This window comes from Pseudomonas sp. PP3, assembly GCF_905336995.1.
In the GTDB taxonomy this organism is placed as follows: Bacteria; Pseudomonadota; Gammaproteobacteria; order Pseudomonadales; family Pseudomonadaceae; genus Aquipseudomonas; species Aquipseudomonas reinekei.
In genome coordinates this window covers 3324350-3382020 of record NZ_HG995459.1, presented here as the reverse complement: position 1 = coordinate 3382020, position 57671 = coordinate 3324350, and the positions used below count along the sequence as shown (strand labels likewise).

Here is a 57671-nt window from a genome sequence, read left to right as displayed (position 1 = left end):
GAGCACCATGCTGCCGGCCCAGAAACGCCCCTGACGGTCACAGCGACCATCGTTGAGGCGCATGTCCTGGCGGCTGTGTTCGACCTCGGCGAGCACTTCAACATCAAGGCTGCCGTCGTTGTGGGTATCTAAGTGGAAGAACCCGCTTTCCATGCCGGCAACCCAGCCACCCTGGCTGTGCCGGGCGATGCACGCGAGCATTTGCGGCGTCTTCCAGGCGTCGACATGCCCGGTGTTGGCGCTCCAGCGTTGCAGGCCCCCTGCAGGAATATCGACCCAGTACAGGGCATTTTCCTCGGGGACCCAAACCGGGCTTTCACCGACCGTGTTACGGGCATCGACAATCAATTCGGCTTGCATGGCAACTCATTCCCTTGGTTTTTGTTGTGGGATCAAGTGGTAAGCGTTCTGGCTTCAGTCACCGAACGGGCCGGCTGCGCAAAAAGCACCGCCCTGATACACCCGCGCCGGATCATCAGCGGCCGGCATCGGCTGGGCTTCGACTTTTTCGCGGAACACTTCTGAGGTGTCCTGCGGTACATAACCCAGGTTGGCGGCGTAACGGTTGTCCCACCAGATGTCCTTGTTGTCGGACATGCCGTAGACCACGGTGTGGCCGACATTCGGGGTGTACAGCGCGCGTTCGAGCAATTGGGTCAGGTCGCCGAAGCTCAACCAGGTGCTCATCATCCGGCGGTTTTGCGGCTCCGGGAACGACGAGCCGATGCGCACGCTGACGGTCTCGATGCCATAGCGATCGAAGTAGAACGTGGCCATGTCTTCGCCGTAGGACTTGGACAAGCCGTAGTAACTGTCGGGACGACGAGGGGAGTGGGCGTCGATGACTTCGTCTTGCTTGTAGAAGCCAATGACGTGGTTGGAGCTGGCGAAGATCACGCGCTTGACGCCATGCCGGCGTGCCGCTTCGTAGATGTGGAACACGCCGCAGATGTTGGCGCCGAGGATCTGTTCGAACGAGTGCTCGGTGGACACGCCGCCGAAGTGCAGGATGGCGTCCACGCCTTCGACCAGTTGATGCACGGCCTGCTTGTCGGCAAGATCACACAGTACGACTTCTTCACGGTCATCGATGGCCGGTGCGATGTCGGCGATGTCCGACAGGCGAATGACGTTGGCATACGGGCGCAGGCTTTCGCGCAAGACTTTGCCCAGGCCACCGGCGGCGCCGGTCAGCAGCAGGCGGTTGAAGGGCGTTTGGGCGGTTGCAGTGGTCGTCATGGGAATCCCTGGACAAGCGGTTGTTGTTATTGGTTCGTTGTAGGTTGTCGTACGACTATGTCGGAGTATCGTTAGGCTTTCCGTATCTTGTCAACGCGACTTTGGTGGAAGTTGACGGAGGGTCATCCGGCATCCATTGATCCTGTGGCGAGAGAGCTTGCTCCCGTTCGGCTGCAGAGCAGTGGTCAATGCAGACATATCGGTTTTTTGGACGTGTGCAGGGGGCCGCTACGCGACCCAGCGGGAGCAAGCTCTCTCGCCACAGTGTTTCTGTGCCTGCAACAAATCTTCCTTACAGCAACGAAATCGGATAGCTGATGAACAACCGGTTCTCGTCAAACTCGTTGGTGCTGAAGTTCTTGCGGATGCTCGCGTTGCGCCATTTGACGTTGAGGTTCTTCAGCGGCCCGCTCTGCACGGTGTAGGCCAGTTCCGATTCGCGGCCCCATTCCTTGCCGTCGGTGATGGTGCCGGTGTGCACGTTGTCACCGCTGATGTAGCGGTTCATCAGGGTCAGGCCCGGAACGCCCAGGGCGACGAAGTTGTAGTCGTGGCGCACCTGCCAGGATTTTTCCTTGGCGTTGTCGTAGCTCGAGTTGTAGCTGTCGTTGGCCAGGGTGCCGCCGCTGGTGCCGTTGACGCGCATCCAGACATCGTCGCCGCTGAGTTTCTGCAAGCCGACGTAGAACGTGTTGCCGCCGTATTTGGCCGAGAGCAGGGCGAACGCGGTTTTGTTGTCGAGATCGCCGGCCAGGGCGCTGCCGTCTTCCTTGCCGATGAAGTAGCCGAGGTTGGCGCCGAGGGTCCAGTCACCGATGGGCTGGCTGTGGCTCAGGTTGAAATACTGCTGTTGGTAGATGTCGCTGAGTTCGGCGTACCACACACCGACCTGGGTGCGCTTCTCGTTGAACGCATATTCACCGCCGCCGAAGTTGAAACGGTCAGAGCTGAAAGCTGCTGATTTACCGTTCATGAACATGTCTTCCATGCTCGCATCGTTGCGCGGACTGTTCTGGCGGAACTGGCCACCGTAAAGGGTCAGGCCGCTGATCTCGGTGGACGTCACCTGGCCGCCCTGGAAGGTTTGCGGCAGCGAGCGACCGTCGTCGGAGCGCAGGATCGGCAGCACCGGCATCCACTCGCCGACTTTCAATTCGGTTTTCGAAATCTTGCCTTTGAGCGCGACACCCAGGCGCCCGAAGTTGTCAGCAGGGCGGCCGTCACTGTGGACAGGAAGCAGTTGCGTACCAGCGGTGCCTTTACCGCCGTCGAGTTTTTGCGAATACAGGCCCAGCACGTCTATACCGAAACCGACCGGGCCTTGGGTGAAACCGGATTTCGCATCGAGGATGAAGCTCTGCGTCCACTCTTCAGCCTTGCCTTGGGGGTAGGCAGGGTTGGTGTAGTTGCGATTGAAGTAGGCGTTGCGCAGGTTCAGCGTGGCTTTGGCGTCATCGGTAAAGCCTTCGGCCTGGCTGGTCATGGGCAGGGCGAGGGCCAGGCCGCTGCAACCGATCAGGCTGAGGGCGTGGCGACGGGCGAAGGTTGGGCGTGAACTGCGGATGGACGAATTGCGGGCGTGTTTGCTCACTGTGACGCTCCCTGGCTTTTTGTTTTTATTGTTTGTCATACGTCGTCGTACAACATTGGCGGCGATTATTTACGGGTCGTTTCAGTGTTGTCAATCGGAAGTTATACGATGACTCGCGAAGGCGACGAGGGGTGTAAATGTTTGGTTTTCCCCTGTCGCCCCGAGCTAGAGCGGGTGCTAGTCTTGTTTAACGCTGTTGTCAGGGAGCCCTCATGGGCAATCACAAGATCGAGATTCGTCGCAGTAACGTCGAAAAAATCCTGCTGGGGGCCGAAAAGGTCTTCGCCGAAAAAGGTTTCGGCAGCACCGCCATGGCCGATATCGCCGCCGAAGTGCAACTGCCGCGCTCCAACCTGCATTACTACTTCAGCACCAAGACCGAGCTTTATAGCGCGGTGTTGTTCGACCTGCTGGAAGTCTGGAAGCAGGACGCGCTGTGCTTCGAGATGTTCGACGACCCCCGCGTGGTGCTCAGCAGTTACATCCGCGCGAAGATGAACCACTCTCGCAGCCGACCCTACGGTTCGAAAGTCTGGGCCAACGAAATCATCCACGGCGCGCCGACCTTGGGCGAAGCGCTGGACGTGAGCCTGTATGACTGGGCCAAGATGAAAGAAGCGAAAATCCGCCAGTGGGTGGACGATAAGCGCATCCTCCCGGTGGAGCCTTCAAGCCTGCTGTACATGATCTGGGCCTCGACCCAGCACTACGCCGACTTCGATCACCAGGTGAACATTCTCAATGATCATCAGGCGCTGTCGGACATGCAGTTCGAGCGGGCGATACAGACAGTGACCAGTGTGATTTTGCGGGGGATCGGGTTGGAACCATAAAATTTCTGGAGTGTGTTCGGCAGCCATCGCTGGCAAGCCAGCTCCCACAGGGGTTTCTGGTGTACACAACATTTGCGTACGACACATACCACTGTGGCAGCGGGCTTGCCCGCGAAGGCGTCGTCTCAGACGCTGAAAACCTCAAGGACTGACGTGGTACGGATTCCTCGGGTCATGGTTCCAGTCCAGGAACGGCTTGCCGCTGTCCACGGGCACCATCTCGATGCAATCCTGCACCGGGCAGGTGATCTGGCACAGATTGCAGCCCACACATTCCTCATCGATCACTTCATAGCGGTGGGTGCCATCGGCTTTTTTCAGGCTGGCCACGGCCTGGTGCGAAGTGTCTTCGCAGGCAATATGGCAACGACCGCAACCGATACAGGCCTCCTGGTCGATTTTGGCGATCACCTGATAGTTGATGTCCAGGTACTTCCAGTCAGTGGTATTGCCCACCGCACGCCCGGAAAATTCTGAAATGCGGCTGTAGCCCTGACTGTCCATCCAGCGCGACAGCCCGTCCTTCATCTCCTCGACAATCCGGAAACCGTGCAGCATCGCCGCCGTGCACACCTGCACCGAGCCGCACCCCAACGCCATGAACTCCGCCGCATCGCGCCAGTTGCCGATGCCGCCAATGCCACTGATTGGCAGGCCATGGGTCTGCGGGTCGCGGGCGATTTCGGCGACCATGTTCAAGGCAATCGGCTTGACCGCCGACCCGCAATAACCGCCGTGGGTGCTCTGGCTGCCGACCATGGGGTTGGCGACCATGCGCTCCAGATTGACGCTGGTGATCGAGTTGATGGTGTTGATCAACGACACCGCATCGGCGCCGCCACGGTGTGCCGCGCGGGCAGCGACGCGAATGTCGGTGATGTTCGGTGTGAGCTTGACGATCACCGGCAGCGAGCAATAGGTCTTGCACCAGCGGGTGACCTGTTCGACGTATTCCGGCACCTGGCCGACCGCCGCGCCCATGCCGCGTTCCGGCATGCCGTGGGGGCAACCGAAGTTCAGTTCGATACCGTCGGCGCCCGTGGCTTCCACCAACGGCAGGATGTGTTTCCACGATTCTTCGACGCAAGGCACCATCAACGACACGATCAGCGTGCGGTCCGGCCAGTCCTTTTTCACCTGGGTGATTTCCCGCAGGTTGATCTCCAACGAGCGGTCGGTGATCAGTTCGATGTTGTTGAATCCCAGGACCTCCCTGTTAGCCCCGAAGTGTGCCGAGTAACGCGACGAGACGTTCACCGCCGCCGGGTCTTCTCCCAGGGTTTTCCAGACCACGCCGCCCCAGCCCGCCTCGAAGGCGCGCACCACGTTGTACGCCTTGTCGGTCGGCGGCGCGGAGGCCAGCCAGAACGGATTGGGTGACTTGATGCCAGCGAAGACAATCGACAGATCGGCCATTTATGCAGCCTCCACGTTGAGCATCAGTTGAGCGTTGATCGCCTCGGCGGCGCGCTTGCCGTGTTGCACCGCTTGCACGGTCAGGTCTTGATCGAGGCTGGTGCAATCGCCACCGGCATACACACCCGCAATGCTGGTGCGCAGGTTTTCATCCACTTCAATGCGCTCGCCCTGACGCTTGAGTTCACGGGCCAGCGGGTCGGAGAGGGCATTGCTGTCGAAGGCCTGGCCGATGGCTTTGAAGATCGCGTCGGCGGCCAGTTCGAAGGTCTCGCCGGTGGTTTGCAGGCGACCTTCGACCAAATGGGTACGGGCGAACCGCATGCCGCGCACCCGGCCGTTGTCGTCCAGCAGCACGGTGTCCGGTTGCGCCCAGGTCAACAGACGCACCTGATTGGCTTTGGCGATGTCCTGTTCGTGGTGGGTGGCGCCCATGTCTTCGACGCCACGGCGGTACACGAGGTTGACATCGCGAGCGCCGAGGCGAGCCATTTGCACGGCCATGTCGATGGCGGTGTTGCCCGCGCCGAGGACGATGCAATGGTCGGCCAGCGGCAGTTGCGTCAAGTCATCGGCCTGGCGCAATTCGCGGATGTAATCGGTGGCGGCCAGAAGCCCCGGTGCGTCCTCGTGCGCTACCCCCAGTTGCTTGCTTGCCGCCAGACCGAGGCCGAGAAACACGGCGTCGAACTGTTGATGCAGCTCGCTCAGGCTCAGGTTCTCACCGAGTTTTTGTCCGTGACGGATCTCAATGCCGCCGATTTGCAGGAGAAAATCGAGTTCCCTTTGTGCGTAGTCATCCACCAGTTTGTACTTGGCGATCCCGTATTCGTTAAGTCCGCCAGCCTTTTCCCTGGCCTCGAAAATCACCACGTCATGTCCGTGCATGGCACTGCGGTGGGCGCAGGACAATCCGGCCGGACCGGCACCGACCACGGCAATACGCTTGCCGGTAGCGGCGGCGCGGGGGAACGGGTGCTGGCTGAAGTGTGCGTTGTCCACGGCATAGCGCTGCAGCAGGCCGATCAACACTGGCGCGCACTCTTGGGCGTTGTTGCGTACGCAGGCTTGCTGGCAGAGGATTTCCGTCGGGCAGACCCGCGCGCAGCTGCCGCCGAGGATGTTGGCCGACAGGATTTTTTGCGCTGCACCCTGCACGTTGTCCTGATGGATATTGCGGATGAACGAGGGAATATCGATCTCGCTCGGGCAGGCGTTCACGCACGGCGCGTCGTAGCAATACAGACAGCGCGAGGCTTCGAGGTGCGCCTGGCGATCATTGAGCGGCGGCGCCAGGTCGGTGAAATGACCGGCGAGGGCGGCCGCGTTCTCAGCGGGATGCGGGAGATGGTCCAGGGTCTTGATCACGGTTTTGGCCTCACGGTAATTGGAGGTGCTGCCTCTGTCGGGCATGTTTTTTTGTCGGCGGTGATGAAGCCATCGCTGGCAAGCCAGCTCCCACAGGTTTTGTAGATGCCTGAGGTCCCTGTAGGAGCTGGCTTGCCAGCGATAGGCCGAAGGCCGCTATCCGCGTTTCACAGCAATAGGCTGATTCAACTCCGCCCGCTTGCTCAGCAAATCAAACACCGCCGGATACGCCGGCCGTTCGATATAGCGCCCGGCACCCCGTTCGGCCCGCAGGTCGCCATCGGCCCAGACCACGCGTCCCTGGCTGATGGTGTGGCTCGGCACGCCGCGCACGGTCTTGCCTTCGAAGATGTTGAAGTCGACCTGCTGGTGATGGGTCTTGGCGGAAATGGTCCGGGTGCCTTGCGGGTCCCACAGCACCAGGTCGGCATCGGCGCCAACGCGGATCGCGCCTTTGCGCGGGTAGAGGTTGAAGATCTTCGCCGTGTTGGTGGAGGTGAGGGCGACGAATTGCTGCATCGAAAAACGCCCGGTGTTCACGCCTTCATCCCATAGCACCGCCATACGGTCTTCGATACCGGCCGTGCCGTTGGGGATTTTGCTGAAGTCATCCTTGCCGGCGGCTTTTTGCTCGGCGCAAAAGCAGCAGTGGTCGGTGGCGGTGGTGTGCAGGTTGCCTGATTGCAGGCCATGCCAAAGCGCCTCCTGATGACCGCGCGGGCGGAACGGCGGGCTCATTACGTAGCCGGCAGCGGTCTGCCAGTCCGGGTGCTGATAGACGCTGTCGTCCAGCAGCAAGTGCCCGGCCAGCACTTCACCGTAGACCGGCTGGCCCTTGGCCCGGGCATAGGTGATTTCGTCGAGCGCTTCCTGGGTTGACACGTGCACCAGATACAGCGGCGTGCCGAGTGTTTCGGCAATGCGGATCGCCCGGCTCGCGGCTTCACCTTCCACCTGGGAGGGGCGCGACAACGGATGTGCCTCCGGCCCGGTCATGCCCTGGGCCATCAGTTTGCGTTGCAGGTGATAGACCAACTCGCCGTTTTCGGCATGGACGGTGGGCACGGCACCCAATTCCAGGCAACGCTCGAAACTCGCCACCAGGGTGTCATCGGCGGCCATGATCGCGTTCTTGTACGCCATGAAATGCTTGAAGCTGTTGACACCATGGTGGGCCACCAGCTCGGCCATTTCTTCGCGGACCTGTTCGCTCCACCAGGTAATCGCCACATGGAATCCGTAGTCGGACGCCGACTTCTCGGCCCAGCCACGCCACTGATGGAACGCCTCCATCAAAGACTGCTGCGGGTTGGGAATCACAAAGTCGATGATCGAAGTGGTGCCGCCGGCCAGTCCTGCCGCCGTGCCGCTGAAGAAGTCTTCGCTGGCCACCGTGCCCATGAAGGGCAGCTGCATGTGCGTGTGCGGATCGATGCCGCCGGGCATCAAGTACTGGCCGCTGCCGTCGAGTACTTCAGCGCCGGCGGGAATATCCAGGTTATCGCCGATGGCCTTGATCACGCCGTCTGCGCAAAACACATCGGCGCGATAACTTTCATCATGGGTAATAACGGTAGCGCCACGGATCAACAGAGACATTCCGAGTTCCTCGCAGGCAATGACCGGCTGATACCGGTTCTAGGTGTTTTATATACAGCGAGTGCCCACAGGGATATTCCTGTCAGCACTGTCAGGATTAAACGCTAGCTGCTGTTGATGGAATCAGCAAGAATATTTTTTATAAGCTTATTGCTGTTTTAACTAATTGATAAATAACGGATTAAAACGTAAATCACCAAAATGGTGAGGCCTCTCACCATTTTGACGCACTTGACAGGATCCAAATATGGTCAAGATTTCTTATGTGAAATCAGCTGTTTGAGATGGGTCTATGGTTGATGCGCGACTTTGAAAAAAATATCCGCGCACCAGATTGAGTCCTGACTGTTTGGACAACTTGCCTGGCATTCGGCCTGAGTGGCACGGCAAACAGTCCAGTCAGTTAATAAAACTGATAAACATCAGTTAGTTGCAAAGTGTTATGGAACTGCCCGATGCGCAAGCGGGGCACTCGGCACGTTTATTGATTCCGCCAGTCCCTGATGAGCAACAATAATCAAAAGAACAGTGGAGCGGCCATGCAACAGATCAGATCGCAAGTGACCGAGCGCGACGGCTTGTTTGAGCTTGAAGCCGGCAGCGATGTCCTCGACAGTCCCCGTTACAACCACGACATCGCACCGACCAAGGTGCGCGAACGAACCTGGAACAAATGGCACATCACCGCGCTGTGGGTCGGCATGGCGATTTGCGTGCCGACCTACACCCTCGGCGGCGTATTGACCGCGTACTTCGGACTGAGCGTCGGCGAAGCGCTGCTGGCGATTCTGTTCGCCAACATCATTGTGCTGATTCCACTGACGTTGAATGCCTTTCCGGGCACCAAGTACGGCATCCCGTTTCCGGTGTTGCTGCGTTCGTCCTTCGGCATCCTCGGGTCCAACATCCCGTGCCTGATCCGTGCGCTGGTGGCGTGTGGCTGGTTCGGCATCCAGACGATGTTCGGTGGCCTGGCGATTCACCTGTTCCTCGGTTCGGTGTTTGAAGGCTGGAAATCCCTGGGTGGCACCGGTGAAGTGATTGGCTTCATGGTGTTCTGGGCGCTGAACCTGTGGGTGGTGATTCGCGGTGCCGAGTCGATCAAATGGCTGGAGACGCTTTCTGCCCCGTTGCTGGTCGCCGTGGGCGTGGGGCTGCTGGTGTGGGCGATGCCGAACGTGTCGATGAGCGAGTTGCTGGCCATCCCGGCCAAGCGTCCGGAAGGCGCCGGCGTGGCGAGTTACTTCGCCGCCGGGCTGACAGCGATGGTCGGCTTCTGGGCCACGCTGTCATTGAACATCCCGGACTTCAGCCGCTACGCAAAAAGCCAGAAGGACCAGATTGTCGGGCAGATCATCGGTCTGCCGCTGACCATGTTCCTGTTTGCCTCACTTGGCGTGGTGATGACGGCGGCGTCGGTGAAACTGGTGGGGGTGACGGTGTCCGATCCGGTGACCCTGATCGGCCACATCCAGAGCCCGATGTGGGTCGCGCTGGCAATGGCGTTGATCATCATCGCCACCCTGTCGACCAACACCGCGGCCAACATCGTCTCGCCGACCAACGATTTCCAGAACATCGCGCCCAAGGTGATCAACCGCACCAACGCCGTGCTGCTCACCGGGCTGGTCGGCTTGGCCTTGATGGCCCATGAACTGTTGAAAAAGCTTGGCCTGATTGTCTCGGAGGTCAGCCTCGAATCCGTTTACTCCAACTGGTTGCTCGGCTATTCCAGTCTGCTTGGGCCGATCGCCGGGATCATGGTCGTGGACTATTTCCTGATCAGGAAACAGCAACTGGACCTCGCCGGCCTGTATCGCGATGACGTGTATCCGGCGTGGAACTGGAGCGGTTTCATCGCGTTCGGTGTGCCGGTGGTGCTGACGTTGTTGTCGCTGGGCAGCGATGCGTTCAGCTGGTTCTACAGCTATGGCTGGTTTACCGGCTCGGCGCTGGGCGGGTTGATTTATTACGGGTTGAGTGTGATGCGGCCTAGCCCGTCTGTTGCGAAATCTGCGGTGTGAGGGCGGCCGTCATCGCTGGCAAGCCAGCTCCCACAGGTTTCTCAAACGTTCACAAATCCTGTGGGAGCAGGCTTGTCCGCGATGACGGCCTCAAAATCACCGATGAATTGCCTGAAGAAATCCATAAGAACAGCCTGAGGAGATCACCATGAACGCGGCCGTAGACGTTCTGCAATCCACCCGTCAGCACATCAATCGCGATCGTTTGTGGCAATCGCTCATGGAGCTGGCCAAGCTCGGTGCGACGGTCAAGGGCGGGGTCTGTCGCCTGGCCCTGACTGATCTCGACCGCCAGGCCCGGGACATTTTCGTCAACTGGTGTGAGGAGGCGGGCTGCACCGTCAGCGTCGACGCCGTCGGCAATATTTTCGCCCGCCGTCCTGGCCGCAATCCGAACCTGCCACCGGTGATGACCGGCAGCCACATCGACACCCAACCCACCGGCGGCAAGTTCGACGGTTGTTTCGGCGTACTGGCCGGCGTCGAAGTGCTGCGCACGCTGAACGACATGAAGATAGAAACCGAGGCGCCGCTGGAAGTGGTGGTCTGGACCAACGAAGAGGGCTCGCGTTTCGCTCCGTGCATGATGGGCTCTGGCGTGTTCGCGGAAAAATTCACGCTTGAAGAAACCCTGGCCAAGGTCGACGCCGAGGGCGTGACAGTGGGCGAGGCGCTCAACGCCATTGGCTATGCGGGCGAACGCAAGGTCAGCGGGCACAAGGTCGGTGCCTACTTTGAAGCCCACATCGAGCAAGGCCCGATCCTTGAAGACGAACGCAAAACCATAGGCGTGGTGATGGGCGCCCTCGGGCAAAAATGGTTCGACCTGAAACTGCGCGGCGTCGAAGCCCACGCCGGCCCGACCCCGATGCACCTGCGCAAGGACGCCCTGGTTGGCGCCGCGGTGATCGTTGGCGCGGTCAATCGCGCCGCTCTCGGCCATCAACCCCACGCCTGCGGCACCGTCGGTTGCCTGCAAGCCTATCCCGGCTCACGCAATGTCATCCCCGGTGAAGTGCGCATGACCCTGGACTTCCGCCATCTGGAGCCGGCACGGCTGGACTCGATGATCGCCGAAGTCCGTGAAGTCATCGAAACCACCTGCGAAGAGCACGGCCTGACCTTCGAGCTCACGCCAACGGCGGACTTCCCGCCGCTGTATTTCGACAAGGGTTGCGTTGAAGCCGTGCGCGGCGCCGCGCAGGGCCTGGGCCTGTCGCACATGGACATCGTCAGCGGTGCCGGGCATGACGCGATCTTCCTCGCCGAACTCGGCCCGGCCGGCATGATCTTCGTGCCGTGCGAAGGCGGCATCAGCCACAACGAAATCGAAAACGCCGCACCGGATGATCTGGCTGCCGGGTGCGCGGTACTGTTGCGGGCGATGCTGGCGGCGTCGGCGACATTGGCTGCCTGAAAAAAAAAGATCGCAGCTTGCGGCCTCTGCGTTGCCGAAGGCTGCGATCTTTTGATCCTCAACCCACCGCGACACTCTCAAGACTTTCACTCACCACCAGATCCGCCTGATGAATCGGCTTGACCCGATGCCTGAGCATTGCGCCCTGACGTCGGTTCAGCACCGCGGTCATCTCGGCAAGGATCGACAGCGCCACGCTTTCCGGCGCATCGCCACCCAGGTCCAGACCCATTGGGTAATGCAGTGCTGACGCGCTTCGACCGAGGTCCGTCAGCAAACGCTCGGTACGCTCCTTGGGACCGAGCTGACCGATATAGGCGGGCGCGGCTTGTTGCACCTGGCTGAGCCAATGGCGGTCCTGGCGATAGCTGTGGGTCATCACCGCCACGGCGGCGCCATCGATCAGCGGGCACAGGTCGAACGGTTTATCGAGGCTGGCGAAGATCACGGCATCGGCCTGGGGAAACCGCTCCGGTCGGGCAAAGTGACTGCGACTGTCGATGACGCTGACATGCCAGTTCAGTAACTTGGCCATGCGCACCAGCGGTTGTGCGTCGTGGCCGGCACCGAAGATCACCAGCCGTGGCGGTGGCGCGATGTATTCGAAGAACACTTCGATTTCCCCACGGCTGTCGGTGTAGAGACGGATCGAGGATTTTTTCTGTTGCAGGGTCTTGTGCAGGTCGTTGCGCATCGCCTGGTTCAGTTGCGGGTTGCGCAGGGCATGGTCGGTGTCTGACAACAATCGGTCACCGACCCGCACCGAGGCATTGCGCGAAGTGGCAATCACCGTGGCCATGGCGGCGGGCTGTTGGTGGTCGTGCACGCGTCGCAGCAGGTCGATGGCCGGCGACGGGGTCCTTGCGCGCAGGCGTTCGAGCAGGACGAACACCGTGCCGTTGCAGCCGAGGCCAAAGGTCAGGGCGCTTTGCTCGTCGTCTTCGTCCTCGGTGGCGCCGGTACTGTAGCGGCGCACCACCGGCTCGCCGGCATCGGTCAGCCACCAGGCTTTTTTCGCCAGGTCCTGTTCCAGACAGCCGCCGCTGACGGTGCCGACGGTGCGGCCATGCAGGGGAATCAGCATGCGCGCACCGGGGCGGCGATAGGCCGAGCCTTCAACCTTGACTACGGTGGCGAGGATGGTTTCTTCGCCATCGAGAGCGGCAGTGTCGATGGCTTGCAAGAGTTCGTTGAGGCCGGACATGGAATCTACTCTCAAAGTTGATGAAGGCCCCTGTGGGCGCAAGCAGGCTTGCTCCCACAGGGGGCGCTCTAGATCAATCGTCTACGCTCATCAACTGCCGCACCCCATCCCACGCCTCGGCGCGCATCTGCTGCACATCCAGCCCCGGAATCACGCCGTCATCGACCACCACGCGACCGCCCACCAGGCTGTAGCGCACCGCAATCGGTTCGCCCGCCACCACGGGTGCCACGGCGATGTCGTGGAAGCCGAAGAAACGCGGGTGATCCAGGCCATAAATCACCAGATCCGCCGCCTGACCGATTTCCAGCGTACCGACCGAACCCAGCCCCAGCACCTGCGCACCACCGGCCGTGCCCCAGTGAATGACATCCTCGGCGGTGGTCGCCGAAGCGCCTTGCTCCGCGCGATGGATCAGCCACGCGGTGTTGGCTTCACCAACCATGCTCCCGGACTCGTTGGAGGCCACGCCGTCGACGCCCAGGGAGATCGGCACACCCGCCTCGAACATCTGCGGGATCGGCGCGACACCGCTACCCAAGCGCGCATTGCTCACCGGGCAGTGGGACACGCCGGTGCCGGTTTGCGCGAGCATGCGGATTTCACCGGGTTGCATATGCACCGCGTGAGCGAACCAGACGTCCGGGCCGAGCCATTCGTGTTCGGCGACGAATTCCACTGGCAGGCAGTTGTACTTTTCGCGGCAGAAGTTCACGTAGTTCTGCGTCTCGGACAAATGCGTGTGCAGGCGCAAGCCGAGGCCTCGGGCGGTGTGCGCCAGTTCCCGCAGCAGCGTCGGCGGCAGCGAGAACGTCGGTGTGGTGGGCGCCACCACCACCCGGCGCATCGCATCCGGGGTGTCCTGGTGATACCGCGACTTCAGGCGTTCGATATCGCCGACCATCTGATCCAGGGTTTCCGGCTGCAGCGCGGTTTTCGAAAACCCGGGATGGGCGCTGGCGGACTCCAGCGCACCGCCACGGCACAGCACAAAACGCAGGCCGAACTCATCGGCCATGTCGAACAGCAGGTCGCCCGTCTCGGTGGTGCCGTTGGCGTGGTAGAGGTAATGGTGATCGGCGCAGGTCGTCACCCCCGACAGCAGCAACTCGGCCATGCCCAGCCGCGCGGCGATGCGCGCCAGTTGCGGCGTGAACCGGTTGAGGCGCGGGTAGGGCACGCTGGCCAGCCAGCCTTGCAGGTCCTGATTCAAGCCTTCAGGCACGGCTTTGAGCAGGTTCTGGAACAGGTGATGGTGAGTGTTGATCCAGCCCGGATACACCACCGAGTGACGCGCATCGATCACCCGTTCGCCGGGTTGCGCTTCAAGGTTGGCAGCCATTTCGGCAACGCGGCCGTTGACGATCCGAATGTCCACGGCACCGGCCCGGGCACGGGGGCCGCGCAGGCCGGTCATCACCGCCACGGGGTTTTTGATCAGGATGTTTTGAACGTGAGTCATGGGCGGCTCCAGTCAGAGGCTGTGGGAAGCGGATTTGCTGGCGGCGGCATCAGGCACGCTGACACCGTTGAGAGCGGCGTTGAGCAACACCGACACCAGGCAGGCGATCACCACGCTGCTGTGCAGGAACGGCTGCGACCACTCAGGTAATTGCTTGAACAAGGCCGGTGCCAGCACCGGCACCAGGGCGGCGGCGATGGTGAAACCGACGATCAGCACGTTGTAGCGATTGCGCTCGTAGTCGACCTTGGACAGGGTCTGGATCCCCGCCGCCGCGACCACGCCGAACATGGCAATCCCGGCACCGCCGAGGGCGGCGGTCGGCATCGACGCGATGATCGCGCCGGCCTTGGGCACCAGGGCCACCGAGCACATCAACAAGCCGCTGACGGCCACCACCCAACGACTCCGCACCCCGGTGAGGATCACCAGGCCGACGTTTTCCATGAACGCAATGAACGGAAACGCAGCGAACATCCCGGCGATGGTGCTGGCCAGGCCATTGGCGCGCAGGCCGTTGATCACCTGTTTGTCTTCCACCGGTTTGTCGACGATGTCGCCGATGGCCACGAACAGCCCCATGGACTCGACCATCTGCACAATCATCACCACCACCATGGTGGCGATGGGGATCAGGCTGAAAGTCGGCAGGCCGAAATAGAACGGGTAGGGCACGGTCAGCCAGGGTGATTCCTGCACGCTGTGAAAACTGCCCATGCCCATCCCGTAAGCCACCCCGGCACCGACGAGCATGCCCACCAGCACCGCCATGTTGCGCAGCATGGGGCTGCCATAACGATTGACCAGCAGGATGGTCAGCAACACGACGGCTGCGACCGCGAGGTACGCCGGCGCGCCGAAATCCACGGCATGACGCCCGCCGCCGACCCACTCATAGGCAATCGGAAACAGCTGCAACCCAATCACGGTGACGATGCAACCGGTGACCACCGGCGGAAAGAAGCGTCGCAAACGCCCCACGAATGGCGCGGCGAGCATGGTGAAAATCCCCGCGCCGATCACCGCTCCGCAGACCCCGGCGAAGCCGACTTCCGGGTTGCTGCCGATGGCGATAACCGGCCCCACGCTGCTGAAGGCCACGCCCTGGAGAATCGGCAGTCGCACACCGAACTTCCAGAAACCGACGGTTTGCAGGATCGTGGCAATGCCGGAACAGAACAGCGTGGTGCTGATCAGCACTACGGTATCGGCCTGGGACATCTTCAAGGCGCTGGCGACAATCAACGGCACGGCGATGGCGCCGATGTAAGAGACGGCCATGTGTTGCAGACCGAGGGTGAGCATTTGTCGCACCGATAACACCTGGTCGACGGGATGGAGGGTGGAGACGGGTTTTGAAGGGGTAGTGGCTGACGACATGGGGAAACACCTCTAGCTGTTGTTATTCGGTAAAGAGGGGTATTCGTTCTGATGCCGAGGCACCACCGCCATGTAGGAGCCGGCTTGCTGGCGATAGCGGCCGACCAGCCAACATTGCTGTCCACTGGAAGTCCGCTATCGCTGGCAAGCCAGCTCCTACAGGTGTTGAGTGTTGCCCGATGCATCAGTCATTCATGTGCCCCGGAACCGCCATCCACCGGCTCCGATGCCTTGGTTCAGCCTGCCAGGCAGGCGGCGAAGCCCTGGTTCAACGCCGCGCGGTCCAGGTCGCGGCCAATGAATACGATCTTGCTGGAGCGCGGCTCGTTGCCCCACAAGGTTGAAGCGCGGAACTCGACGAGGCTGTGCACGCCCTGCAGCACATAGCGCTGATCCTGATCGGCGACCGCCAGCACACCTTTCATGCGATAGAGGTTGTCGGCCTGCTCGGTGCGCAACTGCGTGATCCAGCGGTGGAAGTCGCCCAGGTTGACCGCGCCGTCCACGGCGATGCCTACCGATGACACGCTCGGGTCGTGCTCATGGTCTGGTTCGTCGTGCGCGTGGTCATGTTGATCGCCGTGGTGATCGTGCTCGGCACCGATCTCCATGAGTTTTTGCGTGGACTCGAAGGCACCGATGCCGAGGATTTTCGACAGGTCGATCTCGGCGTAGCTAGACGTCACCAGGTCGGCGGTGGCGTTCAGGCCGCGGATCTTCTCGCTGAGGGACGCCACTTCGGCGGCGCTGACCAGGTCGACCTTGTTGATGACGATACGGTCGGCGCAGACAATCTGATCCACCGCCTGGTTGTCGACGCCGTCGAGTTGCAGGTCCTCCAGATGCTGGGCGATATGCTTGGCGTCGACCATGGTGACGATCGCGTCGAGTTCGACTTCATCGGCAATCGGGTCGTTGATGAAGAAGCTCTGGGCCACCGGGTACGGGTCAGCCAGGCCGCTGGTTTCGATCAGGATGTGATCGAGCCGCACCGGCCGCGCCACCAGTTCGCGGACAATGCGCACCAAGTCCTCGCGGACCTCGGCGGTGCAGCACACGCAGCCGTTGACCATCTCGTAGATTTCCTCGGTTTCGGAACTGAGCACCAGGTCGCCGTCGATGCCGACTTCACCGAATTCGTTCTCGATCACGGCGATTTTCCGGCCGTGGTTTTCCTTGAGGATGTAGTTGAGCAGCGTGGTTTTACCGGCGCCGAGGAAACCGGTGAGGATGGTGACCGGGATTTTGGTGTTGGGGGTTGGGGCGTTGAATGGGGTGTTCATGTGATGCTCCTTACCTGTGTTTTGTCGGAGTGCGATCAACTGTGGGAGCTAGCCTGCTAGCGATGGCGGTGTGTCATTCAACGGTATGGCGACTGGTCCACCGTAATCGCTAGCAGGCTAGCTCCCACAGGGTTTTGGGGGTTCTTGCCAGCGTCGTGCCGTCCCGGCATCGAGGCCGAACAGGTCGAGGACCCGGCCGAGGCTGTGATCGACCATTTGCGCCAGGTCTTGCGGGCGGGCGTAGAAGGCCGGGACGGGCGGGGCGATGATCCCGCCCATCTCGGTGACAGCGGTCATGTTGCGCAGGTGGGCGAGGGTCAGCGGGGTTTCCCGGGCCATCAGCACCAGGGTCCGACGTTCCTTGAGGGTGACGTCGGCGGCGCGGCCGATCAGCCCCGATGAAGTCCCGGTGGCGATTTCCGCCAGGGTGCGCATGGAACACGGGGCCACGACCATCCCCAGGCAGCGGAACGAACCGCTGGCGATCCCGGCGGCCACGTCGTCAGCGCGGTGGTAGTGGCTGGCCAGCGCGGTGACGTCGGCCAGTTTGTAGTCGGTTTCGTGGGCCATGGTCAGCAGTGCCGCGCGACTGATGATCAGGTGGCTTTCGATGTCCAGTTCGGCAAGCAATTGCAGCAGGCGCACGCCGTAGATGAACCCCGACGCACCGCTGATACCCACCACCATGCGCTGGCGATTCATGACGCCAGGCTCTTGAGCAGGTTGCGCGCGCGCGCCACCACCGCCGGATCCAGCTGCGCCTTGATACCGTCAAAACCTGAACCGCGCGTGGCGTCCAGGCCCATGCGCGAGGTGGTGCCATTGACCGAAGACGAAGGGTCCAGCGGGCTGCCGGGCAAGCCGTCGATGACAAAAATGTCCTGGTGCGGCTGGAAGTGCGTAGCCAACGCCCACAGCACCTGGCTGTCATCGCTGATGTCGATGTCGCTGTCCACCGCGATCACGCTTTTCAGGTACGGGTCCCAGCCGAGCAACGCCAGCATGATCTGCCGCGCCTCGCCGTCGCGGCTCTGGTCCAGCGCCACGTAGCAGTGAAAATGGGTGCCGGAATTCGGGTAGTGCACGGCAGTCACGGCGGGGAATCGAGCCTTGAGTTTCTCGCTCATCTCCGCTTCCCGGGGCAGCCGTGCGAGGGTCAGGTGCTCGGCGTAACGGCCGCCGACCACGTCCACCAGCCAGGCGTCCTTGCGCCGCATCAGGGTATCGACCCGCAGCACATTGTTGGTCGAGCGATCCGAGGAGTAACCGCTGAACTCCCCGAACGGGCCTTCCTCGGCGTAGGCCGCCGGGTCAATGGCGCCTTCCAGAACGTACTCCGCGTAAGCCGGCACGCCGATGCCATAACGTGGGGTTTTCACCAGCTCCAGTGGCGCGCCGAACAAGCCCCCGGCCACGGCGCGTTCATCGCTGCCGAAGGGCAAGCGCGCTGCGGCGGCCAGCATGAACAGCGGGTGCGCGCCGACCACCATGGCCACGCGTAATTCTTCGCCACGCTCGCGGGCGGTTTGCAGCATGCGCCACAGGTGACCACGGGAATGCAGGCTGGTGGCGAGGGTCTGGCGGGCATGGCGCATGGAGCGGTGATAGCTCATGTTGGCGATGCCAGTGACCGGGTCTTCGGCAATGATGATGGCGTTGGTGATGTAAGGGCCGCGGTCGCTGTCGAAATGCTTGAGCATCGGCAGCAGCGCCAGGTCCACGGCTTCGCCTTCGAAGATTTCGTCCAGCACCGGTCCGCTTTCCACATAGCGCGGGGCGATGGGGTTGTTGGCGCGTTTCTGGAAGGTCTCGTGCAACTGCGCCTGGTCGACGCCGAACATCCGTGCAATACGGGTGCGGGAGGCGAACAGGTTGGTGGCCACCGGCGCGCCGAAGTTGCCGACTTTTTCGCAGATCAACAAGGGATCGCGACCCTGGCTGGCCAGGGCATCGACCAGGGCGGTGACGTCCTGATCGGCTGAAAGACTGTGTTGGACAGTGAGCACATCGTCCGGGTATTGCCGGCGATAGGCGTCTATAAAATCGTGAAAATCCTGAGTATCGCCGAGCGTGGAGAGGGTCATGGTTTCACCTCGTGGAAAGCGATGCTGTGCACCTGTAGGAGCCAGCAAGCCGGCTCCTACAGAGAGGGCGAGGGTCAGAGGTACGTCGTGGTCAGGCGAATGTCCGCCTCGATCAGGTCCTTGGGCGGCGGCGTCGGTTCGATGCCGCACAACCGGGCGATGTTGTTGCCCAGGTAATCCTCAAGGTGGTCCTCATCGATGCCCAGGCCTTGCGGCGCTGGCGAGCACAGCACCTCCAGTTCCCGCAGCCACATGCCCGGTTCGTTCGGCGGCGAATCGGTGCCGAACACGATCTTGTTGCGCGGCAGGTCCTTGGCGAACTCGACGATCCGCGACTGGAAGCACCAGCCCGATTCGCAGTACACGTTCGGCGTGTCCATGGCCATCCAGAACGCCTCGAACGAGTAGTTGCCCCCGGTCTGGATGCCGAAGTGACCGATGATGAAGTTGACCATCGGGAATTCGCGGATGATCGGGTAGAACATCGTCGGGATGGTGTACGGCCCGTCACCGGTGTGGATCAGCACCACAATGTTGTACTTGGCGCAGACCTTCATTGCCGGGCGCAGCCAGTCCAGCGCCCGGTCCGGACGATAGCCGTGCATGTTGGCGTGCAGCTTGAGCATCTTGAAGCCGTATTCCTTGATGTGGAATTCCAGCTCCGCCGCACCGTTTTCCGGTCCCCAGCGCGGGTTGAAGTTGAAGTTGCCGATGAAGCGATCCGGGTACTTCACGCACAGCTCGGCAACGTACGACATATAGTCGCGCACGCCTTCGCGGCCCCGGCGGTTGCCGTCGCGATAGCCGGTGTTGCCCGGTGGCGGCTGGATGAAGCCCATGTCGATACGGCGCGGCTTGCCGTTGATCATGTACGGGCCGTCCATCAGCTTGAGCATGCGCTCGCCGGTGAACGGTTCGCCGGTGTGGCGCCAGGCCTCGTCGACCAGGTTGGTTGGGTGCAGATGGGTATCGATAATCATCGGTTCAGCTCCTGGCCAGTTGCGTGGTGACAGGGCGCTTGAGTTGCGCCTCTGCTTCGGAAACGGAACGCGGCGGCGGGGTCGGTTCGAGGCCGATCATCCGTGCGGTGTTGTTGCCCAGGTACTCTTCGAGGGTGTCTTCGTCGAGGTTCAAGCCCTGTGGCGGCTCGTGGCACAACACCTCCAGCAGGCGCAGCCACATGCCCGGTTCGTTCGGCGGGGTGTCGGTACCGAACAGGATTTTGTGGGTCGGCAGGACCTTGGCGAATTCGACGATCCGCGATTGCAGGCACCAGCCCGATTCGCAGTAGACGTTGGGCAGCTCCATTGCCCATTGCATCGGTTCGAACACGTAGACGCCGCCGGTCTGCACGCCAAAGTGCGCCATGATGAAATCGACGTTGGGGAACTCCTTGATCATCGGCACCCATTCAGACGGGATGCTGTAAGGCCCGTCACCGGTGTGCAGCTTGACCGGGATACCCAGCTCGGCACATTTTTCGAAGGCCGGGCGCACCCAGTCCAGGGCGCGGTCGGGACGGTAGGCATGCATGTTGGCCTGCATCTGGACCATCTTGAACCCGTGTTCCTTGACGTAGCGCTCGATCGCCTCGACGCCGTTTTCCACGCCGCAGCGCGGGTTGTAGACGAAGCAGCCGATGAAACGGTCCGGGTAGGTCTGGACCATTTTCAGGGTGTAGGCCATGTAGGCGTCGATGGACTCGCGGCCGCTAAGGTCGCCGTCGGTCCAGGTGTAAATGGTGTTGCCTTGCGGTGGCTGGATGAAGGCTTTGTCGATGCGGCGAGGTTTGCCGTTGACCATGTACGGGCCATCCATCATCTCCAGCAGACGCTCGCCGGTGAACGGGTCACCGTCATGCCTCCAGGCGAGGTCCACCAGATCGGTGGGATAGCAGCTGATATCGATGATCATTGAAGTCGATCTCCTGATAGCGGGGTAGGGAACCTTGCGGTTCACAGCAGCCACGTCCCGGGCAATCGGCCATTTCTATGCGCAAAGAGTCACGCATTCCCTCGCCTGGTCGCATCCGGCTCGGGACGCTGGCTGCTTGGGGGGAAGTATTGGAAGGGGGTGTCGGGTTCGTACAATATTAATTGGGCGAGGGGTTGATATGCGTTCGATATGGTTTTGTGTTGACTGGGCGGGCCTCATCGCTGGCAAGCCAGCGCCCACAGTGATCGATGGTGATAATCCAATTTGTTGCACACCACAAAAACCAGTGAAGCTGGCAAGCCAGCTCCCACAGTGATCGATGGTGATAAGCCAAGTTGTTGCACACCACAAAAACCAGTGGAGCTGGCAAGCCAGCTCCCACAGTGATCGATGGTGATAATCCAATTTGTTGCACACCACAAAAACCAGTGGAGCTGGCAAGCCAGCTCCCACGGTGATCGATGGTGATAGGCCAGTTTGTTGCACACCACAAAAACCAGTGGAGCTGGCAAGCCAGCGCCCACAGTGATCGATGGTGATAAGGCAAGTTGTTACACACCACAAAAACCAGAGGAGCTGGCAAGCCAGCTCCCACAGTGATCGATGGTGATAACCCAAGTTGTTACACACCACAAAAACCAGAGGAGCTGGCAAGCCAGCTCCCACAGTGATCGATGGTGATAAGGCAAGTTGTTACACACCACAAAAACCAGAGGAGCTGGCAAGCCAGCTCCCACAGTGATCGATGGTGATAATCCAATTTGTTGCACACCACAAAAACCTGTGGGAGCTGGCTTGCCAGCGATGGCGTCAGTGTTGTGTAAGCAAGGCCAATTGCCTGACCGCCTCAACCACCGGCGCCACCCGTTCGGCTTGCCCCGGTGGCCACACCGCATACAGGTTGTAATGCGCCGCAATCTGCGCCTCGTTGAGCGCCACCAACCGCCCGCTGCGCAGCGCATCCGCCGCCAGCAACCCACGCACCAGTCCGGCACCGACACCGGCCTCGGCCGCTGCAATCAGGTTCGCCGCGTTATCGAACACCACCCGCGCCGGTGGCTCGCTCGGTGGCATGCCGGCCGCATCCAGCCATGGAATCCACGACCGTCTCGTGTAGCCCAACAGAGGCAATTCAAGGATCTGCTGCGGGCTCAACGGCAGCTGCAGCCCGTGACGTTCCAGCAGCGCCGGCGACGCCACCGCCATCACCCGATCGCCGCAAATCTGCGTCATCTCGCAGTCTTCCCAATCGCCATAACCGTAGCGCAAGGCGAGGTCCACACGCTCGAACGCGCTGCGATCCGAGCGCGGCATCGACAACAGCACCACCTCATGATCGGGCAACAGATCCAGCAGTTGCGGCAAGCGCGGGTTGAGCCAGCTCTGGGCCAGTTCACTGTCGACATCCAGGGTCAGGCGTTGCGCCACGCTGCGGTTTTTCACCGAAGACAGCGCCCGGTCGATCTGCGCCAAGCCGTCGGACAGCACACTGGCGAACAGTTGCCCGGCATCGGTCAGGTTGCTGCCGCCGCCTTCGCGCACAAACAGCGGCTGGCCGATGAAGTCTTCAAGGGCGCGAATTTGCTGGCTGATGGCGCTGTGGGTCAGGTCGAGCTTGCGCGCCGCGCTGGAGAAACTGCCGCTGCGCGCCGCCTGGATAAAGGCGCTCATGGACTGCACCGACGGGTATCGCTTGTACATGCTGTTAGTCCTACTTACACAGGATGGCAGAAATCGTCGCTGGCCCCGTTTTCACAAGGCTTCCAATAATCGATCACCAGGCCTGCACAAAGACGGGCCGCTCTCTTGGAGCCTGACAATGATCGAATTCACGGTAAACGGCGAACGACACGAGCTGGTAGAGACATCGCCCTCCATGCCCTTGTTATGGGTGTTACGTGACCACTTGAAACTCACCGGCACCAAGTTCGGTTGCGGCATGGGCCTGTGCGGTGCCTGTACCGTGCACCTGGACGGCGTGGCAGTGCGCTCCTGCCAGCTCCCGGTCGCCGCCGTCGCGGGCCACAGCATCACCACCATCGAAGGCTTGTCGGCGACTGAACAGCACCCGCTGCAACTGGCGTGGGTAGCCGAAGATGTCCCGCAATGCGGTTACTGTCAATCCGGCCAGATCATGTCCGCCGCCGCGCTGCTCAACACCGGCGCGGCGGTCACCGACGATTCGATTCGCAATGCCATGTCCGGCAACCTGTGCCGTTGCGGCACGTACGGGCGCATCAACAAAGCGATCAAACGCGCGGCGTCCGCGTCGAAGGAGGCGTGATGATGAATTCGCAGATCAATCTCGCGCGGCGTGTCTTTCTCAAGCAAACCGCGACCGTGACTGGCGGTCTGGCGATTGCGTTTTATCTGCCTTCGGGGCTGGCTGCGACGGACCCGAAAGCCCCGGCACCGGCAGGCGAATTCGAACCCAACGCCTGGGTGCGGATCCTGCCCGACGGCACGGTGAAACTGGTGGTGCACAAGCACGACTCCGGCACCGGCACGCACACGGCTCTGGCTGCTTGCGTGGCCGAGGAACTGGGCGTCAACCCGATGACCGTGCAGGTGATCTCGCCCGAAGATCCGTTTTTCGAAACCTACATTCATCCGATCTGGAAAGTCTTCTCCACGGGCGGCAGCACCAGTGTGTCGCTGGAGTACGACCGCCTGCGCATGGCTGGGGCCACGGCCCGGGCGTTGCTGATCACAGCGGCGGCCAGGCAGTGGAAAGTCAGCCCCGACAGCTGCAGCACCGACGAAGGCCGCGTGGTTCATCTGGCGAGCAAACGCAGCCTGGGTTACGGCGAACTGGCGGGCGTTGCCGCACACTTGCCGGCACCGGCCAAGGTCACGCTCAAGGATCCGGCGCAGTTCCAGTACATCGGCAAGCTGCGACATAAACGCGATGCCCAGGCCAAGGTCTGCGGACGCTTCAAGTACAGCATCGACGTCGAGTTGCCGGACATGTTGGTGGCGGTCATCCAGCGTACGCCAGTGGTCGGGGCGAAAGTGCTGTCGGTGGATGCTGCCGCGACCTTGCAGGTGCCTGGCGTGCGCAAGGTGCTTGCGGTGCCGGGACGGCCGGATGTGCTCGGTGGCAACGTCGAAGGCGTGGCGGTGCTGGCCGACAACTATTGGGCGGCGCATCAGGGCAGGGCGCTGCTGAAGGTGCAATGGAGCGAATCGCTATTGGCCGGTTTCGACAGCGATGAGCTGGTCAAGGCCCAGTTGGCAGCGCTGGACGACAAAGGCGCGCAACGGGTCTCCGCCATGGCAGCGGGTGATGTCAGCGCGCAATGGCCGGTCGCCGCCAAGCTGCTCGAAGCCGATTACCGCATGCCGTACAAAGTGCAGAATCCGCTCGAGCCAATCTGCATCACCGCGCAGGTCAAGGACAACGCCATCACCTATTGGGGCGGTGTGCAGGTGCCGTCTTCGGCACTGGAGGCGGCGCAAACCGTGTGCAAGATCGCCAAGGACAACGTCACCATCAACGAAATGGTGTCCGGCGGCAGCTTCGGTGCGCGGGAGGCCAAGTATTGGTTGTTCGAAGTCGCCTATCTGGCGCAACAGGCCAAAGTGCCGGTGAAACTGATGAACAGTCGCGAAGACGAAATGCGCTCACTGTTCATGCACCCGGCCACGCTGCACCGGGTCAAAGGTGCGCTGGATAAACAGGGGCGGCTGACCGCGTTGCAGCTCAATGCGGTGTCGCCAGCCTCGCCGGAACAATGGGAGCCGGGTTACTTCGAGCGTCCGGACAAGATGGATTACAGCACCACCGAAGCCATCACCGCCTGGGACTTCGCCTATCGTCCGGCGAACCTCGACCTGGTCTGGGTCAAGCATGAAAGCGATGTGCCCAGCGGCTGGTATCGCTCGGTGAGCTTCATCCCCAATGTGTTCGCCGTGGAAAGCTTCATGGATGAACTGGCCAACGGCGCCGGGCAAGACCCGTTGGCCTTTCGCCTGGCCCATATGCACGACCGGCCACGGCATGTCGCCGTGCTCAAAAGCGCCGCCGAACGCGCCGGGTGGGGCCAGCCGTTGCCAGAGGGCACGGCATTGGGGATCGCGACCAATCAGGGCTACACCAGTTTCATCGCCGTGGTCGCGCGCCTGTCAATGCAGGATGGCGCGATCAAGGTCGACAAGCTCACGTGCGTGGTCGATTGCGGCCTGGCGGTGTCGCCCGGTGGTGTCGAAGAGCAGATCTACGGTGGCCTGATGTGGGGCCTCGGTCATGCCTTGTTCGATCAACTGGACATCAAACAGGGCAGGGTAGTGCAGAGCAACTTCCATGATTATCGGGTGCCGCGCATGTCGGACATGCCGGCGGTGGACATCCTGCTGGTCGACGGCGAACCGGCCAAACCCGGTGGCGTCGGCGAACTCGGCAGCCCGCCGGTGGCCCCGGCCATCGCCAACGCCTTGTTCAGTCTGACCGGGGTGCGTCAGCGCTCCACACCACTGAACCTGGGCTGACCGGCATGGACCTGCGCTTGCTGCGTTACTTCATGGCGCTGGCCGAAGAGCTGCACTTCGGTCGCGCCGCCACCCGGCTGCACATCTGCCAGCCACCGCTGAGCCAACAGATTCGCCTGCTGGAGGAGGAACTGGGCACGCCGTTGTTCGAGCGCAGCCACCACCGGGTCGAACTGACCGCCGCCGGGCAGATGCTCAAGGAACAGGCGCCGCTGGTGTTCGAACAGCTCAACCGCGCGCTGGACCTGACGCGTCAGACCGGCCGCGGCCAGCTGGGCGAACTGGAAATCGGCATGATCAGTTCGGTCATGGTCGGTGTGCTGCCTCGGGCCTTGCACCTGTTTCGCGAGCGCTATCCGCAGGTCAACTGGCGACTGCACGAAATGACCCCGGCGGCGCAGGTCAAGGCGTTGAAGGAGAAACGCATCGATGCCTGTGTGTTCCGGGTCGGCTATGACGATCCGCAGTTGCGCAACGAACTGCTGATCTACGAGCCGATCCGGGTGGTCATGCCGGTCGATCATCCGCTGGCCAATCGAGAAACCCTGGCCCCCGCGGATCTGGCGCAGGAGCCCTTTGTCGCCCTGGAACTGAAGCAATCAAGGTTCGCCGATTTTCTGTTCCAGTGCTGCATCCAGGCCGGGTTCACCCCGCTGATCCGTCAGCAGGTGATCGAGGTGCAAACCTTGCTCAGCCTGGTACGCGCGGGGTTTGGCGTGGCCTTGCTGCCGGCGTCCATCGAGCAACTGGCGCCGGCAGGCCTGGTGTTTCGACGCCTGACCCCCGCGTTGCCGGAAGTGCCGCTGTACGCCACGTACCGCGCGGACGACGACTCACCGGTGCTCAAATTGTTTCTCGATACGTTGCGTGAGTTGGTGCTGCAGGACGCCCGCTAGCTGTATTTGTAGGCGCTGGCTTGCCGGCGAAAGCGGTGGAGCATCCAACACTTTAGTGGGCTTGCGAACGCCATCGCCAGCAAGCCGGCTCCTACAAAGGTTCTTCGCACGATCATAAACGCCAGCGGTCGTAGACTTCACAGGGTCATAACATGTGTGGAGCCACAATGAGCCAGGACGTCCTGAGCACCGAAACCAATCGCCGCCAGTTGCAGCAAATCATCGCCGGGCTGTCCGACGGAGTCATCGTGCTCGACCCCGATCAGAGCATCCTTTGGGCCAATGATGCGGCACTGGCCATGCACGGCGTCGAACAGGTCAGCGACCTCGGCGCCAATGCCAAGGCCTACGCCAAGCGGTTTGCCCTGCGCTACCGCAACAACCATGTGGTGCCGGTCGACAGCTACCCCATCAACCGCGCTGCCCGGGGTGAGACCTTCAGCGACGTGCTGGTCGAGCTGACCTGTGCGCAGGACCAGGAGCAACGCAACTGGGTGCATCGCGTGCGCAGCCTGGTGTTGACCGACAGCCGAGGCGAGCCGGAATCCCTGGTGCTGATCATGGACGACGTCACCGATTGGGCCAGCGCCGAGCACCGTTTCGAAAAAACCTTCTCTGCCAACCCCGCGCCGGCGGTGATCTGTCGTCTCAGTGATTTGCGTTACATCAAGGTCAATCCGGGCTTCCTTGAGATGACCGGTTTTACCCGTGATCAGGTGATCGGCACGTCCACCTACGAGCTGGACGTGCTGGAGCAGGCCGAAAACAAGGCGTTGGCCAAACAGCGCCTGCGCGAAGGGACCACCATCCCGCAAATGCAGGCCGAGTTGCGCATGGCTGATGGCACAGGCAAACAGGTGATCGTCGCCGGTCAACCCCTTGAACTCAACGATGAGCCTTGCATGTTGTTTTCCTTCGTCGACATGGAACCGCGGCACAAGGCTGAAGTTGCCTTGCGCCAGAGCGAGGAGCGTTTTGCCAAAGCCTTTCGCCTATCCCCGGTGCCCATTCTGCTGTGCGGCGCGGGTGATCAGATCGTGCTCGATGTCAACGAGGCGTTTCTCGACACCCTCGGTTACCCCAGTGAAGAGGTCTTGGGCGAGAGCATTGCGCAGATCGATTTCTTCGAAGACAAGAATGCCCGAACGCGGCTGTTCTCGGCACTGGAGAAAACCGCAAGTCTTGATCGCATCGATGTTCGGGTGCGCAAGAAAGACACTGAACTGATTGATTGCGCGGTGTCCGCCGACACCGTGAACATTCAGGAAAAGCCGTGCTATCTGCTGGTGTTGATGGACATCACCGAGCGCAAGCGCACCGAACTGGAACTGGTAGCGGCGATTGAAGAAGTGATGAAAGACGCTTCGTGGTTCAGCCGCACGCTGATTGAAAAGCTGGCCAACGTGAAGAGCGTCAATTCACCGCGATTGCCCAGCATTTCCTTCACCGACCTGACAGCGCGGGAGCGTGATGTACTGGGCCTGATCTGCGAAGGCCTGGCCGACAAGGAAATCGCCGCGCGCCTGAAACTGGCGCCCAATACCGTACGAAATCACGTGGCAACGGTGTACTCCAAGCTGGATGTGCACAGCCGCAGTGAAGCGATCGTCTGGGCGCGCGAGCGAGGACTGTTTGCTGGAGCCTGGCGAAATAGAGGGCAGCGTTAAGGTGCAAATGCACTAAATCTCAGGGTGCAATTTAATGTGTTTACCCATTGCCGCGGCTTTTAGGCTGTTGGAGGAGGGCAGGTGTTCGCGGATCGTCTGCCTGTCTCCTTCAAAACCGCTAAAGGAACGGCCTGATGAACCTGCAACACCACGAATTACACCGCCAGGGGCAATCGCAATGATTACGCTGGCCCAACTGCGGACCCTGATCGAACACAATTTTTCACCGCTGGCCTGTGAGTGCAGCATCTCTGGTGAGCACTCATTGACGGTCAAGCTCTACCACCCGGTTTCGGGGCGTGTGGACCTGGTGGTCAGTGGCTTGGACATGACAAGGCTGCAATCGGCTGAAGCAGTGGCGACGCTGATTGAAGAATTACGCTACGAATTGCAAAGCAATACCCTGCATCGTCCCGATCCAGTGATGTAAGAACTGCCAGGTTTTCATGGCCCTGGTCACTGATTGGGCTATAAGTGATACGCGAATAATTTTTTTGTGACAGGTCTGTGGATTTCGCGCGCAGGTTTTGTTGTCACAAAAAAGTGTCGATCACTTATCGCGGGTCAACCTATGAAAAATCTTGGGAAACGCGTTTGTACACCTCTGTCGCTGGCATTCTGCGTAGCGATCCTCGGTGGTTGCGCCAGTCCGCCGCCACCTCCACCGGTCACCCCACCGCCGCCACCTGAGCGTACCTGCCAGACCATGGATAAAACCGATGTCCTGGGCGATGTGCGTGGCGAAAATGGCGAGGTGACACGAGTCACCACGACCACTCGCTGTATCACCCAGTAGAGAAAACACACATAACCTGTGGGAGCGAGCAAGTTCGCTCCCACAGGCAGTTGTGCTGTCTAAACCATCAGGACAGGAAACCGCCGTCCACGTTCAGCGAAACACCCGTGGTGTAGCTGGAGGCGTCGCTGGCCAGGTACAGCACGGCGCCGGCCATTTCGCTCGGGTCGGCTACGCGCTTGAGCGGGATTTGCTGCAAGGCGGTGTTCAGGATCGCCTCATTCTTGACCAGTGCCGAAGCGAACTTGGTGTCGGTCAGACCCGGCAGCAGCGCGTTGCAGCGGATGCCGAACTGCGCGCATTCCTTGGCGAAGACCTTGGTCATGTTGATGACCGCCGCCTTGGTTACCGAATAGATGCCCTGGAAGATCCCTGGCGAAACGCCGTTGATCGAAGCGACGTTGATGATGCTGCCACCACCGTTTTCGCGCATCAGCTTGCCGGCTTCCACCGACATGAAGAAGTAGCCGCGAATGTTCACGTCGACGGTTTTCTGGAACGCGCCGAGGTCTGTGTCCAGCACGTTGCAGAACTGCGGGTTGGTGGCGGCGTTGTTGACCAGGATGTCCAGGCGACCGAACTGTTCCTTGATCCCGGCGAAGACCTGGCTGATCTGTTCCATTTCGCCAATGTGGCAGGCGATGGCGGTGGCTTTGCCGCCGGCAGCGATGATCGCGTCGGCCACGTGCTGGCAACCGTCGAGCTTGCGGCTCGAGACAATCACATGGGCGCCTTGCTGGGCCAGCAGTTTGGCGATGGCCTCACCGATGCCACGGCTGGCGCCGGAGACGAATGCGATTTTGCCGTCGAGGTCGAACAACTGAGTCTTGGACATGGGATTCCCTTGTAATGAAGTCTTGTTATGGGGCCAAAGGCGGCGTCAGAGGCTGGATTTCTGGATGACCTGCAAGCTCATCTGCTCCAGCAATTTGTTCATGTGAATGAACTGCGCGAAGCGTTTGTCCTGGGTCTGGCCATGGAAGAAGCGGTAGTAGATCTGCTGCACGATGCCGGCCAGGCGGAACAGGCCGTAGGTGTAGTAGAAATCGAAATTGTCGATCTGGATGCCGGAACGCTGGGCGTAGTAGTCGACGAACTCGCGGCGGGTCAGCATGCCCGGGGCGTGGCTCGGCTGACGGCGCATCATCTGCACCGGCGCCGGGTCACCGGCTTCGATCCAGTAGGCGAGGGTATTGCCCAGGTCCATCAGCGGGTCGCCGAGGGTGGTCAGTTCCCAGTCGAGCACACCGATGATCTGCATCGGATTCTTCGGGTCGAGGATGACGTTGTCGAAGCGGTAATCGTTGTGAACGATACTGGAGGTCGGGTGATCGGCCGGCATCTTGTCGTTGAGCCAGGCCTTGACAACGTCCCAGTGCGGCGCATCGGGGGTCAGGGCTTTTTCGTAGCGGTCGCTCCAGCCTTTGATCTGCCGCGCCACATAACCTTCAGGCTTGCCGAGGTCGCCCAGGCCATAAGCGTTGTAGTCGACCTGGTGCAGCTCGACGAACTTGTCGATGAAGCTCTTGCACAGGGCTTCGGTTTTCGCTGAATCGAGCCCCAGTTCCGGTGGCAGTTCCGAGCGCAGGATGATGCCGTTGACCCGTTCCATCACATAGAACTCGGCGCCGATCACCGATTCGTCGGTGCAGTGCACATAGGCTTTCGGGCAGTACGGAAAACCGTCGCGCAACTGATTGAGAATGCGAAATTCGCGGCCCATGTCATGGGCGGATTTGGCTTTGTGGCCGAACGGCGGCCGACGCAGGACAAACTCCTGCCCGGGGTATTCCAGCAAATAGGTAAGGTTCGACGCACCGCCCGGGAACTGGCTGATTTGCGGCAAGCCGCTCAATCCCGGAATGTGGGCCTTGAGGTATGGATCGATCAGGCTGGCATCGAGTTCTTCGCCGGTACGGATACGGGTGGACTGGTCAGTAAGCGCCATGCTTATCCCTTCTGCTTATTTTGGAGGCCAGACATCATTGGCTAATCTAATGGTGCGCCTTGGGAGCCACAAGCGCGACACGGTCTTATAGGTTAGCGTGTTGCCGGATAATCAGTGATCCTGATGTGTATGCACCCACATCGGATCAGCCTCCCTGACGCCCGCGAGCCTCCTTGCTCAAGCGGGTTCTGCGTCAGAACGACTTGCTGACGCTCGCCACTACCGTGGCGCTGCAAACGTCATCGAACCCCCAGTTGCTGACGCACTGGCTTTTCGACAGGTCGGTGTCGATGTAGCTCAGGCCCAGCATCACGCCAGCCAGTTCGTGGGTCAGCTTGACCTCCCATTCCCGATACGAATCTTCAGCCTCACCGGAGCGTGAGTAGAGGTGCGGGTCCTTGAAGTCCATGTCGCCGTAGCGCAGTGTCAGGCCGACATCGTAGGGCAACTCGGTTTCATAACCGACATAGCTGTAGAGCGAGTTCTGCTCGCTGTTGATACCCGGCGCATCGGCGGAGTAATAGGCCCCGAGTTTCACCCCGTAGACGCTGAGAATGCCGTAGGCCTCGCTCTGGTTGAACTGGCTTTCCTTGGGATACGTGTACTTCAGATAGCCGATGTCCAGGCTCACATCATCCGTGGCCTGCCACAGCCAGCCGGCGTAGTAATCGACTTCCTGCCGGGTTTTCAGGCCACCGCCGAAATCGACGTTGGAACTCCACGCGCCCAGATACAGGCCGCTGCTGTGGGCCAGGGTTGCACCGGCCTGCAATGCGGGATCGTTCTGGGTTTGCGAGATGCCGCGGGTGCGATAGTCGCTGGCCAGGGCCACGTCCAGCAGCAGGGAGAAATCATCGTTCAGGGGTATGGCCTGGCTGCTCAAGGGCAACAGGCTCAAGGAACCGAGGGCGAACAGGGTCAAGGCTTTCATCAAAGGCATTCCGCTATTGTGATTGTTATGGGCAGATGTCGGGCAAGGCTGCGCCAGGCCCCGGGTTGGAAAACACGGGGTCGGGCAGCGAAGTGCTTGCAGCTTTTATTAGAGGGTCGGTGCGTAGACCTGACGGCCGGCGAACCAGGTTTGCAGCACTTGGGTGTCGTGCAGGGCTTTCTCATCGACGCTGAAGACGTCGCGGTCGAGGACGATAAAGTCGGCCTGTTTGCCAGCGCTCAACGAGCCGATGGTCTTGTCCAGGCCGATGGTGCGCGCAGCGTTGAGGGTGTAGGCATAGAACATGGTTTCGCGGTCGATGCGCTCATCGGCGTTGAGCACGCCCAGCGGGCCGACCCGGGTCATGGCCTGGGCCATGGCGTTGAACGGGTTCGGCGAAGACACCGGCCAGTCGCTGGCGCCGGCAATGGTCGCACCCTGTTTGAGCAGCGAGTGCGCCGGGTATTGGTAACGGAATGCCTGGGCGCTGACGTACGGCTTGATCATGTCGGTGGTGTAGTCGTCGGCGGCAGCCCAGAGCAGTTGCATCGAGGCAATGACGTTGAGCGGCTTGAACCGGGCGAACTCCTTGGGGTTGACCATTTGCAGGTGCGTGACGGAGTGCGTCACGCCGCTCTGGCGGTCTTTGCGCGCCTGCTCGATCCCGTTCAGTGATTCACGCACCGCACGGTCGCCGATGGCATGGATGTGCACCAGCCAGCCCCGCTGGTCGATGGCGCTGACCAGCGCGCCGAAATGCTGCGGATCGATCAGCAACTCGCCCTGTTTGTGCGAATTGCTGTAAGGGTCGATCATCGCCGCGCTCTGCGCCGGGTATTCGATCACGCCGTCGGCGAAGATCTTGATGCCGGGCAGCGTCAGGTTGGGAATGCCCTGGAACTGTTGGCGGACCTTGTCCAGGGTGTCGAGATCGGCGGGAACGCTTTTGCCGTTGGCCACCAGCAACGCCGCGACGTGGGCGGTCATGCCGCCGCTTTCAGAAAGTGCCTTGTACACCGGCAGCACGCCGACGGTTTTTTCCGTGGGCTTGAGGGCGAAAATCGGCTCGCCGGGAGCGGCGTTGGCGGCGGGGTCCATCCACGCGGTGATACCGACGCTGTTGTTGTAACTCACGGCGGTTTGCGCCGCTTTGAGCATGTCGGCGGCGCTCGGTGCCGGCATTTTCGACGCTACCCGATCCCAGCCTGCATCGACCAGAAAGCCGTTGGGCCTGCCGTCCTTTAGCTTGCCAATGGTGCCGTCTTCAGCCGCCGGCAATGACTTGATCAGCGCGGCATCGACCCCGGCACGCTTGAGCATCACATCGTTGGCCCAGGCCGTGTGGTGGTCGCTGCCGGTAAAGACCACGGGCACCTTGGCCCATTCGCCGCTGTTGAATGTCTTGCCCAGCGCTTCGGCTTGCGCCCAGTACGCCGAGCTCATGCCGGCGATACTCAATACATCACCGTGCTTCGCCGTACCGTCATCGCGCCAGGTACGCAGGCGTTTTTCCAGTTCATCGAGTTCGACCACTTCGTCGGCCATGTTGGCAGAGACCCTTTCCAGGCCACCGAAAATCGCGTGGGAATGGCTGTCGATCAAGCCGGGCATCAGCGTCTTGCCGTCCAGGTCGATGACCTTTGTTCCAGACTCGATCAGCGCCTTGATCTGCGCATCGCTGCCGACTTGCAGCACTTTGCCGTCCTGAACCGCCAGCGCCTGAACCTTGGGCTGGTTGCGGTCGGCGGTGAAAATCTTGCCGTTGAATAACACCAGATCAGTCGCTGCCATGGCTTCCAACGAGGCAAAACTGACAGTGGCCATTAATAGATTCGGGATGAATCTTTTCATTGAATGTTTCCTTGTTATTGCGTCTGATGGCCAGATTAGTGGCTTGCTGCGCTCGGCAGAACGCCTCACTCACGAAAAACGTTTTTGCCTGAATGGAAAAAGAATGGACAAGCTGGGTGCATTGAAAATGTTCGTGGTCACCGCGCAACTGGGCAGTTTCAGTCGCGCCGCCGAGCAGTTGGGCAAGACCCCCTCAGCCCTGACCAAAGCGGTCAATCACCTCGAGGCGGAGCTTGGCGCCCGGCTGTTTGAGCGCAGCACCCGACGGATTTTGCTGACGGAATCCGGCCGGCTCTACCTGGAAACCGCACGTCAGGTGTTGCAGCGACTGGAGGAGGCTGGAGAGGAAATCGAGCAGTTGCAGCATGGTTTGCGCGGCAGCCTGAAAATCACCGCACCGCTTGCATATGGGCAGGCTTTTCTCGATCAGGTGTGCGGTGGTTTTCTTGAGCAATACCCGCAGATCAACCTGCAAGTGGACCTGTGCGACGAGTTCGTCAATCTGCTGGAAAGCGGCTACGACCTGGCGTTGCGTGAAGGGCATGACGACTTGCCAGGGTTGATCGCGCGCGTGGTCGGCAGCAATCGCCTGGCGCTGTGTGGCAGCCCGGAGTATCTGGCGCGCAAGGGGCTGCCGGTCACCCCGCAGACCCTCGATGACCACGAATGGTTGCTGTATCGCCACCCGTTGCTCAGCCGGGATTTCTGGTGGGTCGAGCGCGATGGCCAGCGCCTGGCCCTGCCACAACCGTTGGCGCCACGCTTGCGCAGCGACAATTACGACTTGCTGCTGGCCAATGCCCTGGCCGGGCGCGGGTTGCTGCATACGCCGTTGTGGAGCGCCGCGCCCTATATCGCCGATGGGCGACTGGTGCGGCTGATGGCCGACTACGACATCGACCCGGACAGCTTCGGCCCGCACATTCTGGCGGTGTACCCGAGCCATCGGCGGGCAACGGCCAAAGTGCTGGCATTCATCGATTACATCGCAGCGTTTCTGGCGTCCCGTGGATTGAGTTGACTGGCGGTCCTTGCCAGGAAAATGGCAAAAGAGTACAAATGTACTCCATGACCCATCTGACTCCCCGCCGTACCGCCATCCTGACCTTTATCCGCGAGCGCATCGCGGAGCACGGTCAATCCCCGAGCCTCGCTGAAATCAGCGAGGCGTTCGGCTTCGCCTCCCGCAGCGTGGCGCGCAAGCATGTGCTAGCGCTCACCGAAGCCGGGTTTATCGAGGTCAACCCGAATCAGGCCCGGGGCATTCGCCTGATCGGGCAACCGCCGCGCCCCGAGTTGCTGGACATCCCGGTACTCGGCCGAGTGGCGGCGGGTGCGCCGATCGGGGCCGATGCCGACATTCATAGCCGTTTGCTGCTCGATCCCTCGATCTTTTCCCGGGTGCCGGACTACATGCTGCGGGTGCGCGGGGATTCGATGATCGAGGACGGCATTCTCGACGGCGATCTGGTAGGCGTGCACCGCAATCCCGAAGCGCTCAACGGCCAGATCGTCGTGGCGCGCCTCGACGGCGAAGTCACCATCAAGCGCTTCGAGCGGGTCGGCGACACGGTGCGGCTGTTGCCGCGCAACCCGGCCTATCAGCCGATCATCGTCGAAGCCGACCGCGACCTCGCCATCGAGGGGGTGTTCTGCGGCCTGGTGAGACAAGGCTGATGGGCGCCGTCGTTGCGTTGGATACGCTGTTCAATGGTGGCCAGGTCTGGAAGGGCCGGCCTGCGCCGCCGGCCGTCAGCCCACAACCCACCGGGCATGCCGCGCTGGACGCGGCGCTGCCCACGGGCGGCTGGCCCGAGGCGGCGCTGACCGAGATTCTGCTGAGCGGGCAGGGCGTCGGCGAGCTGCAACTGGTGTGGCCGGCGCTGGCGCGATTGTCGGCGGCAGGCGAGCGCATCGTGCTGGTGGCGCCGCCGTACGTGCCGTATCCCCAGGCCTGGCAGAGTGCCGGGGTCGATCTGCGCCAGTTGTCGATCATCCAGGCCAGCGAGCGCGATGCGCTGTGGGCCGCGGAAGAATGCCTGCGTTCGGGCAGTTGCGGCGCGGTGCTGTGCTGGCCGCACAAGGCTGATGACCGCGCCTTGCGCCGGTTGCAGGTGGCGGCGGAAACCGGCTCGACCCTGGCCTTCGCCTATCGTTCGCTCAGTGAAGCGGTCAACCCTTCGCCTGCGGCGCTGCGCATCGCCATCGATGCCAAACCGGCGCAATTGCGCGTGCTCAAGTGTCGCGGCGGGCTGGCCCGTTCGGCGCCGATTGCTTTCGCCGTAGGGCATTGAGGTTGTCATGCGCTGGGTTTGTATTCTTTTCCCGCAATTGGCGCTGGACGCGGTATTGCGTCAACGCGCCGACCCCGATGAGCCACTGGCGCTGCTGACCGGCCCGGCCCAGCGGCGGATGCTGCAAGCGGTCAACGGTCCGGCACGCGAGCTGGGCCTGCGCCCCGGTCAGTCCATGAGCGCCGCCCAGGCCCTGAGCAAAGGATTCGCCACGGCGGAGTACGACGTCGCCGACATTGAACACTGGCAGCAGTTTCTGGCGGCCTGGGCCTATCGGTTCAGTTCCCAGGTCAGCGTGCATTATCCGCGGGCGCTGGTGTTTGAAATCGAATCCAGCCTGGGCCTGTTCGGCGACTGGCCGCAATTCGAGGCACGCCTGCGCCGGGAGCTTGGCGAGCTGGGCTTTCGTCACCGCATTGTCGCTGCGCCCAACCCGGCGGCGGCGCGAATGTTGGCCAATGCCTATGACGGCCTGGTGGTGCCCCATGATCAAGCCTTGCAGTATCACCTCGGGCAAATGCCCGTCGACCGCATTGGCCTGGAGGCCGGCGTCGCCACGGCCTTATCGCGCATGGGGCTGCGCACCTTGAGCCAGGTGCAGGCCTTGCCCCGGCACAGCCTGGCCCGGCGTTTCGAAGCCCAGGTACTCAGGCATCTGGACACCTTGCTCGGGCAACGGCGCCTGGCGCTGGCGTTCTACCTGCCGCCGGACCGCTTCGATGTGCGCATCGAACTCAATTTCGATGTGCAGTCCCATCAGGCCTTGTTGTTTCCATTGCGCCGCTTGACCGGCGACCTGTCGGCGTTTCTCTGTGGTCGTGACAGCGGCGTGCAGCGTTTCGACCTGCACCTGGAACACGCCGGATTGCCGGACACGGTGATCAAGGTCGGTCTGCTCAGCGCCGAACGCGACCCGGCGATGCTCTTCGAATTGGCCCGGGGGCGGCTTGAGCAGGTTCAGGTCGAGGCGCCGGTGCGCGGGTTTCGCCTGCGCGCTGAAGACTTGCCGGCCTTCGTGCCGCAGTTTCAGGAACTGTTCGACGATCGCCCGCAGCAATCCTTGCCCTGGGAACAACTGCGCGAACGCCTGCGTGCACGGTTGGGGGATGAGGCGGTGCATGGCTTGCGCTTTCAGGCCGATCACCGCCCCGAGTGCGCGTGGCAGGCCAGTGCCGACAGCCAGCCCTGCGCAGCATTCCCGACCGTGCAGCGCCCGGGCTGGCTGCTGACCGAACCGCTGACGGTGCATGAGGGTTCGACCCGTATCCTCATGGGGCCGGAGCGTATCGAGTCCGGCTGGTGGGACGGTGATGACGTGCGCCGTGATTACTACCTGATCGAAACCCGCGCCGGCCAGCAGGGCTGGGCTTATCGTGTGGTCGGCGAGGACGGTCCGTTGTGGCTGCAAGGCTGGTTCGCATGAGTGCCGGGTATGCCGAACTGCACTGTCTGTCGAACTTCAGTTTCCAACGCGGTGCCTCCAGTGCCCTTGAACTGTTTCAACGGGCGAGAAAACAGGCTTACCAAGCCCTGGCGATCACCGACGAGTGCACGTTGGCCGGGATCGTCCGGGCCTGGCAAGCGGCGAAATCCGTAGAGTTGCCGCTGATCATCGGCAGCGAAATTCGCATCGAAAACGGCCCGAAACTGGTGCTGCTGGTGGAGAACCTCGAGGGGTATCAGACGCTGTGTCGGTTGATCACCCGCGCCCGACGTCGCACACAGAAAGGCCAGTACCGGGTATTGCGTGAGGATTTCAGCGAACCCTTGCCGGGGCTGTTGGCGTTGTGGGTGCCCGATGTGGTCAATGACGTCGAACAGGGCCGCTGGTTGCTGCAGGTTTTCGCCGATCGTCTGTGGCTGGCGGTGCAATTGCACCGGTGCCAGGACGATACCCGGCGCCTCAACGACCTGCTGGCCCTGGCCCGGGAACTGCGGATTACGCCGGTGGCCAGCGGCGATGTGCACATGCACGCGCGCGGACGCCGGGCCTTGCAGGACACCATGACCGCGATCCGCCATCACTTGCCGGTGGCCGACGCCGGGCTGCGCCTGCACCCCAACGGTGAACGGCATCTGCGCAGCCTCGATGTACTGGCCAGTCTGTATCCGCAAGCCCTGCTCGACGAAACACTGGCCATTGCCCGACGCTGCACGTTCGATCTCGGCCAGTTGCGTTATCAATATCCTCGGGAGTTGGTCCCTGATGGGCATTCGGCCTCATCGTGGTTGCGCGATTTGACAGAAAAGGGTATCGCCTGGCGTTGGCCAAAAGGCCCGAAGGTCGAGGTGCTGAAGCAGATCGACAAGGAACTGGAGCTGATTGCCGAACTGGGTTACGAAAGCTATTTCCTGACGGTCCACGACATCGTGCGTTTCGCCCGTGACCAGCAGATTCTCTGTCAGGGACGCGGTTCCGCCGCTAACTCGGCGGTGTGTTTTGCCTTGGGCATCACCGAAATCGATCCGGATCGCACCACGTTGCTGTTTGAGCGTTTTCTTTCTAAAGAGCGCAACGAACCGCCGGACATCGACGTCGATTTCGAGCACGAGCGGCGTGAGGAAGTCTTGCAGTACGTGTTCCAGCGTTATGGCCGGGCCCGCGCTGCGCTGACGGCGGTGGTCAGCACCTACCACGCGGCGGGCGCGGTGCGCGATGTGGCCAAGGCGTTGGGTTTGCCACCGGACCAGATCAACGCCCTGGCCGACTGCTGCGGCCACTGGAGCGACGAAACCCCACCGGTGGAACGCTTGCTCGAGGGCGGTTTCGACCCCGAGAGCCCGGTACTGCGACGGGTGTTGAGCCTGACGGGGCAACTGATCGGTTTCCCCCGGCATCTGTCCCAGCACCCGGGCGGTTTCGTGATTTCCGAGCAGCCGCTGGACAGCCTGGTCCCGGTGGAAAATGCCGCCATGGCCGAGCGCACCATCATCCAGTGGGACAAGGACGACCTCGACGCGGTGGGCCTGCTCAAGGTCGACATTCTCGCGTTGGGCATGCTCAGCGCGATTCGTCGCTGCTTCGACCTGTTGCGCCACCACCGAAACCTCGACCTGAGCCTGGCGACGATCCCGTCCGAAGATGCGGCCACCTATGAAATGATCGGTCGCGCCGACACCATCGGCGTGTTTCAGATCGAATCACGGGCGCAGATGTCGATGCTGCCGAGGCTGCGGCCGAAGACGTTTTACGACCTGGTGATCGAGGTGGCGATCGTGCGCCCCGGGCCGATCCAGGGCGGCATGGTGCACCCGTACCTGCGACGGCGAAACAAGGAAGAACCTGAAGTGTATCCGTCGCCGGAACTGGAAGTGGTGCTCAAGCGCACCCTTGGCGTGCCGCTGTTCCAGGAACAAGTGATGCAGATCGCGATTGTCGCCGCCGACTACAGTCCCGGTGAGGCCGACCAGTTACGCCGCTCCATGGCCGCCTGGAAACGCCATGGCGGGCTCGAACCGCACAAGGAACGGCTGGCGGCCGGGATGAAGAAAAACGGCTATAGCGCCGAGTTCGCCGCGCAGATTTTCGAGCAGATCAAAGGCTTCGGCAGTTATGGTTTTCCCGAGTCCCACGCGGCGAGTTTTGCCTTGTTGACCTACGCCAGTTGCTGGCTGAAATGCCACGAACCGGCGGCGTTCGCCTGTGCGCTGATCAACAGCTGGCCCATGGGCTTCTACAGCCCGGACCAGATTCTGCAGGACGCGCGTCGCCATCACTTGCAGATTCGCCCGGTGGACGTGCGTGCCAGCGACTGGGATTGCAGCCTGGAACCGGTCACTGGCGCGCAACCGGCGATTCGCATGGGCCTGCGGATGATCAAGGGCTTTCGTGAGGACGATGCCCGGCGTATTGAAGCGGCCCGTAGCACAGGCATGTTTGCCGACATCGCCGACCTGGGTGAGCGAGCGCGACTCGATGCTCGCGCCCAGGAACAACTGGCCGATGCGGGTGCGTTGCGCGGGCTGGCGGGTGATCGTCATCGGGCGCGCTGGGAGGTCGCGGGGGTACAGAAACAGCTCGGTTTGTTTGCCGGTCTGCCGAGTCAGGAGGAGGGCGTAATCGTGCTGCCCACACCCACCGTCGGCGAAGACCTGCAGGCCGATTACCACAGCCTCGGGACCACCCTCGGTCCGCATCCGCTGGCGTTGCTGCGCGCAGAGCTGAAAGCCCGGCGCTGCCGCAGTTCGAAGGAACTGCTGGATGTGGAACATGGACGCCCGGTCAGCGTCGCCGGGCTGGTGACCGGCCGACAACGGCCAGGCACCGCCAGCGGCGTGACCTTTGTCACCCTGGAAGACGAGTTCGGCAACGTCAACGTGGTGGTCTGGCGCGACCTGGCCGACCGGCAGCGAAAGGTGTTGGTGGGTTCGCAGTTGCTCAAGGTCGATGGCCGCTGGGAAAAGGAAGGCGAAGTGCGCCACCTGATTGCCGGACGCTTGAGTGACCTGAGCTCACTCCTGGACGGCATCAGCGTGCGTAGCCGGGATTTCCACTGAAGCATGGTGAGCTGGGGTTTGTGGCGAGGGCGCTTGCTCTCGCTGGGCCGCGAAGCAGGCCAAAATCGTGGCCTCATGACATCGTGCGCACTGATTTGACGACGGCTGCGCAGCCGAGCGGGAGCAAGCGCCCTCGCCACAGGATGTGTGTGCTGTTTTTTTTATTTAGCCAGCGGCCAGAATCGCTCGCCACCGCCTGGTGCATCGGTCCATGCCTGTAAAGAACGGGTGGGCAGGTCGAAGTAATCCCTGGTGCGCGCATAGCCATGCCCGCCCATTCGCCCGATCGCATCGAGCCCGAGCTGATCGATGTACAGGGTTTTAGGGTCGATCAGTTCATCACGCACATGGGCCATCAGCACTTCGCCGAAGATGATTTCCCGCGACTGGCCGATGGACAGCGCCATCATCCGTCGACACTCCAGCGCTACCGGGGCTTCGCCGATGCGCGGGCATTTGACGGTCGTGCCCGCAATGGCGGTGAGGCCAGCTGCGGTCAGTTCGTCAAAGCCAGGCGCAAAAGGTACGGCGCAGACGTTCATGGCTTCCACCAATGCATCGCTGACGATGTTCACCGTGAATTCCTGGTTGAGCTGGATGTTGCGGGTGGTGTCCTTGGGGCTTTGGTCGCCATAGTTTTCCACGCCCAGCGCGAGGATCGGCGGATCCGCGGAAAGCGCATTGAAAAAGCTGAACGGCGCGGCGTTGACCCGGCCTTCGCCATCGACGGTGGTGACCAGCGCGATAGGGCGGGGCACCACACTGCCGATCAGAATCTTGTACTTGTCCCGTGGGCTCAGTTGGCTGAAGTCGAAGCTTTGCATGGGCAATAAATCTCTAAAGGAGCGGATCAATGGCGCAGAGTGGCGCCTGTGCGCTGAAGTCATCGGCGAACGGGATGGCCGGTTGGAACAGGGTTTTCCAGTCCGGTTGGCCGAAGGCGCGGTCGCTGTGGCTGCGCATCAGTGTTTCGAATTGCTGTTGGGCCTGGCGTTGCAGGGCGGGGTAGTCGACGCCCTGAACCTGGCCGTCCTGCATCACGCAGCGGCCATCGATGTAACTGGCGATGCAGTCGTCACCGCGACCGGCCAGCAGCAGATTTTTCAAAGGATCGAACAGCGGCCCCAAGTGCAGGCCGCGTAGGCTGAACACGGTGATGTCGGCTTTTGCGCCCGGTGCCAAACGACCGATATCGTCGCGGCCCAGGGCCTTGGCACCACCGAGGGTGGCGGCGTTGTACAGGTCCAGCGCGCTGGTCAGTTGATTGCCGCCCTCCATCAGCCGGGCGATGTTCAGGCCTTGGCGCATGTTGTCCAGCAAATCCGCCGGCCAGGTGTCGGTGCCGAGGGCGAAGTTGATGCCCTTGGCCCGGTAGCGACCGAAAGAGTTCAGCGCCTCGCCGTCCCGGGCAAACACCACCGGGCAATGCACCAGGCTCGCGCCACCATCCACCACCCGCTGAAGATCTTCATCGCCACGGGTGTAGATACCGTGAGGCAACAGGCTGCGCGGATTCAAAAGCCCAAGCTGCTGCAACCAACCCAGCGGTGACGTGCCGCGCAGTTGCTCGACCATGGCCACTTCGCCAAGGCCCTGACAGCAATGCAAACGCATCGGCGCGTTCAGCTCGCGGCTCAACGCGGCGGTGCGTTGCAGCAGCGCGGGGGTGCAGGTCTGGATGCGGTCGGGCAGCAGCGCGCCGCGAATCAGGCCACCGTTGTTGCCGTCGAAATCCCGGAAAAAACGCTCGGCAGCGTCGAGACCGGCCATGCCCCGGGGCTCATCCCAGTGATGCGCCAGGGTGCCGTCGGCCTGCCAGTAACTCATGCCGCTCATGTAGCAAGGCCCGAGGTAAGTGCGCAGGCCCAACTCGGCCGCGACGCCGGCCACCGCTGCAAACTCGTCGTAGCGCTCCGCCCATTCGCGGTAATACATCGAGGTGATCGGCATGGCGGTGGTGATGCCGTTGAGGATCAACTGGGTGAAGGCGTAGCGATACTTGAACACTTCCTCCTCGGGGCGATAACTCTCCCGTGGACCGCGGGCCAGATATTCCGCGGACCACAGGCGGCCCATGTCGCGCTCATCGCCGTTGTCGAGGGTCAACACGGTGGAATCAAGATCGCCGAGGGCATCCAGATCAATGAAGCCGGGGCCGATCAGCGCGTTGCCGTAGTCGATCCATTGATCCACCGGCCCGGCATAACCGCGCCCGACAAACTCGATGCGCGAACCGTTGAAGACCACTTCGCCGTCGCGCCATAGCACATGCTGCGCACCGTCGAAGCCGACCACGCAACTGGCCCGAAGCCCGATGCGTTTCACAGGCGGCTGTCCAGCAAGCGGCCACCGGCAGCGATTATCTGGCCGGCGCGATACACCTGCCGTAGCGGCCGCGAAACCACCGCCTCTCCCAGTGTGTGTACCGGCATCAGCAGGAAGTCCGCCGGCTGGCCGATCTCCAGGCGATTCAATTCGCACCCCAAAGCCTGGGCACCATTTACCGTCGCCGCCTCAAATGCCGCCGCCAGTTCATCGTCCTTGTTCAAATCGAAACGAAACGCCAGCAACATCGCGCGCTCCAGCATGTCGCCGTTGCCCATGGGCGACCAGGCATCACGGATGCCGTCCGAACCCAGGCACACGTTCACCCCGGTTTCGCGCAGAGCGAGGAACGGCGGCACCGCGCAATCGGCCGGGGCCGAACTCATCAGCGAAATGCCCAAGGCGGCGAGGCGTTCGGCAACCGGTTTGACCTGGCTCCACGGCAGCATGCCGAGGCAATAGGCGTGGCTGATCATCACTCGATTCTGGCGGCTGAAACGCTCGGTGTAGTCGGCGATCAGTGCGATTTGCCACAGGCCCAGTTCACCCTTGTCGTGCAGGTGAATGTCGACGCCACGGTCGAATTCGCTGGCCAGTTTGAACACGAAATCCAGTTGTGCGATGGGGTCGTTGTCGATGCCGCACGGGTCGAGACCGCCGACGTTTTCCACGCCAAGGGCCATGGCTTCGCGCATCAGTTCGGCGGTGCCGGGGCGGCTGATCAAACCCGTCTGCGGGAACACCACCAATTGCAGGTCGATGAGGTCCCGGTATTTTTCGCGCAATTGTTGCATGGCCTCGACGTGACGCAGGCCGAACTCCGGGTCGATGTCGACGTGGCAGCGCATGGTCAGCGAACCCCGGGCGATGCAGTTTTCCAGCAGCGCGCCGGCCCGTTGCGCAATCGGCGCGGTGACCTCACGCAGGATTCTGCGCTCGTTGGCAATGTAATCCTTGAGGGTCGGCCCGGCGCTGTTTGGACGCCAGGGTTGCCCCCAGAGGGTTTTGTCCAGGTGCACATGACTTTCCACCAGGGCAGGGGTCAGCAAGTGGTTTTGGCCGTCGATGTCGGTGGCCAGCAGTTCGCTGGTCGAGGCCGGGCGGCGTTGGGTGAACCGGCCGTTTTCGATCAACAGGTCTTCGGCGGTTAAACCGTAGGGGCGCACGTTGCGCAGCCAGCGGGGTTGGGTCATACAAACCTCAAATTTGTGTTGTCGGGGAGGGCCTCATCGCTGGCAAGCCAGCTCCCACAGTGATTTGTGTTGATCACGACATTTGTGAACACGTCCAAACCCTGTGGGAGCTGGCTTGCCAGCGATGGCCGCGACTCGGTCTCGGATCAGCCCTTGAGCTTCGCCCAAATACGGTCCTGCAGCTCCCGCGCCTTGTTGCTGCATTCCTTCTCGGGACGCAGGCGCGAGGCGAATTCGTCGGGCATGTTGATGGCATCCATGACCCGCCATTTGGCGTCGATCAGCTTGTCGCTCTGGATACCGTTGTCGTAGGCGATGGCATTGGACACGGCGGCGGCGTTTTCCGGTTTCATCATCCAGTCGATGAAGATCTTCGCGTTGCCGGGATGCGGCGCGCTTTTCGGTACGGCGAAGTTGTCCTGGAACATCGCCAGGCCTTCCTTCGGATACACGTACTTGATGGTGCTCTTCTGCAAGGTGGCCCGGGCAGTAGAGCCGTTCCAGTTCTGCATCATGATCACTTCACCGCTGGCCATACGGTCGACGGTGTTGTCCGAGCTGTACATCTTCAGGAACGGTTTCTGCTTTTGCAGCAACTCCAGAATGCGCTTGGCGTCCTGCGGGTTTTCGCTGCACTCGTCGACATTCAGGTAATGGCTGGCGGCGTTGATCACGCTGCTGGACGTGTCGAGGGCGGCGAGTTGCCCTTGCAGTTCCTTGCGCGGTTCGAAGAATTCTTTCCACGAATCGTCAAGTTTGCCACCGGGCACACGAGCGCTGTCATAGGAGAACCCGGTGGTGCCCCACAGGTACGGCGCGGAGAACTTGCGGCCAGGGTCGAAGCTCGGGTCGCGGAACGCCGGTTTGACGTACTGGAAATTGGGCAGGGCGGCAGCGTCGATTTCCAGCAGCAGGTCCTGGTTGATCAGGGTGCGCATGATCGACTGCGACGGCACGATCACGTCATACGCCGCGCCGCCGGCCTGCAACTTGGCCAGCAGGGTTTCGTTGCTGTCGTAGCCGTCCATGGTGACTTTAATGCCGGTCTCTTTTTCGAACTTGGCCAGCAGCTCGACCGGGTAGTAGTCGGTCCAGTTATAGAAGAACAATTCCTTGGGCTCTGCAGCTTGTGCGGTAAAAACAGTGAAACAACTGAGGGCCAGACCGGCGATGCCGTCACGCATGATTTTGTTTTTCATTAGAGAGCGCTCCAGGTTCATTGGTTTTTGCCGCGCTGTCCCAGCCAGAAGGCCAGCACCACCAGCACGATGGAAATCACCAGCATCAGGGTCGAGATCGCATTGATCTCCGGCGTTACGCCTGACTTGATGGCCGAGAAGATGTACACCGGCAGGGTGGTCGAGCCGGGACCGGCGACGAAGAAGGTCATGATGAAATCGTCGAGGCTGACCACGAACGCCAGCACCGACCCGGACAGCACTGCCGGCCACAACAGCGGCAGCGTCACCCGGCGGAACACCTGCCACGGGTTGGCGTACAGGTCGTTCGCCGCTTCCAGCAGGCTCTTGTCCAGGTCATTGAGCCGCGCGCGGATCGGCAGGTAAGCGAAGGGAATGCAGAAACCGATGTGGGCGACGATCACCGTCAGCAACCCGAGCTTGATCCCCAGCGCCATGAACAGCAGCAGCGTGGCCACGGCGGTGACGATCTCCGGCAGGATCAGCGGCAGGTTGATCCCGCCTTCGACCATTTTCTGCCCGTAGAACGGCCGGTAAGTCGCCAGTGCCGCGAGCAGCGCAATGGCGGTGGCGCAAACCGTGGCAATGCTGGCGACGATGATCGAGTTCAGTGCCGCCGTCTGGATCGACGGGTTGGCCAGGATCCGTCCGTACCAAGCGAACGAAAACTCGGTCCACACCGTTGCCGAACGGTTGGCGTTGAAGCTGTAGGCGATCAACACGAAAATCGGCAGGTACAGATAGGCCAGGATCAGCAGACTGACTTCGCGGGTCAGCGGCAGCTTTTTCAGGTGCAGGGCAATCATGTGGTGGCTCCCCGACGTAGGGTTTTGGTGGCGCTGCGGCTATACAGGGCGTACAGCACCAGCGACAGCAGCAGAATGCCCAGCAGCAGGAACGACAGCGAACTGCCCAGCGGCCAGTTGCGCGCGGTGCCGAACTGCTGCTGGATCAGGTTGCCGATCATCAGCGTCTTGCCGCCGCCGAGGATCGCCGGGGTGATGAACGCACCGAGACTCGGCACAAATACCAGCAGCGCACCGGCAATCACTCCCGGCATCGACAACGGCAGGATGATCCGCCGCAACGCGTGCCAGCGGTTGGCCCCCAAGTCGTAGGCGGCTTCCACCAGGCGCCAGTCGAGTTTTTCCAGGGTCGAGTAGATCGGCAAAATCATGAACGGTAGAAAGCTGTAGACCAGCCCGACGCTGACCGCGAAGTCGTTGTAGAGCAGAGTGATGCCACCGGCCTGGGGCAGCAGCGCGTTGAGGCTTTGGGCGACCCAGCCGTGTTCGCGCAGGATGATCAACCAGGCGTAGTTGCGAATCAGCAGGTTGGTCCAGAACGGGATGGTGATCAGCAATACCATCAGGTTGCGTCGGCGCGGGGTCAGGCTCGACATCCACAATGCCACCGGAAAGCCGAACAGGAAGCACAGGATCGTGGTGCCACCGGCCTGGAACACCGACCGGATCAGCGCCTGGGCATAGACCCAGTTCAGCTCCAGTTCGCCATCGAAACCTTCCTGGAAAAACAGCTGCACGTAGCTTTGCAATTGCCAGTCGGCCTGCCAGTCGACGCCACCGTAGACGTTGCGCGGCAACAGGCTGATGTAGCCCATGATGCCCAACGGAACGGCGATCAGGGCCAGCAGGGTCAGGACCACCGGGCTGAGCAACAGCGCACGGTTAAGGGCAGGGGAAGTGCTGCTGACGCTCATCTCAGGCCTCCATCAACAGGCAGGCGTGGGGCGGCAGGTTGACCGCGACGCGATCGCCGACCACCCGGCCATGGTTCAGGCCTTCGTTGTTCTCGCGCAGCATGACCTTGATGTCGTTGTTCAAGCGGCACTGATAGAGCGTCGCCGTGCCGACATACAACACGGCTTCGATCACGCCGCGCAGGTGATGCGGTTGCGTGGGGTCGACCAGTTGCGAGCGCTCCGGGCGAAACGCCAGTTGCACCTTGCCGCCATCGAAGCCGTGGGCCGGGCAGGGGATTTCCACCGGCATGCCGTTGGGCACGAAGAGGTTTTGGTTTTGCTGGCCACGCTTGAGGTGACCGGGAAGGAAGTTGATGTCGCCGATGAACTGCGCGACGAACTGATGCTGCGGGCGCTCGTAAATTTCATTGGGCGTGCCGATTTGCAGGATCTTTCCGGCCGACATCACCGCAATGCGATCGGACAGGGTCAGGGCTTCTTCCTGATCGTGGGTGACGAAAATGAAGGTGATCCCGGCTTCTTTCTGCACGCGCTTGAGTTCGACCTGCATTTCCTTGCGCAGCTTGAGGTCCAGCGCCGACAGCGGTTCATCCAGCAACAGCACTTTCGGTTTTGGCGCCAGGGCTCGGGCCAGAGCCACCCGTTGCTGTTGGCCACCGGACAGCTCCGCCGGTTTGCGCTTGGCCAGGTGTTGCATTTGCACCAGCGCCAGCATCTCGTCGACGCGCTGCGGAATCAGTTTGCGATCAAGGCCCTGCATCTCGAGGCCGAAGGCGATATTCTGCGCAACACTCATGTGTGGGAACAGCGCGTAGCTCTGGAATACCGTGTTGACCCGGCGCTTGAACGGCGGTAGATCATTGACCGGTTCACCGGCCAGACGGATCTCGCCGTCGCTGACATGCTCGAAGCCGGCGATGGTGCGCAGCAAAGTGGTTTTGCCACAGCCGGAGGGGCCGAGCAGGGTGAAGAATTCGTTGTCGGCAATGTCGACAGAAACGTTGTCCAGCGCTGGAGCCAGTCCGGGATCGTCGGAATAACGCTTTGAGACGTTTCGCACTTCAATTGCAACTGGATGACCCATAATGGTGCATTCCTCTAATTATTGTATGCAAAATCTGGATGCAATTTAGAAATACCCGGATTAACCTGCCCGTGCAAGCCCCTTTTTCAACGGCCGCTTATTCGCCAGGGTCGCAATGCACAGGGCGCAAGGAGTTGATGAATGTCGGAAAAGAAACTGGAAACCACGGTCGACCGCGTCTACCAAGGGGTCTACGAGGCGATCAGCAAGCGTTCGTTGCGTCCGGGGATGAAGCTTGGCGAGGCCTCTTTGGCCGAGCTGTTTAATGTCAGCCGTACGTCTGTCCGGGCCGCGCTCAAGCAACTGGAAGCCGATGGACTGGTCACCACCGAGCCGAACAAAGGTGCCTCGGTGTCGTTGCCCAGTGACGAAGAGATTCGTTCGCTGTTCGAAACCCGACGCTTGATCGAGATCGGCATCGTCAGTGAGCTGTGCCGGCGGCGCGATACGGCTGTGACCCAGGACCTGCGCGATCACTTGTTACTGGAGGATGAGGCGCATCAAAGCGGCGATCACGAACGGCTGATCCATCTGCTCGGCGAGTTCCACATCAAACTGGCCCGCAGCCTGAACAACCCGGTGCTGCTCGACTGGTTCCAGAAATTGATCTCCCGCGCTTCCCTGTACGCGGCGGCGCTGGATGACGACAGTCACCAAGCCTGTCGCGACGACGAACATTTGCGGCTGATCGAGTACATCGAAGCCGGCAATCAGGGCGCGGCGATTGAGCTGACTTGCATGCACCTGAACGGCATCGAGAAGGCAATCCTCGATGTGGCTGCGACGTTGAAAAGCAGCTACAACCCGCTCAAACACCTGATTGAGGTCTGACACGTTCCCTGAGCTGCCAAAAGCCGAGGCAAAGCGAATCAGCTATACCTCTATGAAACGAATGGCGTGCACGATGCTCGAAACAAACGGGTGTAATAACCGGGGCGTAGAGTCAGCCTATGCAGTTTCTTGAAGATAGTCATGGGTGTTCCGGCTGGAGCGGCGAAATGGCCGGGCGCATTCGTGCGTTCGACTGGAGCCGGACCGAGTTGGGGCCGATCGACAATTGGTCCCGGAGCCTGAGCAGCGCGGTGCTGTTGATGCTCGCTTCACCGTTGCCGATGGTGATGCTCTGGGGCCGACCCGGCTACATGATTTATAACGACGCCTACTCGGAGTTTGCCGGCGGGCGTCATCCTTATCTGTTGGGTGCCCCGGTGGAGTTGGGTTGGCCGGAAGTTGCCGAATTCAATCGGCACGTGGTCGATACCTGCCTGGCGGGCGGCACTTTGTCGTATCGCAACAAGGAACTGGTATTGCTGCGCGACGGCGTACCGGAAGACGTCTGGCTGGATCTCTATTACAGCCCGGTTTCCAACGATGACGGTTGCCCGGGCGGTGTCATGGCGATGGTGGTCGATACCACCGAGTTCATGATCTCCGAGCGTCTGCGTCAAGCCGCGGAAAGCGCCTATCGCGCCGATAACGAGCGGGTGCGCCTGGCACTCAATGCCGGGGCCTTGCTCGGCTCATTCGTCTGGGACATCAAGTCCAACGTACTGAGTGGCGATGAACGCTTTGCCCGGACCTTTTCCTATCCCGCCGGGCATAGCCTGCAAAACCTGCCGAAGGAAGTTGCCGAAGCGCGCATTCATCCCGACGATGTCGCCTGGGTTCAGGAACAAGTCAATCAATCCGTGCAAACCGGCTCACCTTTTAACGCCGAATACCGGGTATTGCGCCCCGACGGCAATTACCTGTGGGTGCTGGCCAGTGGCTGTTGCGAGTTTGATGAACAGGATGAGCCGTTGCGTTTCCCCGGTGTGCTGATCGACATCCATGAACGAAAAATCGCTGAAGAATCCTTGCTCAAGTTCACCCGCAATCTGGAACAGCGCGTGGCCGCTGAAGTCGAGGCGCGGCTGGCGGCGGAGGAGCAATTGCGCCAGTCGCAGAAGCTCGAAGCCATTGGCGGCCTCACCGGTGGCGTGGCCCACGACTTCAATAACCTGTTGCAGGTGATTGCCGGCAACCTGCATTTGCTGGCCCGACACGAACCGGACAACGCCAATGTGCAACGCCGGGTGAGCGCGTCGATTGCCGCTGTCGAGCGCGGTGCCAAACTGTCGTCGCAATTGCTGGCGTTCGCCCGCCGTCAGCCGCTGTCACCGGCGATTTGCACGCCACAGCAGATTTTCGACGGTGTTGGTGAGCTGTTGCAGCGTGCGCTGGGGGAAACCATCCAGGTCCATATGACCGCCCCCGCCGAGTCCTGGCGGGTGTTCGTCGACCGCAATCAACTGGAAAACGCCATCCTCAACCTCGCCATCAACGCCCGAGACGCGATGAAGGGCGAGGGAACCATCGAGCTGAGCGCCGACAACATCAGCCTCGACCATGAGTTCTGTGCAGGCAAAGGCATTGTCGCTGGTGATTACGTGCGGGTCTGCGTAGCCGATACCGGGGGCGGTATGGCGCCGCAGGTGCTTGAGCAGGCATTTGAACCGTTTTTCACCACCAAACCCGACGGTCAGGGCACGGGCTTGGGGTTGAGCATGGTGTTCGGCTTCGTCAAGCAGAGTGGCGGTCATATCGATATGTCCAGCGTCGTCGGCGAGGGCACTCGGGTAGCGCTGTATTTCCCGCGCAGCTTGCGCTCGATTGACAGTGAGAGCACTACGCCGGACGTGCAGCAGCGTGGCGGGCATGAACGGGTGCTGGTGGTGGAGGACAACGAAGCGGTGCGTGCTTCGTCGGTGGACCTGCTGCGTGAAGAAGGCTATCAGGTGCTGACGGCTGCAAACGCTGATGCGGCCATGCAAATGTTGCTGGAGGGGGCAACGGTGGATCTGATTTTCACCGATGTGGTCATGCCTGGCTTGATCAAGAGTACCGACCTGGCCGCATGGGCCAAGGTGCAAAATCCTCCGGTGGCGGTGCTGTTCACCTCGGGGCATACCCGTGACATTATCTCGCGCAATCACCAGCTCAGCCCCGATACCTACCTACTGAGCAAACCCTACGGTCCCGACGCGCTGACCCGCATGGTTCGCACCGTCCTAAGTGGCTAAACAACGACCATCACCAATCAAGGTTCCCCGATGACTGCCACTCGCACTTCCCACCCAACCTCCGGCATGGTCAGGGTGCGTGGCGCCCGGGAACACAACCTCAAGAACGTCGATGTCGATATCCCACGCGACGCCCTGGTGGTGGTCACCGGTGTGTCCGGTTCGGGGAAGTCGTCACTGGCGTTTTCAACGTTGTACGCCGAAGCGCAACGGCGCTACTTCGAGTCGGTGGCGCCTTATGCACGGCGATTGATCGATCAGGTGGGCGTGCCGGATGTGGACTCGATCGAAGGCTTGCCGCCGGCAGTCGCCTTGCAACAGCAGCGGGGCACGCCGAGCACGCGTTCATCGGTGGGCAGCGTAACGACCCTGTCGAGCCTGATTCGCATGTTGTATTCCCGTGCCGGCAGCTACCCGGTGGGGCAACCCATACTGTATGCCGAGGACTTCTCGCCGAACACACCACAAGGCGCCTGCCCCGAATGCCACGGCCTGGGCCGGGTCTATGAGGTCACCGAAGCGCTGATGGTACCGGACCCAAACCTGACCATCCGCCAACGTGCCGTGGCTTCCTGGCCTTTGGCCTGGCAGGGCCAGAACCTGCGGGACATCCTGGTGACCATGGGTTTTGACGTCGACATTCCCTGGCGCAAACTGCCGAAAAAACAGCGCGACTGGATTCTCTTCACCGAAGAAACGCCCACGGTGCCGGTGTATGCCGGGCTCACACCGGAAGAAACCCGGGTCGCCCTCAAGCGCAAAATGGAGCCGAGCTACCAGGGCACTTTCACCGGTGCGCGACGCTACATCCTGCACACGTTCACTCACTCGCAAAGTGCGCTGATGAAGAAGCGCGTGTCGCAATTCATGCTCGGCAGCCCTTGTCCCTTGTGCGACGGTAAACGCCTCAAGCGCGAAGCGTTGTCGGTGACGTTTGCCGGCTACGACATTGGCGAACTGTCGCAGATGCCGTTGCTGCAAGTCGCCGAAGTACTCAAACCGGTAGCGGCCCGGCACTACCTTGAAGAAGGCGAGGAGGCGGGCGAGGTGCTGACGCACGAGCAAACCCGCGAGGCTCGCGAACAACGGGTGGCCCACGGGGCGAGCGGCCACGCCAATGCCCCGGATGTGCGCCACACGCCGAACCTGTCGGTGGAGAAACGCCTGGCTGCACAGCGCATCGCTCAGGACTTGCTGGAACGGGTCAGCACCCTGACTGATCTGGGCCTCGGTTATCTGGCACTGGAGCGCAGTACGCCGACGCTGTCCTCGGGTGAGTTGCAGCGTTTGCGTCTGGCGACGCAACTGGGATCGCAATTGTTTGGCGTGATCTACGTGCTGGATGAGCCATCCGCCGGCCTGCATCCCGCGGATGGCGAGGCGCTGTTTGAAGCCCTGCAACGTCTGAAAGCGGCCGGCAATACCTTGTTTGTGGTCGAGCATGATCTGGAAACCATGCGCCGCGCCGACTGGCTGATCGACGTCGGCCCGGCAGCGGGAGAGCATGGCGGACGCGTGCTGTACAGCGGCGCGCCCGCCGGTTTGGCTGACGTCGCCGACTCGCAAACTCGCGCGTATCTGTTCGCCGGGCAAACCCGCACGCTTCGCGCACCCCGCAAGCCGAGCGACTGGCTGCGTCTGGAAGGCATCACGCGCAATAACCTGAACGACCTCAGCGTCGAGTTTCCGTTGGGGTGTTTCACCTCGGTGACCGGTGTCTCGGGTTCGGGCAAATCCAGCCTGGTCAGCCAGGCGCTGCTGGAGCTGGTCGGTGCGCACCTGGGACGCCCGACCACCGACAATGATGCGCAAGAGCTGAGCCTGGAAGACGACGCGCCGCAAGTCAGTGGCGGGCAGGTCACCGCGGGGCTGGCGTCGATCAAGCGTCTGGTGCAAGTCGATCAGAAACCCATTGGCCGCACTCCGCGTTCCAACCTCGCGACCTACACCGGCCTGTTCGACAACGTGCGAAAGCTCTACGCCGCCACACCCGAAGCTCAGGAAGCGGGGTATGACGCCGGGCAGTTTTCTTTCAACGTCGCCAAGGGCCGTTGCCCGACTTGCGAAGGCGAGGGTTTCGTCAGCGTTGAGTTGCTGTTCATGCCCAGCGTCTACGCGCCTTGCCCGACGTGCCACGGCGCCCGCTATAACCCGCAAACGCTGGCGATCATCTGGCAGGGCCGCACGATTGCCCAGGTGCTGCAGTTGACCGTGGACCAGGCCGTTGAGGTGTTCGCCGAGCAAGCTTCGATCCGCCGCTCACTGGAGGTGCTGCGCGACATCGGTCTCGGTTATCTGCGCCTGGGCCAACCGGCCACCGAGCTGTCGGGTGGCGAAGCCCAGCGCATCAAATTGGCCACCGAGCTGCAACGCAATCAACGCGGGGCGACCCTGTATGTGCTCGATGAACCCACCACCGGCCTGCATCCGCGGGACGTCGATCGTTTGCTGGAACAATTGAATAACCTGGTGGTGGCGGGGCACACGGTGATCGTCGTCGAGCATGAGATGCGAGTGGTGGCGCAGAGCGACTGGGTGATCGACATCGGTCCCGGGGCCGGGGATCAGGGCGGAAAAATAGTGGTGGCCGGTACGCCGCAGAAAGTGGCGAAGAGTAAAAAGAGCCGGACGGCGCCGTTTTTAGCCCGCACACTCGGTTGATCAAGTCGTCGCAAGTGGTCGATCCGATGGAACGTTAGCGAAGGCGCTCCATTCCAACCTTCAAATGGCCTGACTGTTTGAGCCGCGCCAATGCAGTGACGAATGAGGTAGTGATTGATGAAAGAACAAACCAGCACACCACATCAGGATCAAACCGCAAGCGACAACCTTGGCGAACCGGAAGAAACCACGGCGCAACCGCAAAGCGGCGATGACGTGGTTGATCAGAAGAATCGCCATACCGACAACGACAATGAATTCAGCCCGGGCTTCAAGCCCAATCCCGATCGTCCAAAGCCCAGTGATGACACTGATGCCGATATCGATACCGATGGCGGCTAGCGCCGGAAAACGGAAAAGCCGCATCTGGAATGCGGCTTTTTTTCGCGTTGCGATTACTTGCCTGGATGAGCGGCCTGAAGTTTTTTCGCCATATCCAGGTGTTTTTCCAGCCCTGGCAGCATTTTCTGTGCAAAGGCTTTGAGCTCGACCGCGCCTTTGGTTTTGTCATCGGTCACGGTGTTGGCTTCTTTCTTGAACAGCTCGATGGCTTCTTCGTGGGCCTTGACCTGGTTGTTGGCGTAGGCCGCATCGAAGGATTCATCGCGCATGTCGAGGATCTTTTCCTTCGCCTGCTTCACCAGCGTTGTGGTGTCCGGCACTTCAATATCGTTTTTCTTGGCGATGGTCGCCAGTTCGTCATTGGCCTTGCCATGATCGGTAATCATCATGTTGGCGAACGCCTTGACGTCCGCCGATTGGCTTTTTTCGAGGGCCAGTCGACTGGCTTCGATTTCAGCAATACCGCCAGCAGCGGCATGGTCGACGAAGTCATTGGAGGTGGCAGCGAATGCCGCGCCCATGCTGGTGGTTAGGGCTACGGCCAGGGCGAGGTTGCGCAGGTTAAATCCGTCCATTGGTTTTCTCCACTCGGTTTTCATGGGCGATCTCGTGTGATCGTTAATCTGTGGAGGCCGGGGTGCGGGCAAAGGTTTTATCGCATTTGCGACAGGACGACGAACGGACACCGCTGGTCTGACAGATGGTCGACAGAACCGTGCAACCGAGGCCATTCTGATAGTTGGCGAGCGCAATCAGTCGCGTTTGCTACCGATTAACTAACGGAGGTGTTCCATGCCGGTGCCCCACGACCTTTTTCAGGACTTGAGTTGCACAAAGGAAGAAATCCAGCAGAAACGCACCAAGGATCCGTTATTGGATTCACTGATCAACAAGTATTCCCTGGCAGACGCCGAGGTGGTGAAGGCGGAGCAGGCCAAATCCAGCGATGATGCAGTGTTAAAGCTCAAGGCCAAGCGCCTTGAGGTCAAGGACAAGATCGTCAGACAACTCCAGTCGCCGTCCTGATTCAGGGCCTTGCGTCACCGACGATCGGTGACTGAACTATTGGAACGGTGAGTGACAACGGCACCTCGAATGTTCAGAGCCTGACAACACGGGCGACAATCGAGGTGCCTCCATGAACGATCCAGAATTCCCCTCGGAAGAACAGGGTGGCTTCGACCCGATGCCCACCCATCCGCAACCGCTGAGCCCGACACACACCACTCAATACCCTGAGGAAGAACCGGGCATTGATGAATTGCCGGAGGACGAGGGTATCGACTCCGATCTGAATTAAACGCGATCCGTGTAGGAGCCGGCTTGCTGGCGATGAGGCCTTTGGTTTTGCACGATTTTGAGGACGCCATCGCTAGCCAGCCAGCTACTACAGGTCCGCGTTGTGCGCTCCTGCATTGGTTTTGCGATGTTTATTGCAATGCCGAACTGAGTGGCAATCGCACCATATGCTTCGCCTTCAACGAACCGAAATACAACCACTCGCCATACTCGCGCACGGTCGTGATCGGAGAGTAGTTGCCGTCGCTGCCGTCCTGCAGATTGGCGATCACCTTGCCGTCCAAATCCAGGCCCAGGGCAAAACCACGTTTCTCAACCGGTTTGGGCAGTACGGTCATGGCTCGCGCGATCATCTTCCGAATGAAGGGATGCGGCGCGGTGGCATCGAGCAGGGCGTTGCGCGGTGAATACAGCGCTACCCAAAAACGGTCATGACCATTGAAGGACAGGTTGTCCGGTAAACCCGGCAAGTTGTCGACGAACAGATCGTGGGTGCCGGCTTTGGGACCGGTCAACCAATAGCGACTGATGCGGTAGGCTCCGGTCTCATTGACCAGAACATAAGCATCGTCCGGCCCCAGTGTCACGCCGTTGGCAAATTCCAGCTTATCCAGCAACACCGAGGTTTTGCCAGTCTGGAAGTCATACCGCAGCAATCGACCGTCGCCACCATGCTCAATGATGGCCTCGCCATCCTTGCCGTAGCCGAAACGGCTGGAAGCATCGCTGAAATAGGCAAAGTGCCCCGGTTTGTCGATGACCACGTCATCGGTGAAACCGAAGGGCACGCCGTTGGCCTCCGTGGTCATTGCGACCAGACGGCCCTGCGCATCCAGCGACAGCAAGCCTTTGACCGCGTCGGCGATGACCAGCAATCCGTTCGGGTGGCGAGCCAGTCCCAATGGTCGGCCACCGGTATCGGCCAGCTTTTTGATGACCTTGCCATCAAGGCTGGTGCTGATCACGCGACCGTCATGCAGGCCGGTGATCAGCGCTTCATTCTCCAGCAGCAGCGCTTCCGGCCCGTCGATGTCAGCAGCCCCCACGCGCTCCACGGCTTTGAGCCGCTGATTATCGGCATAGAGGCCTTCGGTGAGGGACGGCGCCGGCGCTGGCGTCCAGGCCACCGGTTGCACTTTGGTCGGCATCAGCAGCAGGAGCCCGCCGATGGCAACGATCAGCAGCAACACCCAATGGTGAACCCTGATCGATCGGCTCACGCGCCGACTCCTGACTGTGCCAGATATTTTTGTGCCATCTCGCGCAATGCCAGCATCGACGCCGCTGACTCGCGGTCAATCCGCCGCCTGAGCAACAGGCGATTGGCAATGCGCATCGCCAGGCCACTGAATTGATACTCCAGCGTGCGGACAAACCGGGTGCTGTCACCCTCGGCCTCGCATTCGTAAGTCACCACCAACGACAGCCCGTTATCACCCTCAGCCCGGGCACTCCAGCGCCGCCCCGGCAGATACTCGTCGACTCGCCAACTCAAGTGCCCGTCGCGACCACCGGCGCGGATGTCCTCTTCGAACCGGGCACCGGCATGCAACGCACCTTTCTGTCCGTTGATCTTCAGGGAGGATGGATGCCACTCCGGCCAGCGGCTCACGTTGCTGGCGTAGGCGAGCACGTCGATGGGGTTGCCGGCGATCTCGATCTGGTGCTGCATGCGGGTCATGGGCGTTCTCGTCAGGTTCGGGGTGGCCTGCTCCGGTTCCCAATAGAGGGTGCCGAACAGGTAATCCATCAACGGAAATACGATGTTGAAATTGCGCTCCTGCATCATCTCGCGGCGATGATGCAGTTCATGCAGGCGACGCATCTGACGAATCCACGGCAGGCGCGTCAGCGGATTGTGCGGCGGCAAGTGCTCGCAGGCATGGAACACTTCATAAGTCAGGTAGCCAAGGACCATGCACCCGCCGACCAGACCGGCGATGTTGGCGTCAAACTGCGTGAGCAGCCACCAGAGGGGCAGGGTGATCACCAGTGTGTGCAACACGATCAGCCACGCGGGAAACAGGATCACCCGCCAGTCGCGTGCGTTGTCGTAGGTCATGTAACCGGGGGCGAAGAAGCTGTGATGGTCGCCGGCATGGCGGGCATAGAACATCCGCGCGAAGGCTTTTTTGTGATGGCCCAGATGCCGATGCACCACGTACACGCCGCAACTGAACAACAGCAGCGTCAGCGGCACCGCCAGCCATTGCAGCGGTTGCACCTCGTGCACGCTGCTCAGGAACGCGGCGATCGCCAGCATGCCGAACAGCAGCACGAAAATGCCATGTAACCAGGGGTTGTAGCGTGGGTGGATGTCGGCGCGGTATCGGCTGCGGAATGCTTCGGTGGTCTGCCTCACTGCAATCACCTGTCGTTATTGTTATCTCCAGCAGATTAGACGATTTCGACGTTTTGTCCGGCCCAACGTTGAGGACACAACGGCCATGATCCGGTGCAAAGCGGACCTACGTCAGCGGGTTCCAGCGTTGCGACCAATCGTCATCGGACTTGATCACTTCGCGCAGTAAATCGAACGCCTGTTGCAGGGTTTCCGAGTCGCGGTCGCGGGAGTAAACC

General features: G+C 61.3%; 49 protein-coding genes (2 of these 49 running past the window's edge). 19 read left to right on the top strand and 30 right to left on the bottom strand.

From position 1 onward, the window contains the following. From KHO07_RS15270 to KHO07_RS15260, 3 genes are all read right to left on the bottom strand, one after another. Positions 1–360, bottom strand: the start of a protein-coding gene (locus KHO07_RS15270) for an SMP-30/gluconolactonase/LRE family protein (RefSeq protein ID WP_212624751.1). 549 nt of this gene lie to the left of the window's left edge; only the first 360 of its 909 coding nucleotides appear in the window; it begins with the start codon at positions 358–360; its stop codon lies beyond the left edge, outside the window. Between the two features lie 54 nt (positions 361–414). Further along, positions 415–1239, bottom strand: coding sequence for an NAD(P)-dependent oxidoreductase (locus KHO07_RS15265; protein WP_075944790.1), 825 nt, complete (start codon positions 1237–1239; stop codon positions 415–417). A gap of 292 nt (positions 1240–1531) precedes the next feature. Beyond that, positions 1532–2830, bottom strand: coding sequence for an OprD family porin (locus tag KHO07_RS15260; RefSeq protein WP_212624750.1), 1299 nt, complete (start codon positions 2828–2830; stop codon positions 1532–1534). A gap of 212 nt (positions 2831–3042) precedes the next feature. Here KHO07_RS15260 and KHO07_RS15255 point away from each other — a divergent pair, with 212 nt between their 5' ends. After that, positions 3043–3663, top strand: coding sequence for a TetR/AcrR family transcriptional regulator (locus tag KHO07_RS15255; protein WP_212624749.1), 621 nt, complete (start codon positions 3043–3045; stop codon positions 3661–3663). A gap of 141 nt (positions 3664–3804) precedes the next feature. On the opposite strand, the gene preA is transcribed toward KHO07_RS15255, so the two are convergent. The 3 genes from preA to hydA all read right to left on the bottom strand — a co-directional run bounded on the left by preA (position 3805) and on the right by hydA (position 8046). Then, on the bottom strand, positions 3805–5079 hold the full coding sequence (preA, locus tag KHO07_RS15250) for an NAD-dependent dihydropyrimidine dehydrogenase subunit PreA (RefSeq protein WP_212624748.1): 1275 nt from the start codon (positions 5077–5079) through the stop codon (positions 3805–3807). After that, positions 5080–6447 (bottom strand): NAD(P)-dependent oxidoreductase, encoded by a 1368-nt coding sequence (locus tag KHO07_RS15245; protein WP_212627639.1) that lies wholly within the window; start codon positions 6445–6447, stop codon positions 5080–5082. 156 nt (positions 6448–6603) lie between these two features. After that, positions 6604–8046 carry a dihydropyrimidinase gene (hydA, locus tag KHO07_RS15240; protein WP_212624747.1) on the bottom strand — a complete coding sequence of 481 codons (1443 nt, stop codon included), beginning with the start codon at positions 8044–8046 and terminating at the stop codon, positions 6604–6606. Between the two features lie 539 nt (positions 8047–8585). Between hydA and KHO07_RS15235 the strand changes: the two genes are divergently transcribed. Beyond that, complete coding sequence (locus tag KHO07_RS15235; protein WP_150732728.1) at positions 8586–10070, top strand: NCS1 family nucleobase:cation symporter-1; 1485 nt, start codon at positions 8586–8588, stop codon at positions 10068–10070. 148 nt (positions 10071–10218) lie between these two features. Continuing rightward, positions 10219–11487, top strand: coding sequence for a Zn-dependent hydrolase (locus KHO07_RS15230; protein WP_212624746.1), 1269 nt, complete (start codon positions 10219–10221; stop codon positions 11485–11487). A 58-nt stretch (positions 11488–11545) separates the two neighbouring features. Here KHO07_RS15230 and KHO07_RS15225 read toward each other — a convergent pair whose 3' ends face one another. The 9 genes from KHO07_RS15225 to KHO07_RS15185 all read right to left on the bottom strand — a co-directional run bounded on the left by KHO07_RS15225 (position 11546) and on the right by KHO07_RS15185 (position 22536). Next, on the bottom strand, positions 11546–12691 hold the full coding sequence (locus tag KHO07_RS15225) for an XdhC/CoxI family protein (RefSeq protein WP_212624745.1): 1146 nt from the start codon (positions 12689–12691) through the stop codon (positions 11546–11548). A 73-nt stretch (positions 12692–12764) separates the two neighbouring features. Beyond that, a complete protein-coding gene (locus KHO07_RS15220) occupies positions 12765–14153 on the bottom strand; it encodes an amidohydrolase family protein (RefSeq protein WP_150732731.1) in 1389 nt (462 codons plus the stop codon). 12 nt (positions 14154–14165) lie between these two features. Continuing rightward, complete coding sequence (locus KHO07_RS15215; RefSeq protein WP_212624744.1) at positions 14166–15533, bottom strand: nucleobase:cation symporter-2 family protein; 1368 nt, start codon at positions 15531–15533, stop codon at positions 14166–14168. A 236-nt stretch (positions 15534–15769) separates the two neighbouring features. Further along, positions 15770–16816 (bottom strand): GTP-binding protein, encoded by a 1047-nt coding sequence (locus tag KHO07_RS15210; protein WP_212624743.1) that lies wholly within the window; start codon positions 16814–16816, stop codon positions 15770–15772. Between the two features lie 117 nt (positions 16817–16933). After that, positions 16934–17518 carry a UbiX family flavin prenyltransferase gene (locus tag KHO07_RS15205; RefSeq protein WP_150732734.1) on the bottom strand — a complete coding sequence of 195 codons (585 nt, stop codon included), beginning with the start codon at positions 17516–17518 and terminating at the stop codon, positions 16934–16936. Continuing rightward, positions 17515–18900, bottom strand: coding sequence for a UbiD family decarboxylase (locus tag KHO07_RS15200; protein WP_212624742.1), 1386 nt, complete (start codon positions 18898–18900; stop codon positions 17515–17517). The genes KHO07_RS15205 and KHO07_RS15200 overlap by 4 nt, the downstream gene beginning before the upstream one ends. Before the next feature lie 74 nt (positions 18901–18974). After that, complete coding sequence (locus tag KHO07_RS15195; protein WP_053158646.1) at positions 18975–19880, bottom strand: amidohydrolase family protein; 906 nt, start codon at positions 19878–19880, stop codon at positions 18975–18977. 4 nt (positions 19881–19884) lie between these two features. Beyond that, positions 19885–20814: an amidohydrolase family protein gene (locus tag KHO07_RS15190; protein ID WP_150732737.1), complete on the bottom strand. Its 930-nt coding sequence runs from the start codon at positions 20812–20814 to the stop codon at positions 19885–19887. Positions 20815–21645: 831 nt separating this feature from the next. After that, positions 21646–22536 carry a LysR substrate-binding domain-containing protein gene (locus KHO07_RS15185; protein WP_212624741.1) on the bottom strand — a complete coding sequence of 297 codons (891 nt, stop codon included), beginning with the start codon at positions 22534–22536 and terminating at the stop codon, positions 21646–21648. A 118-nt stretch (positions 22537–22654) separates the two neighbouring features. Between KHO07_RS15185 and KHO07_RS15180 the strand changes: the two genes are divergently transcribed. From KHO07_RS15180 to KHO07_RS15160, 5 genes are all read left to right on the top strand, one after another. Further along, positions 22655–23119, top strand: a complete 465-nt coding sequence (locus tag KHO07_RS15180; RefSeq protein WP_150732739.1) for a (2Fe-2S)-binding protein — start codon at positions 22655–22657, stop codon at positions 23117–23119. Continuing rightward, positions 23119–25323 (top strand): molybdopterin cofactor-binding domain-containing protein, encoded by a 2205-nt coding sequence (locus KHO07_RS15175; RefSeq protein WP_212624740.1) that lies wholly within the window; start codon positions 23119–23121, stop codon positions 25321–25323. The genes KHO07_RS15180 and KHO07_RS15175 overlap by 1 nt, the downstream gene beginning before the upstream one ends. A 5-nt stretch (positions 25324–25328) precedes the next feature. After that, the gene (locus KHO07_RS15170) at positions 25329–26219 is read left to right on the top strand and encodes a LysR substrate-binding domain-containing protein (RefSeq protein WP_212624739.1); all 891 of its coding nucleotides are present in this window, start codon (positions 25329–25331) and stop codon (positions 26217–26219) included. A 167-nt stretch (positions 26220–26386) separates the two neighbouring features. Continuing rightward, positions 26387–27886 carry a helix-turn-helix transcriptional regulator gene (locus tag KHO07_RS15165; RefSeq protein WP_212624738.1) on the top strand — a complete coding sequence of 500 codons (1500 nt, stop codon included), beginning with the start codon at positions 26387–26389 and terminating at the stop codon, positions 27884–27886. 178 nt (positions 27887–28064) lie between these two features. After that, positions 28065–28316 (top strand): DUF1652 domain-containing protein, encoded by a 252-nt coding sequence (locus tag KHO07_RS15160; protein WP_150732743.1) that lies wholly within the window; start codon positions 28065–28067, stop codon positions 28314–28316. A 433-nt stretch (positions 28317–28749) separates the two neighbouring features. Here the strand turns inward: KHO07_RS15160 and KHO07_RS15155 are convergent, their stop codons facing one another. The 4 genes from KHO07_RS15155 to KHO07_RS15140 form a co-directional block, all read right to left on the bottom strand. Beyond that, the gene (locus tag KHO07_RS15155) at positions 28750–29517 is read right to left on the bottom strand and encodes an SDR family oxidoreductase (RefSeq protein ID WP_075944780.1); all 768 of its coding nucleotides are present in this window, start codon (positions 29515–29517) and stop codon (positions 28750–28752) included. Positions 29518–29562: 45 nt separating this feature from the next. Then, a complete protein-coding gene (locus KHO07_RS15150) occupies positions 29563–30630 on the bottom strand; it encodes a phosphotransferase family protein (protein ID WP_212624737.1) in 1068 nt (355 codons plus the stop codon). 193 nt (positions 30631–30823) lie between these two features. Further along, complete coding sequence (locus KHO07_RS15145) at positions 30824–31561, bottom strand: TorF family putative porin (protein WP_212624736.1); 738 nt, start codon at positions 31559–31561, stop codon at positions 30824–30826. A 108-nt stretch (positions 31562–31669) separates the two neighbouring features. After that, positions 31670–33412, bottom strand: coding sequence for an amidohydrolase (locus KHO07_RS15140; protein ID WP_212624735.1), 1743 nt, complete (start codon positions 33410–33412; stop codon positions 31670–31672). Between the two features lie 103 nt (positions 33413–33515). On the opposite strand from KHO07_RS15140, the gene KHO07_RS15135 reads away from it, so the two are divergent. Genes KHO07_RS15135 through KHO07_RS15115 form a run of 5 tightly spaced genes read left to right on the top strand, consistent with a single transcriptional unit; the run spans position 33516 to position 40203 of the window. Further along, complete coding sequence (locus KHO07_RS15135; protein WP_150732747.1) at positions 33516–34433, top strand: LysR family transcriptional regulator; 918 nt, start codon at positions 33516–33518, stop codon at positions 34431–34433. Between the two features lie 38 nt (positions 34434–34471). Continuing rightward, complete coding sequence (gene lexA / locus KHO07_RS15130; protein ID WP_212624734.1) at positions 34472–35089, top strand: transcriptional repressor LexA; 618 nt, start codon at positions 34472–34474, stop codon at positions 35087–35089. Beyond that, positions 35089–35706 carry a translesion DNA synthesis-associated protein ImuA gene (gene imuA, locus KHO07_RS15125; protein WP_212624733.1) on the top strand — a complete coding sequence of 206 codons (618 nt, stop codon included), beginning with the start codon at positions 35089–35091 and terminating at the stop codon, positions 35704–35706. The genes lexA and imuA overlap by 1 nt, the downstream gene beginning before the upstream one ends. A gap of 7 nt (positions 35707–35713) precedes the next feature. After that, a complete protein-coding gene (locus KHO07_RS15120; protein WP_212624732.1) occupies positions 35714–37129 on the top strand; it encodes a DNA polymerase Y family protein in 1416 nt (471 codons plus the stop codon). Further along, the gene (locus tag KHO07_RS15115; RefSeq protein ID WP_212624731.1) at positions 37105–40203 is read left to right on the top strand and encodes an error-prone DNA polymerase; all 3099 of its coding nucleotides are present in this window, start codon (positions 37105–37107) and stop codon (positions 40201–40203) included. Before KHO07_RS15120 ends, KHO07_RS15115 begins: the two co-directional genes overlap by 25 nt. 161 nt (positions 40204–40364) lie before the next feature. Here KHO07_RS15115 and KHO07_RS15110 read toward each other — a convergent pair whose 3' ends face one another. The 7 genes from KHO07_RS15110 to KHO07_RS15080 form a co-directional block, all read right to left on the bottom strand. Further along, positions 40365–41027 (bottom strand): flavin reductase family protein, encoded by a 663-nt coding sequence (locus KHO07_RS15110; RefSeq protein WP_150732751.1) that lies wholly within the window; start codon positions 41025–41027, stop codon positions 40365–40367. Positions 41028–41040: 13 nt separating this feature from the next. Beyond that, positions 41041–42528 (bottom strand): amidohydrolase family protein, encoded by a 1488-nt coding sequence (locus KHO07_RS15105; RefSeq protein WP_212624730.1) that lies wholly within the window; start codon positions 42526–42528, stop codon positions 41041–41043. Next, on the bottom strand, positions 42525–43721 hold the full coding sequence (locus KHO07_RS15100) for an amidohydrolase family protein (protein ID WP_212624729.1): 1197 nt from the start codon (positions 43719–43721) through the stop codon (positions 42525–42527). Before KHO07_RS15100 ends, KHO07_RS15105 begins: the two co-directional genes overlap by 4 nt. Before the next feature lie 146 nt (positions 43722–43867). Beyond that, positions 43868–44920 carry an extracellular solute-binding protein gene (locus tag KHO07_RS15095; protein WP_150732754.1) on the bottom strand — a complete coding sequence of 351 codons (1053 nt, stop codon included), beginning with the start codon at positions 44918–44920 and terminating at the stop codon, positions 43868–43870. A gap of 17 nt (positions 44921–44937) precedes the next feature. Next, positions 44938–45726: an ABC transporter permease gene (locus KHO07_RS15090; protein ID WP_150732755.1), complete on the bottom strand. Its 789-nt coding sequence runs from the start codon at positions 45724–45726 to the stop codon at positions 44938–44940. After that, entirely contained in the window at positions 45723–46640 is a 918-nt protein-coding gene (locus KHO07_RS15085) for an ABC transporter permease (RefSeq protein ID WP_150732756.1), read from the bottom strand. The genes KHO07_RS15090 and KHO07_RS15085 overlap by 4 nt, the downstream gene beginning before the upstream one ends. A gap of 1 nt (position 46641) precedes the next feature. After that, on the bottom strand, positions 46642–47727 hold the full coding sequence (locus KHO07_RS15080; protein ID WP_075944768.1) for an ABC transporter ATP-binding protein: 1086 nt from the start codon (positions 47725–47727) through the stop codon (positions 46642–46644). A gap of 141 nt (positions 47728–47868) precedes the next feature. On the opposite strand from KHO07_RS15080, the gene KHO07_RS15075 reads away from it, so the two are divergent. From KHO07_RS15075 to KHO07_RS15060, 4 genes are all read left to right on the top strand, one after another. Beyond that, on the top strand, positions 47869–48558 hold the full coding sequence (locus KHO07_RS15075) for a GntR family transcriptional regulator (RefSeq protein ID WP_150732757.1): 690 nt from the start codon (positions 47869–47871) through the stop codon (positions 48556–48558). 119 nt (positions 48559–48677) lie between these two features. Continuing rightward, positions 48678–50789 (top strand): ATP-binding protein, encoded by a 2112-nt coding sequence (locus KHO07_RS15070; protein WP_212624728.1) that lies wholly within the window; start codon positions 48678–48680, stop codon positions 50787–50789. A 30-nt stretch (positions 50790–50819) separates the two neighbouring features. Beyond that, on the top strand, positions 50820–53450 hold the full coding sequence (locus KHO07_RS15065) for an excinuclease ABC subunit UvrA (protein ID WP_212624727.1): 2631 nt from the start codon (positions 50820–50822) through the stop codon (positions 53448–53450). A 117-nt stretch (positions 53451–53567) separates the two neighbouring features. Continuing rightward, on the top strand, positions 53568–53792 hold the full coding sequence (locus tag KHO07_RS15060) for a hypothetical protein (RefSeq protein ID WP_150732760.1): 225 nt from the start codon (positions 53568–53570) through the stop codon (positions 53790–53792). Positions 53793–53845: 53 nt separating this feature from the next. On the opposite strand, the gene KHO07_RS15055 is transcribed toward KHO07_RS15060, so the two are convergent. Beyond that, positions 53846–54367: a DUF4142 domain-containing protein gene (locus KHO07_RS15055; protein WP_212624726.1), complete on the bottom strand. Its 522-nt coding sequence runs from the start codon at positions 54365–54367 to the stop codon at positions 53846–53848. A gap of 217 nt (positions 54368–54584) precedes the next feature. On the opposite strand from KHO07_RS15055, the gene KHO07_RS15050 reads away from it, so the two are divergent. Then, the gene (locus KHO07_RS15050; RefSeq protein ID WP_075944762.1) at positions 54585–54818 is read left to right on the top strand and encodes a DUF465 domain-containing protein; all 234 of its coding nucleotides are present in this window, start codon (positions 54585–54587) and stop codon (positions 54816–54818) included. A 112-nt stretch (positions 54819–54930) separates the two neighbouring features. Further along, positions 54931–55092: a hypothetical protein gene (locus tag KHO07_RS15045; protein ID WP_212624725.1), complete on the top strand. Its 162-nt coding sequence runs from the start codon at positions 54931–54933 to the stop codon at positions 55090–55092. Positions 55093–55222: 130 nt separating this feature from the next. Here KHO07_RS15045 and KHO07_RS15040 read toward each other — a convergent pair whose 3' ends face one another. From KHO07_RS15040 to KHO07_RS15030, 3 genes are all read right to left on the bottom strand, one after another. Beyond that, positions 55223–56311 (bottom strand): SMP-30/gluconolactonase/LRE family protein, encoded by a 1089-nt coding sequence (locus KHO07_RS15040; RefSeq protein WP_212624724.1) that lies wholly within the window; start codon positions 56309–56311, stop codon positions 55223–55225. Then, positions 56308–57453 (bottom strand): SRPBCC family protein, encoded by a 1146-nt coding sequence (locus KHO07_RS15035; protein WP_212624723.1) that lies wholly within the window; start codon positions 57451–57453, stop codon positions 56308–56310. Before KHO07_RS15035 ends, KHO07_RS15040 begins: the two co-directional genes overlap by 4 nt. Positions 57454–57559: 106 nt before the next feature. Further along, positions 57560–57671: the 3' portion of a LysR family transcriptional regulator gene (locus tag KHO07_RS15030; protein ID WP_150732764.1), read on the bottom strand. 752 nt of this gene lie beyond the right edge of the window; only the last 112 of its 864 coding nucleotides appear in the window; the start codon falls outside the window, past its right edge — the gene reads right to left on this strand; its stop codon occupies positions 57560–57562.

What these genes read in the sequence shown, in the direction of transcription:
- KHO07_RS15070 (WP_212624728.1), top strand. Translation starts at nt 48,678, where the DNA reads ATGCAGTTTCTTGAAGATAGTCATGGGTGTTCCGGCTGGAGCGGCGAA.
- KHO07_RS15095 (WP_150732754.1), bottom strand. Translation starts at nt 44,920, where the DNA reads ATGAAAAACAAAATCATGCGTGACGGCATCGCCGGTCTGGCCCTCAGT.
- KHO07_RS15120 (WP_212624732.1), top strand. Translation starts at nt 35,714, where the DNA reads ATGCGCTGGGTTTGTATTCTTTTCCCGCAATTGGCGCTGGACGCGGTA.
- KHO07_RS15160 (WP_150732743.1), top strand. Translation starts at nt 28,065, where the DNA reads ATGATTACGCTGGCCCAACTGCGGACCCTGATCGAACACAATTTTTCA.
- KHO07_RS15150 (WP_212624737.1), bottom strand. Translation starts at nt 30,630, where the DNA reads ATGGCGCTTACTGACCAGTCCACCCGTATCCGTACCGGCGAAGAACTC.
- KHO07_RS15190 (WP_150732737.1), bottom strand. Translation starts at nt 20,814, where the DNA reads ATGATCATCGATATCAGCTGCTATCCCACCGATCTGGTGGACCTCGCC.
- KHO07_RS15055 (WP_212624726.1), bottom strand. Translation starts at nt 54,367, where the DNA reads ATGGACGGATTTAACCTGCGCAACCTCGCCCTGGCCGTAGCCCTAACC.
- KHO07_RS15170 (WP_212624739.1), top strand. Translation starts at nt 25,329, where the DNA reads ATGGACCTGCGCTTGCTGCGTTACTTCATGGCGCTGGCCGAAGAGCTG.
- KHO07_RS15230 (WP_212624746.1), top strand. Translation starts at nt 10,219, where the DNA reads ATGAACGCGGCCGTAGACGTTCTGCAATCCACCCGTCAGCACATCAAT.
- KHO07_RS15135 (WP_150732747.1), top strand. Translation starts at nt 33,516, where the DNA reads ATGGACAAGCTGGGTGCATTGAAAATGTTCGTGGTCACCGCGCAACTG.
- KHO07_RS15195 (WP_053158646.1), bottom strand. Translation starts at nt 19,880, where the DNA reads ATGATTATCGATACCCATCTGCACCCAACCAACCTGGTCGACGAGGCC.
- KHO07_RS15235 (WP_150732728.1), top strand. Translation starts at nt 8,586, where the DNA reads ATGCAACAGATCAGATCGCAAGTGACCGAGCGCGACGGCTTGTTTGAG.
- KHO07_RS15140 (WP_212624735.1), bottom strand. Translation starts at nt 33,412, where the DNA reads ATGAAAAGATTCATCCCGAATCTATTAATGGCCACTGTCAGTTTTGCC.
- KHO07_RS15065 (WP_212624727.1), top strand. Translation starts at nt 50,820, where the DNA reads ATGACTGCCACTCGCACTTCCCACCCAACCTCCGGCATGGTCAGGGTG.
- KHO07_RS15060 (WP_150732760.1), top strand. Translation starts at nt 53,568, where the DNA reads ATGAAAGAACAAACCAGCACACCACATCAGGATCAAACCGCAAGCGAC.
- KHO07_RS15085 (WP_150732756.1), bottom strand. Translation starts at nt 46,640, where the DNA reads ATGAGCGTCAGCAGCACTTCCCCTGCCCTTAACCGTGCGCTGTTGCTC.
- KHO07_RS15050 (WP_075944762.1), top strand. Translation starts at nt 54,585, where the DNA reads ATGCCGGTGCCCCACGACCTTTTTCAGGACTTGAGTTGCACAAAGGAA.
- KHO07_RS15220 (WP_150732731.1), bottom strand. Translation starts at nt 14,153, where the DNA reads ATGACTCACGTTCAAAACATCCTGATCAAAAACCCCGTGGCGGTGATG.
- KHO07_RS15145 (WP_212624736.1), bottom strand. Translation starts at nt 31,561, where the DNA reads ATGAAAGCCTTGACCCTGTTCGCCCTCGGTTCCTTGAGCCTGTTGCCC.
- KHO07_RS15200 (WP_212624742.1), bottom strand. Translation starts at nt 18,900, where the DNA reads ATGACCCTCTCCACGCTCGGCGATACTCAGGATTTTCACGATTTTATA.
- KHO07_RS15225 (WP_212624745.1), bottom strand. Translation starts at nt 12,691, where the DNA reads ATGTCCGGCCTCAACGAACTCTTGCAAGCCATCGACACTGCCGCTCTC.
- KHO07_RS15045 (WP_212624725.1), top strand. Translation starts at nt 54,931, where the DNA reads ATGAACGATCCAGAATTCCCCTCGGAAGAACAGGGTGGCTTCGACCCG.
- KHO07_RS15210 (WP_212624743.1), bottom strand. Translation starts at nt 16,816, where the DNA reads ATGAACACCCCATTCAACGCCCCAACCCCCAACACCAAAATCCCGGTC.
- KHO07_RS15180 (WP_150732739.1), top strand. Translation starts at nt 22,655, where the DNA reads ATGATCGAATTCACGGTAAACGGCGAACGACACGAGCTGGTAGAGACA.
- lexA (WP_212624734.1), top strand. Translation starts at nt 34,472, where the DNA reads ATGTACTCCATGACCCATCTGACTCCCCGCCGTACCGCCATCCTGACC.
- KHO07_RS15185 (WP_212624741.1), bottom strand. Translation starts at nt 22,536, where the DNA reads ATGTACAAGCGATACCCGTCGGTGCAGTCCATGAGCGCCTTTATCCAG.
- KHO07_RS15175 (WP_212624740.1), top strand. Translation starts at nt 23,119, where the DNA reads ATGATGAATTCGCAGATCAATCTCGCGCGGCGTGTCTTTCTCAAGCAA.
- KHO07_RS15255 (WP_212624749.1), top strand. Translation starts at nt 3,043, where the DNA reads ATGGGCAATCACAAGATCGAGATTCGTCGCAGTAACGTCGAAAAAATC.
- KHO07_RS15165 (WP_212624738.1), top strand. Translation starts at nt 26,387, where the DNA reads ATGAGCCAGGACGTCCTGAGCACCGAAACCAATCGCCGCCAGTTGCAG.
- KHO07_RS15090 (WP_150732755.1), bottom strand. Translation starts at nt 45,726, where the DNA reads ATGATTGCCCTGCACCTGAAAAAGCTGCCGCTGACCCGCGAAGTCAGT.
- imuA (WP_212624733.1), top strand. Translation starts at nt 35,089, where the DNA reads ATGGGCGCCGTCGTTGCGTTGGATACGCTGTTCAATGGTGGCCAGGTC.
- KHO07_RS15155 (WP_075944780.1), bottom strand. Translation starts at nt 29,517, where the DNA reads ATGTCCAAGACTCAGTTGTTCGACCTCGACGGCAAAATCGCATTCGTC.
- preA (WP_212624748.1), bottom strand. Translation starts at nt 5,079, where the DNA reads ATGGCCGATCTGTCGATTGTCTTCGCTGGCATCAAGTCACCCAATCCG.
- hydA (WP_212624747.1), bottom strand. Translation starts at nt 8,046, where the DNA reads ATGTCTCTGTTGATCCGTGGCGCTACCGTTATTACCCATGATGAAAGT.
- KHO07_RS15100 (WP_212624729.1), bottom strand. Translation starts at nt 43,721, where the DNA reads ATGACCCAACCCCGCTGGCTGCGCAACGTGCGCCCCTACGGTTTAACC.
- KHO07_RS15215 (WP_212624744.1), bottom strand. Translation starts at nt 15,533, where the DNA reads ATGTCGTCAGCCACTACCCCTTCAAAACCCGTCTCCACCCTCCATCCC.
- KHO07_RS15205 (WP_150732734.1), bottom strand. Translation starts at nt 17,518, where the DNA reads ATGAATCGCCAGCGCATGGTGGTGGGTATCAGCGGTGCGTCGGGGTTC.
- KHO07_RS15075 (WP_150732757.1), top strand. Translation starts at nt 47,869, where the DNA reads ATGTCGGAAAAGAAACTGGAAACCACGGTCGACCGCGTCTACCAAGGG.
- KHO07_RS15110 (WP_150732751.1), bottom strand. Translation starts at nt 41,027, where the DNA reads ATGCAAAGCTTCGACTTCAGCCAACTGAGCCCACGGGACAAGTACAAG.
- KHO07_RS15080 (WP_075944768.1), bottom strand. Translation starts at nt 47,727, where the DNA reads ATGGGTCATCCAGTTGCAATTGAAGTGCGAAACGTCTCAAAGCGTTAT.
- KHO07_RS15265 (WP_075944790.1), bottom strand. Translation starts at nt 1,239, where the DNA reads ATGACGACCACTGCAACCGCCCAAACGCCCTTCAACCGCCTGCTGCTG.